The organism is Streptomyces sp. NPDC044719 (assembly GCF_056433405.1).
This window is the reverse complement of sequence record NZ_JBWKHE010000005.1, coordinates 1-54987: the sequence shown is the minus strand read 5'-3', so window position 1 is coordinate 54987 and position 54987 is coordinate 1. Positions and strand designations below refer to the sequence as shown.

The window sequence follows — 54987 nt, the reverse complement described above, 5'->3', positions numbered from 1 at the left end:
CCTACGGCTCGCTGGAGATCTTCACCGACGTCGACCTGGCCATCGACAAGGGCTCACGCGTCGTCATCCTCGGCCTCAACGGCGCGGGCAAGACGACCCTGCTCCGGCTGCTCGGCGGGGCCGAGAAGCCCGACACCGGCCAGGTCATCGAGGGCCACGGCCTCAAGCTGGGCTATTACGCACAGGAGCACGAGACCCTCGACCCGGAGCGCACGGTTCTGGAGAACATGCGGTCGGCCGCCCCCGACCTGGACCTGGTGGAGGTCCGCAAGACGCTCGGCTCGTTCCTGTTCTCAGGCGACGACGTCGACAAGCCGGCCGGGGTCCTCTCGGGCGGTGAGAAGACCCGCCTGGCGCTCGCCACCCTGGTCGTGTCCTCGGCGAACGTCCTGCTCCTCGACGAGCCGACCAACAACCTCGACCCGGCCAGCCGCGAGGAGATCCTCGGCGCGCTGCGTACGTACAAGGGCGCTGTCGTCCTCGTCACGCACGACGAGGGCGCGGTCGAGGCGCTCCAGCCGGAGCGGATCATCCTGCTGCCGGACGGCGTCGAGGACCTGTGGGGCGCCGACTACGCGGACCTCGTCGCCCTGGCCTGAGCGTCAGTGCCGCTTGATCGAATGCGTGATCAACGACGTATGGATCATTCGGCCTAGCGGTGATCCATCATCTGTGTGAGATCTCCTCGTACCGAGGTGTGTCCTACATCGATTTCGCGGCCGAGCCCCGGATTCTTCCGGGCTCGGCCGCGCCGCCTTTCTGACCTGGTATTTCCCGGGGCAATCCGTTCGGCCGTACGGACGCCGCTCATCGGAATTCCCTATTCCGGATGTGGGGATGTGCTCCCGTCGTCACAACCTTGTCTCACGGACCTTGCCGAATGGGTGGCCATCAAGGCCCGGAGGGGTGATCATGAGGAGACCAGAGCGCACTTCCCATGAGGAGGCACGGGTGGCCGAGACTCTGAAGAAGGGCAGCCGGGTGACCGGCGCCGCGCGCGACAAGCTCGCGGCAGACCTGAAGAAGAAGTACGACGCCGGTGCGAGCATCCGGGCGTTGGCCGAGGAGACCGGCCGCTCGTATGGCTTTGTGCACCGCATGCTCAGTGAGTCGGGCGTCACGCTGCGAGGGCGTGGCGGGGCGACCCGGGGCAAAAAGGCCACGGCCTGACCCCGGGTGGCCCCTCGGCTCCGATGGTGGCCACCCGGTCGGTCGGCTGATCGACCGGGTGGTTACTGTGCAGTCACTTAGCTGACCGCACACATCGGAGGCGTCCATGGCTTCGCCCGACAAGGACCTCGTTCCCGTACTCGACAAGGACGGCGTACGGCTCACCGTCGACGACGCGGTCGCCACGGTGACGCTGACCAATCCGGCCAAGCGCAACGCGCAGAGCCCCGCTCTGTGGCGGGCGCTGACCGAGGCCGGGCGGCAGCTGCCGGGCTCCGTCCGTGTCGTGGTGCTGCGGGCCGAGGGCAAGTCCTTCTCGGCCGGTCTCGACCGGCAGGCGTTCACGCCCGAGGGCTTCGACGGGGAACCGTCGTTCATCGACCTCGCGCGTGGTGACGACGCCGAGCTGGACGCGACCATCGCCGAGTACCAGGAGGCGTTCGCCTGGTGGCGGCGCAGCGACATCGTCTCCGTCGCCGCCGTCCAGGGGCACGCCGTCGGGGCGGGCTTCCAGCTCGCCCTCGCCTGCGACCTGCGCGTCGTTGCCGACGACGTGCAGTTCGCCATGCGCGAGACCAGCCTCGGACTCGTGCCCGATCTGACGGGCACGCATCCGCTGGTGGGCCTCGTCGGCTACGCCCGCGCGCTGGAGATCTGCGTGACCGGGCGCTTCGTCACGGCCGAGGAGGCCGTGAACACCGGCCTGGCCAACGTGGCCGTGCCCGCCGGCCAGCTCGACGACACGGTCCGCGACCTCGTCTCGGCCGTGCTCGCCGCGCCCCGCGACGCCGTCGTCGAGACCAAGGCGCTGCTGCGCGGCGCCCAGGACCGCACCTACGAGGCCCAGCGCGGCGCGGAACGCCAGGCCCAGGCCCGCCGCCTGCGGGACCTCGCGGGCATCGGGGACTGAGGCGGAACCTCCCGGCGCAGCAGGGATTCCTCAGCCGATCCCGCTCACCAGGACCGCCACCGTCGGGTGGTCCGGCAGTGTCCTGCGCACCGCCGCGCGGACCGCTCGGGCCACCTCACGGGCCTGGTGGTCCGCGCCCACCGCGAGTTCCAGCCGGACATGACGGTGCGGCAGCGCGGCCTCGCCAGGGAGTTCCTCGATGTGCACCGGGTGGCCCAGCGCGGCGGTGAGGTGGAGCACGCCCGGGACCTCGAGCGCGGCGGCCGCGACACGGCCCTCGTCGCCGCCCTCGGGCCGCGCGGCCCGAGGTGGTTCGGGGAGACGTACGGCGGGCCCGGGCTCCGGCTCCTCGTCCAGCAGCCCCGTCACGCGCAGGTCCACCTCCGACACCGTCAGACCCAGCCCCTGCGTCGCCGTGGCCGCCAGCGTCGCCCGCAACAGGGACGCCGTCGTCGGCAGCGGCTGCGAGGCCGTGGCCGCGAACTCCGCCGTCACCCGCAACGGTCCGGGCGGCTGCGCACTCGGCGGGGCCGGTACGGCCGGCTCCCCGGTGTCCGCCGGGTCGGCGAGCGCGACACGGAGCGCGTCGAGGCGTACGCCCGGAGCGTCCCGCGCCGCGCGCCGCAGCACCGCCTCGGCCGCCTGCTCGGCGATCCATGCGCCGTCCCGCGCATCACCCAGCGGCAGGAGTCTGCCGAGGCCCAGCTGATGTCTCACTGCCTGCGTCCACCGATCGGCCGTCATTCCTCCAGCCTGCCGCATCAGGGGCGCGCTACCACGCAACCGTGCTTACGGTGGTCGAAGGACGACAACCGAAAAGGACGTGCGGTGATGACTGACATGACCGAGAACCGGGGCGGGGAGTCCGAGACGGCGGCGGCGCGCAGAAGTCCGTTGGCCAAGCGCGGTGGGGGAGACCCGGGCTCCCGCGGGCGTACGACGATCGCGGACGGCGTGGTGGAGAAGATCGCCGGGCTCGCCGCACGCGACGTGGACGGCGTGCACGCCATGGGCAGCGGCATCTCACGCACCTTCGGAGCCGTGCGCGACCGCGTACCCGGCGGCGCCAAGTCCGTGACACGCGGGGTGAAGGCCGAGGTCGGCGAGGTGCAGGCGGCCCTCGATCTGGAGATCGTCGTCGACTACGGCGTGTCGATCGCCGATGTCGCCCGGGACGTGCGGGAGAACGTCATCACCGCCGTCGAGCGGATGACCGGCCTCGAGGTCGTCGAGGTCAACATCGCGGTGAGCGACGTGAAGCTGCCGGACGAGGAGGAAGAGGAACCGGAGCGGCGGATCCAGTGAGGCACGGGCCACCGGACAACACAGCGGCTGAGGAGCTGAGGAGCGCATGAGCATGGCCGTGGTCGGCATGATCGCCGGCATGGCGTTGGCATTCGCCGGATACTTCGGCGGTTTCGGCGCCTTCCTGCTGGTGGCGGCGCTGGGCGCCGTCGGCTTCGTCGTCGGCCGGTTCCTGGACGGGGACATGGACTTCGGCGACTTCTTCCGTCCACGTCACGAGCGGCGGCGGTGACGACCGTGAGCGCGGGGGCCGGTGAGCTCGACAGACCCATGACCGCCGTCCCGCCGGGCGAGCGCGGCGCGACCCGGATCGCCGACCGGGTGGTCGCGAAGATCGCCTCGCAGGCGGCCCGCGAGGCCGTCGGGACACTGCCGCCCGACGCCGGCCGGCCGTCCGCCGGCGTCGTCGTCCACCACGAGGCCGCCCATGTCCGGGTGCACATCGAACTCGACTACCCCTGCGACGTCGGCGACCGCTGCCGCGGGGTGCGTCGCCAAGTCGTCGAGCGGGTGGGCGCCCTGGCGGGCATGGACGTGCCGGAGGTCGTCGTCCAGGTGGAGCGGCTGCACCTGGTCGCCGGACCCGGCGCGGCACAGGGGAGGACGCGATGAGCGAACCCCGGGGCACCGATCCGGCCGAACCGCCCGAGGCCGAGGGCACCACCCAGCGCCTGCCGGTCGTCGACACCTCGAAGACCGGCGACGGACTCGACCCGTCCGCGCCGGCGGAAGCCGACGGACCGCCGCCCGCACTCGGCGGCGAGGGCGGCAGCGAAGGCCGCTTCTGGTCGGCGCGCCGCGTCCCCGCCGGCATCGTCGCACTGCTGCTCCTGGGCCTCGCCGGACTGTTCCTGTACGACATCGCGTCCGTGCGGGCCGGCCGGCCCGTCATGAGCTGGCGCCGGGAACTCGCCCGGCAGCTCGCCGAACGGCCCCTGGACGACGTCTGGGTGCTCGTCGGGGCCGGGGTGGCCGCCGCCCTCGGGCTCTGGCTCCTCGTCCTGGCCGCCACGCCCGGCCTGCGGGCCGTGCTCCCGATGCGGCGCGCGCACGCCGACGTACGCGCCGGACTGCACCGCGACGCCGCCGCGTCCGCGCTGCGGGACCGGGCCATGGAGGTGTCCGGCGTGCAGTCCGTGGACGTCCGGATGCGCCGGACCAAGGCCAAGGTCCGCGCCGCCTCGCATTTCCGTGAACTGGACGACGTACGAACCGAACTGGACGCCGTGCTCACCGACGCGGTCCGCGGACTGGGGCTGTCCCGGCCGCCCGCGGTGTCGGTGTACGTCCGACGGCCCGGCCGGAAGGGGTGACGGCGGTGCTCCGGATCGTCAACCGCGTGATCCTCGGGCTGGTGGGCCTCGTCCTGCTGGTGCTGGGCGGCTCGGTACTGGCCGTCGGCCTCGGCGCCCCGGCACCCTCGTGGTGGATCCACGACAGCCGGCACGACGTTCTGCTGAGCGACGCCGAACGCACGCGCTGGCGGGAGGACGGCTGGTGGTGGCCGTCCGTCATCGCCGTCCTGGCCGTTCTCCTGCTGCTCGCCCTGTGGTGGTTCGTCGCGGTGCTCCGCAGACGCCGCCTCGCCGAGGTCCTCGTCGACACCGGCGACGGTGACGGCGCGCTGCTGCGCGGCCGGGCCCTGGAGAGCGCGCTCGCCCAGGAGGCGGAACGGGCCGATGGCGTGGACCGCGCCGATGCCCGCCTGACGGGCCGCCGTACCGCCCCCGAGGCCCGCGTTCGGCTCGCGCTGGAACCGCACGTGGACCCGGGAACGGCCCTGCACGACCTGACGACCGGCGCCCTGAACCACGCCAGAACCTCGGCGGGGCTTGCCGCACTCCCGGCAGAGGTGAGGCTGCGGGGCGTCAAGCACCGTGCGGAACGAGTGAGTTGAGCACGACCGCCCTGTCAGGGGCGCGGGGCTGTATGAATGTGCGGCTCCGCCGCGTGGGCGCGACCAGCCCCCACGAACCCGCAGCCGGCCAACTTCAGAACCCGTGCCGAGCTCCACCGTCCACGGGGACCATGACCCCGGTCAGATAGGAGGCCGCCGGCGACATCAGGAACGCGGCCACCCGCCCGAACTCTTCGGGCGCCCCGTACCGCCGCAACGGAATACGTGACTCCGAAGCCGCCCTGGTCGCCTCGGGGTCCGCCGACAACCCGTCCAGCTGGCGCACGCGGTCCGTGTCGATACGCCCGGGCAGCACACCCACCACCCGGATCCCCCGTGGCCCCAGCTCCTCGGACAGCGACTTGGCGAACCCGGCCAGCCCCGGCCGCAGCCCGTTCGAGATGGTCAGCCCCGGAATCGGCTCGTACACCGACCCGGACAGCACGAACCCGATGACGCCCCCGGCCTCCAGCCCGGAAGCCGCGGCGCGAGCCAGCCGTACCGCACCGAGGAACACCGACTCGAACGCCGCCTGCCACTGCTCGTCCGTGTTGTCGGCGACGAACCCGGCCGGCGGACCGCCCACACTGATCAGGACACCGTTGAAGCGCCCGAAGTTCTCCCGCGCGGCCCCGATCAGCCGGGCCGCCGCCTCGGGGTCGGCGTTGTCCACGGCCACCCCGACCGCGTTCGGGCCGAGCGCGTCCGCCGTCTCGGCGACGCTCTTCTCGTCCCTGCCCGAGACGACCACCTTCGCCCCGTCCGCGACCAGCTCGCGCGCGGAAGCGTTGCCGAGGCCTCGCGTGGCCCCGGTGACGACGTACACCCGGTCCTTCAGTCCAAGATCCATGGTCCCTATCCTGCCCCCTCCGCACCGAACAGGGCGAGGGCGGTGTTCACGAGGCCGATGTGGCTGAACGCCTGCGGGAAGTTGCCGAGCTGCCGGCCGGTCACCGGGTCGAACTCCTCGGACAGCAGGCCGACGTCGTTGGCGAGACCCACCAGCCGTTCGAACAGCGCGCGGGCCTCCTTCGTACGGCCCGTCATGAACAGGGCGTCCGCGAGCCAGAACGAGCACACCACGAAGGTGCCCTCGGAACCGGGCAGTCCGTCCACGTCCGCGTCGTCGGTCGTGTAGCGGAGCAGGAGGCCGCGGTGGTCCAGCTCCGCGCGGATCGCGTCGATGGTGCCGATCACCCGAGGGTCGTCGGGCGGGAGGAAACCGACGCGTGGGATGAGCAGCAGCGCGGCGTCCAGTTCGCGTGAACCGTAGGACTGCGTGAAGGTGTTGCGCTCGGGGTCGTAGCCCCGCTCGCACACCTCGCGGTGCACCTCGTCGCGCAGCGCGCGCCAGCCCTCCAGGTCGCCGTCCAGCTCCGGATGGCGCTCCAGGGTCCGTACGGCACGGTCGGCGGCCACCCACACCATCACCTTCGAGTGCACGAACTGGCGCCGGCCGCCGCGCACCTCCCACAGCCCCTCGTCGGGCTGGCGCCAGTGGGTCCGCAGAAAGTCCATCAGGGCCGTCTGCAGCGCCCACACGTCCGGCTGGGCCGACAGGCCCGACTCGCGGGCCAGCGACAGGGAGTCCATGACCTCGCCGTAGACATCGAGCTGGAGCTGGTTCACGGCGTCGTTCCCGATGCGTACGGGGGCGGAGCCGGCGAAGCCGGACAGCCACGGCAGCTCGGACTCGGGCAGCCGTCGCTCGCCCGCCAGGCCGTACATGATCTGCAGGTCGGCCGGGTCGCCCGCGACCGCGCGCAGCAGCCAGTTCCGCCAGGCCTCGGCCTCCTCCTGGTAGCCCGCGGCGAGCAGCGCGTTCAGGGTGAGGGTGGAGTCGCGCAGCCAGCAGTAGCGGTAGTCCCAGTTGCGCACTCCGCCCGGCTCCTCGGGCAGTGAGGTGGTGAGGGCGGCGACGATGCCGCCGGTCGGGGCGTAGGTGAGTGCCTTGAGGGTGATCAGGGAGCGGACGACGGCGTCCCGGTACGGCCCCTGGTAGCGGCAGCGCGACACCCAGGCCCGCCAGTCCTCGACGCTGTGACGCAGCGCGTCGAACGGGTCGACGAGTGGCGGGCGCGACTCGTGGGAGGGGTGCCAGGTCATGACGAACGCGACCTTCTCGCCCTTGCGGACCGTGAACTCCGCGTGCGTTCCGAAGTCCTCGCCCCAGCTGCGCACCTCCGGCTCGCTGCGCAGCCAGGTGGAGTCCGGGCCGGCCACGGCGACCCGGTGGCCGTCGGCCCGGCGCACCCACGGAATGATCGAGCCGTAGTCGAAGCGCAGCTTGAGGACGCTGTGGAGCGTCACCTCGCCCTCCAGGCCCTCGACGATCCGTACGAGGTCGGGGGCCTGGTCGCGCTGGGGCATCAGGTCGGTGACACGGACCGCCCCCTGCTCGGTCTCCCACTCGGTGTCCAGGACGAGGGTGTCGTGGCGGTAGGCGCGCCGGGTGCACCGGTCCGCCCCCACGGGGGCGATGCGCCAGTAGCCGTTGTCCTCGTCGCCGAGCAGCTTGGTGAAGCAGGCGGCCGAGTCGAAGCGGGGCAGGCACAGCCAGTCGACGGAGCCGTCCATGCCGACCAGGGCAGCGGTCTGTTCGTCACCGACGAGCGCGTAGTCCTCGATACCGGTATGCACGGAGTGCGGGTTCCCGGCCGGTCGGGCCTGCAATCAGGGGTGGAGCCGGGTGAGTGACAGGCTCTCGGCGGCGGGGGAGCCCTTGCCGGAGAAGATGACGCCGGGATCCGACGGTGCCTGGTTGAGCACCCACAGGCCGATCAGCGTGGCCAGGGTGAAGACGACCGCGATCAGCACGGCGAGCACGAGCCGCCGCCGGCGTTCGCGCCGCAGCCATTCGCCACGTGCCGTGCGGTACGCGTCGGGGTCGGGGAGCACCCCGCCGGCCAGTGCCTCGAGTGCCTCGCGCAGCTCGCGTTCGGTGCGGCCGTCGCCGTGGCCGGTCCGGTCCGTGCTCGTGCCACGCGGCGGAGTCGCATCTCGATTCGTCATCGCCGGGCCTCCATCGCCTGGGTCAGGGCGGCGATGCCGCGTGCCATGTGTGTCTTGACGGAACCGCCGGAGATACCCATCGCGGCGGCTATCTCACTCTCCTTCAGACCGAGCCAGTGCCGCAGCACCAGCGCCTCGCGCTGGCGGGGCGGCAACTGCTGGAGCGCGTCGATGAGCACGCGCTGGTCGTCGCGCAGCAGCGCGGCGTGCTCGGCGGAGGCAACCGTCTCGTCCGGCGGGCTCGGCGGGTTCTCCTCGTGGCGGCGGGCGACCTGGAGGTGGCGTATCCGCATCCGCGTCAGATTGCAGACCGTGGACCGCAGATAGGCCTCCGCCGCTGCCGCGTCCCGCAGCCGCCGCCACTTGCGGTAGATCTGGTAGTACGCCTCGGCCACCACGTTCTCCGGGTCGTCGGCGCCCAGCAGGACGGCGAGCCGCAGCATCGAGGAGGAGTGCAGCTCGAAGAGGCGGGCCACGCCGGCCTCCCGCTCCAGGTCGGCCGGATCGGCGGCCGCCGGGGGTAGGGGTACGGCGGCGGGCGGTGGCACGGCCGGCGCCGCGACGGGGGAGTGCTGTCTGCGTCTCACGGGTTTTTCGCTCCGGTCTCCGGGCGTCGCCGGACGGTCAGGCGGGACGGCAGGTCGGTCGAGTCGGCGCCGCGCGGGACGCCCAGGCGGGTCAGGGCCACGGTGCCGGCCACCGCGACGGCCAGATTGAACAGCAGGGCCGCGAGCCCGGCGTAGATCTCCAGCGGCCCGGAGCCGGTGCCGAGCGGCACGATCGAGGAGAACCCCTCGCGCACCACCAGGTAGGTCCCCGACGCCATGCCCACGGCCCACCCGGCGAGCAGCGCCCGCGGATGCAGCCGCCCGGTGAACAGTCCGACGGCGACCGCCGGGAAGACCTGCAGGATCCACACGCCGCCGAGCAACTGGAGGTTGATGGCGTCCTGGTCGCGCAGCCCGAACACGAACGCCACGGCGCCGACCTTCGCGGTGATCGACACCGCCTTGGCGATGCGCACCTGGCGCTTGGGCGTGGCCGTCGGCTGGACGTACTCGACGTAGACGTTGCGGACGAAGCTGGTCGCGGCGGCGATCGACATCACCGCGGCGGGGACGAGCGCCCCGACGGCGATCGCGGCGAACACCAGCCCGGCCAGTGGCGCCGGCATCAGCCGGTCCACCAGCATCGGCACGGCCGCCTCGGCACCTCCGCGCGGCGCCCGTACCCCCGCCGCGAGGGCGGCGAAGCCCAGGAAGCCGAACAGCGCGAGCAGCCCGGTCCAGGCGGGCAGCGCCACCGAGACCTTGCGCAGGGTGCGCGGCCCGTCGGCGGCGAAACCGGCGGTGAGCACATGCGGGTACATCAGCAGGGCGAGGGCGGAGCTGAGGGCGAGGCCGGCGTAGGCGGGCTGCTGGGCGGGGGAGAGGAGCAGCGCCGGTTCGCCCAGTCGCGCCGCGGCCCCGTCGAAGACCGGGCCGGGGCCGCCGAACCGTTCGAGGACCAGCCAGGTCACGGCGGTCAGTGAGCCGAACACGGCCACCGCCTTCAGCGCCGAGATGACGGTGGGCGCGCGCAGCCCGTGCCGGTACGTGGCCACCGCGAGCCCCGCGAACAGCGCCACCAGCACCAGGTCCCCGGCCACGCCCCGCGGATGGACGCCCCCGGCCGTCAGCACCGCCCGGATGCCGATCAGTTGCAGCGCCAGGTACGGCATCGTCGCGAGGATCCCGGTCAGCGCGACCACCAGGGCCAGCGGCGGCGACCCGTACCGGCCCCGGACGAAATCGGCGGCGGTGACGTAGCCGTGCCGGCGGGCCACGCTCCACAGGCGGCTCAGCAGCACGAAGGCGAGCGGGCAGACGATCACCGTGTATGGCACGGCGAAGAAGGCGGGCGCGCCGTTGCTGTACGCCAGACCGGGCACGGCGGTGAAGGTGTACGCGGTGAAGATCGTGCCGCCGAGCAGCATCCAGGTCCAGCCGGGACCCAGGCTGCGGTCGGCCAGGGCCCAGCCCTCCAGGGAGGGCAGCCGGTCCACCGGACGCAGCCGCCGAGCGGTGACCGCGAGCAGCGACGCCCCGCCGATCACGGCGAGGAACGTCGCGGTCATGGCGCCGTCAGCCATGGGTCACCGTCCTTGTGTGCCTGTGCCCTTGCGCGAGAGTTGCGCGGACGGCCCGTCCGGAGGACAGGGAACCGACGGAAATTCTTCGGGGAACGCCGTGTCATCCACTTCCGGCGGGAGCGCAACTCTTGCACAGACCGACAGCGAGCGGGAGAGGTGCGCAGGTCGGGGAAGCGCCCCCACACCGGCCCCCGCGCAGGTCCTGTCGCACACCACCGCCACGGTGAGGAGCCGCCATGCCCGTATCAGTCCTGCCCGAATCCGGCCGACCAGCGCCCGTAAAGCCGCGAATGTCCCCTCGGTCCCTCCTGCTCTGGACGGCCGTCTCCCTGCTCGGCGCGATCGCCTGGGGCGTCCTCGCCCTCGCCCGGGGCGAGGAGATCTCGGCAGTCTGGCTGGTCGTCGCGGCACTCGGCTCGTACGCCATCGCCTACCGCTTCTACTCCCGCTTCGTCGCCCGGCGCGTGCTCCGGCCCGACGACCGCCGGGCCACCCCCGCCGAGCGACTCGAGGACGGCGTCGACTTCCACCCCACCGACCGCCGGGTGCTGCTCGGCCATCACTTCGCCGCGATCGCCGGCGCCGGACCGCTGGTGGGGCCGGTGCTCGCGGCGCAGATGGGCTATCTGCCCGGGACGCTGTGGATCGTGGCCGGCGTGATCTTCGCGGGCGCGGTGCAGGACATGGTCGTGCTGTTCCTGTCCATGCGACGGGACGGGAAGTCGCTCGGGCAGCTGGCCCGGGACGAGATCGGAAGGTGGGGCGGCGCCGCCGCCCTGATCGCCGTGTTCGCCATCATGATCATCCTGCTGGGCGTGCTGGCCCTGGTCGTCGTCAACGCCCTCGCCCACTCCCCGTGGGGCACCTTCTCCGTCGCGATGACCATCCCCATCGCCCTGTTCATGGGCTTCTGGCTGCACGTCATCCGCCCGGGCCGCGTCGTCGAGACCAGCCTGATCGGCGTCGCGCTGCTCCTGCTCGCGATCGTCGGCGGGAGCTGGATCCAGGAGTCCTCGCTGGCCTCCGCCTTCACCCTGAGCCCCACGACCCTCGTCTTCTGCCTGGTCGGCTACGGCTTCGTCGCCTCCGTGCTGCCGGTGTGGATGCTGCTCGCGCCGCGCGACTACCTCTCCACCTTCATGAAGATCGGCACGATCGCGCTGCTCGCGGTGGGCGTGGTGGTCGCCGCCCCGGTCATGCGCGCGGACGCGGTGAGCGACTTCGCCTCCTCGGGGGCGGGGCCCGTCTTCGCGGGCGCGCTCTTCCCCTTCCTCTTCATCACCATCGCCTGCGGCGCCCTGTCCGGCTTCCACGCCCTGGTCGCCTCCGGCACCACACCGAAGCTGATCCAGAAGGAGTCCCAGGTCCGGATGATCGGCTACGGCGCCATGCTGATGGAGTCGTTCGTCGCGATCATGGCGCTGATCGCGGCGGCGACCCTGGAGCCGGGCCTGTACTACGCCATGAACGCCCCGGCGGCCCTCCTCGGCACGACGGCCGAATCGGCGTCCCACGCGGTCGCCGGCCTCGGCTTCACGATCACCCCCGACCAGCTGGCCCAGGCCGCGAAGGCCGTGGAGGAACAGACGCTGATCGCCCGCTCCGGCGGGGCCCCGACGCTGGCCGTCGGTATGTCGGAGATCTTCTCCGCGGTCATCGGCGGCACCGCGATGAAGGCCTTCTGGTACCACTTCGCGATCATGTTCGAGGCGTTGTTCATCCTGACGACGGTGGACGCGGGCACCCGGGTCGGCCGCTTCATGCTCCAGGACATGCTGGGCAACGTCTGGAAGCCGGCCGGCCGGGTCAACTGGAAGCCGGGCATCTGGCTGTGCAGCGCCCTGGTCGTCGCGGCCTGGGGCTACTTCCTGTACACCGGCGCCACCGACCCGCTCGGCGGGATCAACCAGCTCTTCCCGCTCTTCGGCATCGCGAACCAGCTCCTCGCCGCGATCGCCCTGGCCGTCTGCACCACGGTCCTGGTCAAGTCCGGGAAACTGCGCTGGGCCTGGGTCACCGGCGTCCCGCTCGCCTGGGTCGTCGCCATCACCTTCACCGCCGGCTGGCAGAAGATCTTCTCGGACGACCCGAAGGTGGGCTTCTTCGCCCAGCGTGCCCGCTACGCCGACGCCCTCGACGCGGGCCAGGTCCTGCCGCCCGCCAAGAGCCCGGCCGACATGCAGACCGTCGTCACCAACTCCACGGTCGACGGCGTACTGATCGCGCTGTTCCTGCTGCTGGTCGCCGTGGTGCTCGTGAACGCGGCGGTGGTGTGCGTACGGGCGGCCCGGGCCCCGGGTCCGCTGCCGACCACCGAGGCGCCGTACGTCGAGTCCCGCATCGAGGTGCCGGGAAAGCCTGCCGAGTCCCTGACAGGGGCCCGCCCATGAGGGCCGTGCGCTGCGCGCGGGCCGTGGCCTGGTACGTCCGCGAACTGCTGCGCACGCTGGACCGGGGGTCGGGGCCGCGGGGGCGGTGCTGCTGACGGGCCGGGGGCCGGGCCCCTCGGGGCGTGGGCTGACGATCCGGGGGTCGGGCTCGCCCGGGGGGCTTGGGCTGACGGGCTTGGGGTCGGGCCCGCCGCTCAGGCGCTTGGGGCTGACGGGCCGGGGGCGGGTCCACCCGGGGCGTGGGCTGACGGGCTGGGGGTCGGGCCCGCCCAGGGCGTGGGCTGACGATCCGGGGGTCGCCCGCCCGGGGGGCTAAGGACTGACGGTCGAGGGTCGGGCCCGCGCGGCTTAGTGCTGACGGCCGGGGGCGAGTCGCCGGGGGAGGGGCTGATGCTGACGACCGGGGGCGAGTCGCCGGGGGAGGGGCTGATGCTGACGACCGGGGGCCGGGCCTGCCGGGGCGCTCCTGCTGACGCGGGCTGTCGGCGGCCGTTGGTCAGGTCACACGGCCGCCGGCTCCGCCTCCGTCGTGTCGGTGTCCGCGGCTGCCGCCTGCGCCCGGTCCCGGGCCTCGCGGCGGGCCAGGACCACCCAGCCGACCGGGACGGCCGCGGCGAACAGCCACCACTGGATGGCGTACGCGTAGTTCAGCGCGGCGTCCTCCTTGCCCGGATTGCCGAGGAGCTCGGGGGTGTCGCCCTTGGGCTCGGGTGCCGTCTGGGCGATGTAGCCGCCGAGCACCTGGACATCCAGGCGCCGTGCCTCCTGCTCGCTGTTGATCAGCATGATCTGCCGGTCGGGCAGCCCTTCGAGGTTCTTGATGCCGCTCGCCTCGGTCGTCTCGTCGGGCATCAGCCGCCCCGAGACGGTGACCTCGCCGGCCGGCGGTGCGGGAACCTTCGGGAACGCGGTCTGGCTCGGACCGTCGGAGGGGATCCAGCCCCGGTTCACCAGCAGGACCTTGCCGTCCTTGAGGACGAACGGGGTGAGGACGTGGTAGCCGACCTCGTCGTCGGAGTTGGTGCGGCGGCGGACGACGACCTCGTCCTCCGAGTCGAAATGGCCCTTCGCGGTCACCGTGCGGTATCGCTCGGCGCTGGTCACGGTGTGCCCGGGCCCGGTCAGCTTCTCCACGGGCACCGGGTCGGCCGCCAGCGCGTCCGTGACCAGCTGGTTCCGGGCGGTGCGCTCCTCGTAGCGATGCATCTGCCAGATGCCCAGCCTGATCATCGTGGGGATGAGAAGCAGGGCGATCAGCGTGAGGATCACCCACTGCCGGGACATCAGGAAGCGGTACACCCCACGACCGTACAACTCGGTCGTGGGGTGCCATCAGGCGGGTACGGTTTCACACCTTGTCGACAATTCCCGCCTTTCCCTCCGCGCGTGCGCAGTGCGCGCCGCAGTACCAGTGGCCCTCGACCTCCACGCCCTGGCCGATGATCTGTACACGGCAGTGCTCGCAGATGGGTGCCATGCGGTGGATCGCGCAGGAGAAGCAGTCGAAGACGTGCACCGCGCCCTGCGCGTGCACCTCGAAGGTCATTCCGTACTGATTGCCACATACCTCACAGGTCGCCATGCGCCACAGGGTGAGCCGTCTTCCCGGCCCGGGCGAGACGGTGCCGGGCGAGTCGCCCTCCAATCACCCGTCCGTACGGTCGTCCTCCGGCGCCGCTCCGCATGCGGTCACCCCTCCGACGCCGGCTCCACATCCGCGAGGAGCTGCCCGAACGCCGCCTCGTCCACGACCGGCGTGCCGAACTGCCGCGCCTTGACCACCTTGGACGTGCCCGAGCCCGGGTCGTTCGTGACGAGCAGGCTGGTGAGCCGGGACAGGCTGGTGGCCACGTGCAGCCCGGCCTCGGTCGCGCGGTCCTCCAGCAGATCGCGCTCCACCGAGGTGTCACCCGAGAAGGCGACCCGCATGCCCTGCTTGAGCCGCCCGCCCGCCTCGTAGCGCCCCGGGTTGGGGTAGGGGCAGGCGGGCCGCTTGCGGGCCGGGCGCCAACTGGTCGGCCGGTAGCCGCCGTAGCCCGCCTGCTGACCGATGCGGGGTGCCGGACGGTCCGACCACTCGGTCAGCGGCCGGCACTCCAGCAGCGGAAGCCGCACCCCGTTGGCCGCCGCGGCCCTCAGGCTGGGCCGGAACGCCTCGGCCAGCACGCGTGCGTCGTCCAGCGCGTGGTGCGCCCGCTGCTGGACGACGCCGAAGTGCGCGGCGAGGGACTCCAGCTTGTGGTTGGGCAGCGGGAGCCCGAGTTCCTTGGAGAGCGCGATGGTGCACAGCCGCTGCCGCACCGGTGCCTCGCGCTGCGCCCGCGCGTACTCCCGGGCGATCATCTGCCAGTCGAAGACGGCGTTGTGCGCGACGAGCACCCGCCCCTCGAGCCGGGTCGTGAACTCCTCGGCGATGTCCTGGAAGAGGGGCGCGCCCTCGAGTGCCTCGCTCGTCAGTCCGTGGATCCACACGGGGCCGGGGTCACGCTCCGGGTTGACCGTCGAGTACCAGTGGTCCTCGACCTCGCCGCGCGCGTCGAGCCGGTAGACGGCCGCGGAGATGATGCGATCGTCCCGGGCCAGACCTGTGGTCTCCACGTCAACGACCGCGTACCCCTTGGGATACGCGGCCGGCCATGACGTGGAAGAGGGCACTGCGGTCGTCAGGTCATCGAGCATGGTCCCTGAGGATACGGGCCCCGACTGACACCACCGCCCGCCAGGTGGGCTCGCTCGGCCCTTCCGATACTCCCTCAGGCGTGTTGTCCGGTCTGTCCGTTCGCGAGGCGTACGTCTGTCCGACACTCAGTCACCTTGATTGGTGGAGATCACCAAGAAGCAAGCGCGTACCGTCGGTAATACTTGTGGGTAACAACGTCTAGTCGGGGCAGGACGGCGGTCCTACGGTGCTTGCATGCCGAACCTGCCCGATGTCGTGCTGTGGTCGATCCCCGCCTTTGTGCTGCTCACCGTGGTCGAGATGGTGAGCTGCCGTCTCCATCCCGACGAGGACGCGGAGGGCTACGAAGCGAAGGACGCCGCCACGAGCGTCGGCATGGGCCTAGGCAGTCTCGTCTTCGACTTCCTGTGGAAGATCCCGATCGTCGCCATTTACACGGCCATCTACGAACTGACGCCCCTGCGCGTGCCCGTCCTGTGGTGGACCGTCCCGCTGATGCTGCTCGGGCAGGACTTCTTCTACTACTGGTCCCACCGCGGCCACCACGTCATCCGCGTCCTGTGGGCCTGCCACGTCGTCCACCACTCCAGCCGGAAGTTCAACCTCACCACCGCGCTGCGCCAGCCCTGGACGTCCCTGACGGTGTGGCCGTTCTACGTCCCGCTCATAGCCGCCGGCGTGCACCCCGCCGCGCTCGCGTTCTGCTCCTCCGCGAACCTCGTCTACCAGTTCTGGATCCACACCGAGCGGATCGACAGGATGCCCCGCTGGTTCGAGTTCGTCTTCAACACCCCCTCGCACCACCGCGTCCACCACGCCTCCCAGGGCGGTTACCTCGACCGCAACTTCGGCGGCATCCTCATCGTCTGGGACCGGCTGTTCGGGTCGTTCGCCCCCGAGACCGAGCGGCCCGTGTACGGACTGACCAAGAACATCGACACATACAACCTGCTGAAGGTGGCGACGCACGAATACGTGGCCATCGCGAGGGACTTGAAGGCGGCACACAGCTGGCGCGAACGTGCGGGACGCGTCTTCCGGGGACCGGGCTGGGGGCCCGCCCCCGCTCCCGCGACGACGACCCCGGCTACGGATACGGATACGGATACGGCTACGGCTACGGGAACGGGAACGGGAACGGATACGGATACGGATACGGATACGGCTCCGCCGACGGACCCCGCCGCGGCCCCGACCCACGCCGGTGAGAGCACGTCGGCGTGACCCCCGCCCGCCTCCTCCTCGCCGCCTTCGCACTCGCCGCCGCCGTCGACCTCGTCTCCCTCGCGGCCGGCTTCGACGCCGGGCACACCCTGGCCAAGCCCCTGCTGATGCCGCTCCTGGCCCTGTGGGCCGCCCTGCGCCAGGCGCCGCGGCTGCTCCTGGCCGCCCTGCTGTTCGGCTGGGGCGGGGACGTCCTGCTGCTGTCCGACGCAGAGCCGGCCTTCCTCGCCGGCATGGGCTCCTTCGCCGCGGGCCATGTCTGCTACCTCGTCCTCTTCAGGACGTACGGCAGCCGCGACGCGGTCCCACGCGCGCGTGCGGCCCTCCTCGCCCTCGGCTACGGCACCGCTCTCGTCACCACCGTCGCGCTGCTGTGGCCCGACCTGCCCGCGGACCTGCGCGTGCCCGTCGCCGGGTACAGCCTCCTGCTCACGGCCATGGCGTGCGGGTCCGCCACCCGGCTCGGCCTCTTCGCCGGACTCGGCGGCGCGCTGTTCCTGCTCTCCGACACGCTCATCGCGACCGGCGTCGCCGACTGGCCGCAGCTGCCCCGGCCGGACTTCTGGATCATGCTCACGTACATCGCCGCGCAGGCCCTGCTGGCCGGCGGCACACTGGGGGCGCTCAACGCGCGCAGGGCACCGGCCGCGACGTACGGCGAGATGCGCGCCGTCTGAGGCTCACCGACCGGGGCTCCGTCCAGGGCTCACCAGCGGATGGGCACCGGAAGGGCCGTCAGCAGTCCGGACACCGCGACCACCAGGCCCAGAGCGACGACCTCCGCCCGCGCCGGCGCACAGGCGGTCAGCGGATCGGCCGCCCGGCGCAGCCGGCTCCGGGCCCACAGGGCGAGGGCGGCGACGGCGGCCACGAGCAGCACCTTGGCGAGCAGCGCCCGCCCGTACGCCGTGGCCGTCAGCTGCTCCACGATGGTGCCCGGCGGCATCCGGCGCAGCGAACTCCACACACCCGTCGCGGTGATGGCGGCGAGCAGCACCGCCGCCACGCGCGCGTAGAGGCCCAGCAGGGCCGCGCCCGCCCCCGGGTCGTACCGGCCGTGCCACAACCGCAGGGTCCGCAGCGCGTGCAGCAGACCGCCCACCCACAGTGCCGCGCAGGTCAGGTGGACGAGCGTCAGCCCGGAGCCGGTCAGCGGGCTGTGCTCGGTCGTGGGGTGCGCGCGCAGCGCCTCGGCGACGATCACGGCGGCCAGCGGCCACACCTGCCTGGCAGGCCGGCCCGACGCGGCGCACAGCCCCGCCACGAGGAACGCGTTGACCTCGAGCAGGGCGAGCGTGCCGTCCCTGGACGCGTAGAGCCCGCCGATGTCCAGGTCCGACAGACCGCCCGGGACGCGGTTGCCCGCGGCCACGACCGAGGCGAGCGCGAGGGCGGCGGCGAAACCGGCGACGGCCGCGAAGGGTGACCAACTGCGGGGCGCGGCCGGGGCGTGGCCGGGGGCCCTCTCAGGGCCCGGCACGGAACGCGCCAGCCGGTTCACGAACAGCTCGCCGACCGGTACGCACAGCGCCGCGAAGAGCACCGTACGCAGCAGGGCGATGCCGCCGGCCCCGGGCGCGCCTGCCTCCCCGGTGCCGTGCAGCGCGGTCGACGGGCCGAGCAGCGGGATCAGCGCGGCCAGGGCCACCAGGACCAGGACGGCGACGGCCCGGCCCGCACCGGTGCGCCGTACGGGCCCGCCGCCGTCGGCCACTCCTGGCGTGGGTCTTGTCAAGGTCACCCCAAGATCTTCACCAACCTTCACATGGTCGGGCAAGTCCAGGGGAGCGAACTCAGTCGGCCCTGGACGCGGCGGCGGCGAGCGTGAGATTGCCGCGACCGCCTTGTCCACGCGCGCCTTGTAGAAGTCGGCGTCACCCTCATGGCGCAGCTCCGGCCAGGACACACACCGGGAGGCCAGACGCGCGACGGTCCCACGCCCCCCACGAACCGCAGACGCAGCGGGCCGGGCGGGTGCCCCCGCCCGGCCCGGGCCGCATTCACACGAGTTCTACTTGGTCACCGCGTCCAGCGCGTCCGCGATGCCCCAGCCGTAGAAGCCGTTGCGGTTCTTGGAGCCCTCGCACACCGCGTCGATCTTGCCGTCGGCGTCGATGTCGTACGGGTCCGTGCACGGCGTGGCGTCGGCCTCCGCGTACAGCAGGGCCTTCACCAGGGCCGGGGAGGCGTACGGGTGCGTCGACTTGATGAGGGCGGCGACGCCCGCGACGTGCGGGGACGCCATGGACGTACCGGCCATGTAGCCCCACTTGCCGCCCGGCAGCGTGCCCAGGATCAGCCCGCTCGTGGCCGGCGCCTCCGGCTTCTGGTAGGCGGTCGAGTCACCGCCCGGCGCGGCGATGTCTGCGACGCCGAGACCGTAGTTGGAGAAGGACGACTTGATGCCCTTCGCGCCCGTCGAGGCGACCGTGACGACACCCGGCAGCTGGGTCGGGATGTCGAGGCACTCCGAGGGGTCGACGGTCCGGTCGCCCGGCGTGGTGTCGTTCGGGGACGACGGGTCGGTGATCTCGTCGGCCGAGAGGTCGTAGTTCTCGTTGCCCGCCGCCGCGACGTTGACCGCGCCCTTCTTCTCCGCGTACCGGGAGGCCCGGGAGACCGCGTCCAGGAGCGCCTTCTGGTCCGGGTCGTCGCCGCAGTTGAAGTACCAGGGGTCGGTGTAATAGCTGTTGTTGGTGACGTCGACCCCGTGCTCGGCCGCCCACACGAAGCCGCACACCACGGCCTCCGTGTAGAAGAAGCCGTCCGGGTTGGACACCTTGATGCCGGAGACCTTCACGCCGGGCGCGACACCGGTCATGCCGACGCCGTTCTTGGCGGCCGCGATCTCACCCGCCACATGGGTGCCGTGCGGGCTCTCCGAGGCACCGGGCCGCCAGGCCCCCTCCGCGGTGTCCGGCTTGCCCGACACACAGTTGACCGACGCCTGGCGGTCGAAGTTGGGTGCGATGTCGGGATGGGTGTCGTCCACGCCGGTGTCGATCACGGCGACCGTGACCTTCTTGCTGCCCAGCGACTTCTCGTGCGCCTTGTCCGCCTTGATGGCCGGCAGGTCCCACTGCTGGGGCTGCAGCGGGTCCAGCCCGGCGGGGGCCTTGGCCTCGGCGACCTCGGCCGCACTCAGCGCCTTCGGCGTGCCGAGGTCGCCCGTCGTCGCCGTGGGCAGCGGCTTGGTCCGGGTGGCACCGGCCGACTGGACGCCGCGCACCTTGCGGACGGTCTTGGCGAAGTCGGGGTTCGAGGAGTGGACGACGATGACGCCTATCTGGTCGTACGACGTCACGATCGTGCCCCCGGCCTTGCCGACGGCCTTCTTCACATACGCCGAAGTGCCGTGCCCCGGCTTGACGTTGACCACATAGCTGAGCGGGGTCGCGTCGGCCGAGACCGCCGCGGGGGCGTCGTCGGCGGCCGTGGCCGTGGTGTTCGGCAGGAACGCGAGGGCCGTGGCCATGGCCATCCCGGCCGGGATCGCGACGGCGCGGCGGTAGCGCGCGTGCGGCGCTGTCATGGTGTCTCCAGTAGGTTCGCGGTACGAGCTGACGGAGCTGACGGTGCGTGAACTCTTAGGATGCACAGGTCACTTGACCGCGCGCAGCGCGTTGACGATGCCGTACCCGTAGAAGCCGTTGACGCGCTTGCCGCCCTCGCAGGTGGCGTCCTGGGTGCCGTTGCCGTCCTGGTCGTAGGACTCGGGGCAGGCGGTCCGGTCGGCCTGCGCCTTCAGCAGGGCCTGGAGCTGGGCCGGGGACGCCCACGGGTGCTTGGACTTCAGCAGCGCGGCGACACCGGAGGCGTGCGGGGAGGCCATCGAGGTGCCCTGGAGGAAGCCCCACGTGCCGCCCGGCATGGTGGACAGGATGCGGCCGTTCTTCGAAGGCGTGTCGGGAATCTGGTAGCGCCCGTCACCGCCCGGCGCCGCGACGTCGACGACACCCTTGCCGTACGTCGAGTAGTACGACTTGACGTTGTCGACGCCCGTCGCGCTCACCGTGACGACACCCGGCAGCTGGGTCGGCACGTCGAAGCACTCGTGCGGGTCGATGGTGCGCTCGACGGGGGTGGAGTCGTCCGGGCTGGAGTCGTCGACGATGGCGTCCGAGTCCAGGTCGTGATTGGAGTTGCCCGCCGAGGCGACGTTGAGCGTGCCCTTCTTCTGGGCGTAAAGCTGCGCCCTGTTGACCGCGTCGACGATGGCCCGCTGGTCCGGGTCGTCCATGCAGTTGTACAGCCAGGGGTCGACGTAATAGCTGTTGTTCGTGATCTCGACGCCGTGGTCGGCGGCGAACACGAAGGCGCACACGACGCTCTCCGGGTAGAAGAGGCCGTTGGCCCGGTCGGTGACGTTGATGCTGGAGACCTTCACACCGGGTGCGACGCCCGCCACGCCTATGCCGTTGCGGGCGGCGGCTATCTCACCGGCGACATGCGTGCCGTGGTAGTCCTCGGGGGTGTACGGACGCCAGGCGCCCTCGCTGGTGTCGGGCTTGCCGCCGGCGCAGTTGGCGGACTGCGACGCGGAGAAGTTCGGGGCGATGTCCGGGTGCGTGTCGTCGACGCCGGTGTCGATCACGGCGACGGTCACCTTCCGGCTGCCCGGGTTGATCTTCGCGGCCTTGTCGGCGCCGATCGCCCGCAGATCCCACTGGTCGGCTTCGAGCGGCTCGCTCTCGGGCGTCTTCGCCGAGGCGGCCTCGGCCCGCGCGGCCTGGGCGCCGGTCAGATACTGCGCCGCGCCCTCCTCCTTCGTCCCCGCCGCGGTCAGCGGCGTCGTCCGCGTCGCACCCGCCGACTGGACACCGCGCACCTTGCGCACGGTCTTGGCGAAGTCGGGGTTCGCGGAGTGGACGACGATCACGCCGATCCGCTCGTACGTGGTCACGACCGAGCCGCCGGCCGCGCCGATCGCCTTCTTCACCGACGCGATCGTGCGACGGTCCACCTTGGTGTTGACGACGTACGCCAGCTTCGGGGCGTCCGCCGAGGGCGCGGCCGACTCCGCGCGCGGGGCGGCCGACGCGGCAGCCGGCAGGAAGCCCAGCGAGGCGGTGAGAGACAGAACGACGGGCACGGCGAGGGCGAGCCGGCGTCTGGAACGCAGCTGAGACATGGGGTCTCCACATCATCCGGAAACGAAACCGGCCCGAGGCACAGGTGGTGCTCGGGCAGGTACATGACGGGGTGGTGCAGGGCGAAGCTATCCCGCGCTCTCGCTGGCCAGCAACGTTTTGTCGAAACGACTTCGGAAAGAACGCCCGGCGGTTGAACCGGTTCTCGCGTGCCGCCGTGACGTTGAGCAGGGAGCGCGAGGACACTCGCCTCCGTCCCCGTCGAAAACCGCTTCCGTCGTCACGAGGAGACTCTCCGTGTCCACCGATGCACCGCCCCCCTCGAAAGAGCAACACAAACTCCCCTCACCCGAGGAGTTCGCCGAGGTGCAGGAGAGCGCGGAGTTCGGTGAACTGCGCCGCTCCTACCGCTCCTTCGCCTTCCCGCTGACCGTCGCCTTCATCGCCTGGTACCTGCTGTACGTGCTGCTGTCGAACTACGCGGGCGGCTTCATGGGAACCAAGCTGTTCGGCAACATCAACGTCGCCTTCGTCCTCGGCGTCGCCCAGTTCATCACCACGTTCCTCATCGCCTGGTGGTACTCGCGGCACGCCGCCGCGAAGCTCGACCCCAAGGCCGAGGCCATCAAGTCCCGGATGGAGGGCGGCGCATGAGCCCCGTACAGCAGACCTTCCTCGCCGCGAACGAGGCCAGCGAGCACCGGCCGCTGATCATCACCCTGTTCGCGCTGTTCGTCCTGGCCACGCTCGGCATCACCATCTGGGCCGGCCGCCAGACCAAGGACGCCGCCGACTTCTACGCGGGCGGCCGCCAGTTCAGCGCCTTCCAGAACGGCCTCGCGGTGTCCGGCGACTACATGTCGGCCGCGTCGTTCCTCGGCATCGCGGGCGCGATCGCCCTCTTCGGCTACGACGGCTTCCTGTACTCCATCGGCTTCCTGGTCGCCTGGCTGGTCGCCCTGCTCCTGGTCGCCGAGCCGCTGCGCAACTCCGGCCGCTACACCATGGGCGACGTCCTCGCGTACCGCATGCGCCAGCGCCCGGTCCGCACCGCCGCCGGTACGTCCACGATCGTCGTGTCGATCTTCTACCTGCTGGCCCAGATGGCCGGCGCGGGCGTCCTCGTCTCGCTGCTGCTCGGCATCACCTCCGACGCCGGCAAGATCCTCATCGTCGCCCTCGTCGGCATCCTGATGATCGTGTACGTCTCCATCGGCGGCATGAAGGGCACCACCTGGGTCCAGATGGTCAAGGCCGTGCTGCTCATCGGCGGCACCATCCTGATCACCTTCCTGGTGCTGCTGAAGTTCAACTTCAACATCTCCGACCTGCTCGGCCAGGCCGCCGAGAACAGCGGCAAGGGCGCCGCCTTCCTGGAGCCCGGCCTCCAGTACGGCATGACCGGTACCTCCAAGCTGGACTTCGTCTCCCTCGGTATCGCCCTGGTCCTCGGCACGGCCGGCCTGCCGCACATCCTGATCCGCTTCTACACGGTGCCCGACGCCAAGGCCGCCCGTAAGTCCGTGAACTGGGCGATCGGCATCATCGGCGGTTTCTACCTGATGACCATCGCCCTCGGCTTCGGCGCCGCCGCGCTGATCTCCCAGGACGAGATCATCGCCTCCAACCCGTCCGGCAACACGGCGGCACCCCTGCTCGCCCTGCACCTCGGCGGTGTCGACTCGACCTGGGGCGCGATCCTGCTCGCCACGATCTCGGCGGTCGCCTTCGCGACGATCCTCGCCGTCGTCGCCGGCCTCACCCTCGCCTCGTCGTCGTCCTTCGCGCACGACATCTACGCCAACGTCATCCGCAAGGGGAAGGCGTCCGGCGCCGAGGAGGTCCGCGCGGCCCGCTGGGCGACCGTCTTCATCGGCGTCGTCTCCATCGGCCTCGGCGCCCTCGCCCGCGATCTGAACGTGGCCGGTCTGGTCGCGCTCGCCTTCGCGGTCGCGGCCTCCGCCAACCTGCCGACGATCCTCTACAGCCTGTTCTGGAAGCGCTTCACCACCCAGGGCGCCCTGTGGTCGATCTACGGCGGTCTGATCGTCGCCGTCGGCCTGGTGCTGTTCTCGCCGGTCGTCTCCGGCGACCCCAAGGCGATGTTCCCCGAGGTGGACTTCGCCTGGTTCCCGCTGAAGAACCCGGGCATCATCTCCATCCCCTTCGGCTTCCTCATGGGCTGGCTCGGCACCGTCCTGTCCAAGGAGGAGCCGGACGCCAAGAAGTACGCCGAGCTGGAGGTCAGGTCCCTGACCGGCACCGGCGCCCACTGAGCACCAACCCCCTCGCGCGGCCGCCTCGTAGGAACCTCCAGGTCCCTGCGGCGCGGCCGCGCTCCGCGTCGTGGGATCGGGCCTGTGGAGTTGTCAGTGCGGTCACGTAGGCTCGCAGGTGTCGGAGAGGAAGTGCTCCGGGCACGATCCGCATCGAGGGAGGGGGCCCACGTGCTCATCGACACCTACGGCCGAGTGGCCACCGACCTGAGGGTCTCGCTGACCGACCGGTGCAATCTGCGCTGCACCTACTGCATGCCCGAGGAGGGCCTGCAGTGGCTGGCCAAGCCGGACCTGCTTAACGACGACGAGATCGTCCGCCTGATCGACATCGCGGTCACCTCCCTCGGTATCGAGGAGGTCCGCTTCACCGGTGGCGAGCCCCTGCTGCGCCCCGGCCTGGTGGGCATCGTCGAGCGCGTCGCGGCCCTGGAGCCGCGCCCCCAGATGTCCCTCACGACCAACGGCATCGGCCTCAAGCGCACGGCGGCCGCCCTGAAGGCGGCGGGCCTGGACCGGGTCAACGTCTCCCTCGACACCCTCCGCCCGGACGTCTTCAAGACGCTCACCCGCCGCGACCGCCACAAGGACGTCATCGAAGGCCTGCACGCGGCCCGCGACGCCGGCCTGACCCCGGTCAAGGTCAACTCGGTCCTGATGCCGGGCCTCAACGACGACGAGGCCCCGGACCTCCTCGCCTGGGCCGTGGAGCACGACTACGAGCTGCGCTTCATCGAGCAGATGCCCCTGGACGCCCAGCACGGCTGGAAGCGCGACGGCATGATCACGGCAGGGGACATCCTGACCTCCCTGCGCACCCGCTTCGAGCTGACCGCCGAGGGTGAGGAGAAGCGCGGATCGGCCCCGGCGGAGCGCTGGCTGGTGGACGGCGGGCCGCATGTGGTCGGCGTCATCGCTTCCGTCACCCGCCCCTTCTGCGCGGCCTGCGACCGCACCCGCCTCACCGCCGACGGCCAGATACGCACCTGCCTCTTCGCCCAGGAGGAAACAGACCTCCGCGCCGCCCTCCGCTCCGACGCCCCGGACGAGGAGATCGCCCGCATCTGGCGCCTGGCGATGTGGGGCAAGAAGGCGGGAGCGGGCCTGGACGACCCGACATTCGTACAGCCGGACCGCCCCATGTCAGCGATCGGTGGATAGAGGGCACTCGAAAGACGTCAGACGTCCTTCGCTTCCCACTCCTTCAGAAGAACCACGTCTTTCAAAAAACCCCGCACCCCGAGGAACTGCGACAAATGCTCGCGATGCTCCTCACACGCGAGCCACGTCTTGCGCCGCTCCGGCGTATGGATCTTCGGGTTGTTCCACGCAAGCACCCACACCGCGTCGACGCGGCAACCCTTCGCGGAACAGATGGGCGTCTCGTCACTCACAGCTTCTTCTCACCAGAAAAGGCGACGCCGAGCAGCCACGGGGGGAGCTGCCCGGCGTCGGTCCGTCGCTCCGACGGGGGATGCGGAGCGCGTACGAAGTATGTCACGGGTAACCCCGCCCCCGGCACCTGAACAACATGATTGATCTGAGCTTTTCTTGAGCTTGGCGGGAAGCTGACTTCCGTTTGTGATCGCCCCCGGACGTCCTACCGCTCCCGCGAATCGGTCTTCGCTCCCGGCGCGTGCCCGGACACCGCATCTTCCGCGACGGATTCCGCGGAACCGTCCTGCGTCCCCGGCGGCGCGATCATCGGCCGCGTCGGCGCCGCCACGAACGTCGACGGCAGAGACGGCGCGTTCTCGCGCCCGGCGTTCGCGATCACCACCGCGATGTACGGCAGTACCAGCCCGAGCACCAACGCCACGATGGCGACGTGCCGTTCGACGTTCCACAACGTGGCCGCGAGAATCACGGAGATCGTGCGGACCGTCATCGAGATCACGTACCGGCGCTGCCGCCCGCGTACGTCCTCCTGAAGTCCCGTCCGGGCGCCGGTGATCCGGAAAACCTGGACGTTGCCGCCGTGCTGCTTCCGCATCGCATTCCACCATCCGCCCGTACCTGACCAGGACAGCTCCCACGTTACGCCGCGGCCGCGCCCGCTACGAGACCGGGGCCCGTCCGGCCGAGGCGAAGGGCGTGCGCCGTGGCGCGTATGGCCATCCCCGGCATGCGGCGTACCGCACCTGGGCCGACACTGGCCGTAGAGCTCACGTCAAGCCGTACGAGGAGGCAGCGATGGGCTGGTTGTGGGCGATCATCGTGGGACTGGTACTCGGCCTGCTCGCCAAGGCGATCATTCCGGGCAAGCAGCACATCCCCCTGTGGCTGACCGTCATCCTGGGCATCATCGGAGGCATCGCCGGCAACGCCATCGCCCGGGCGGCCGGTGTCGACGCCACAGCGGGCATCGACTGGTGGCGGCATGTCTTCCAGCTGGTCATGGCGATCATCCTCGTCGGCCTCGGGGACAAGGCCTGGACGGGCGCACGAGGAGACAGACGGCGGGCGTGACGGCGGGGCGCACGGCGAAGGAGGCCGCCTCAGCACCAGAGACGACCTCCTTCCCACGCATGCTCAGCCGCCCGTGACCTCGACCGCCGCCAGGTTCTTCTTGCCCCGGCGCAGCACCAGCCAGCGGCCCTGCAGCAGGTCCTCCTTGGCGGGGACCGCGTCCTCGCCGGCGACCTTGACGTTGTTCACGTAGGCGCCGCCCTCCTTGACCGTGCGGCGCGCGGCCGACTTGCTGGCCACCAGGCCGACCTCGGCGAACAGGTCGACGACCGGGCCGAGCTCACAGACCTGGATGTGCGGCACCTCCGACAGGGCCGCGGCCAGCGTCCTCTCGTCGAGCTCCGCCAGCTCGCCCTGCCCGAAGAGGGCCTTGGACGCGGCGATCACGGCGGCCGTCTGGTCCGCGCCGTGCACCAGCGTCGTCAGCTCCTCGGCCAGGGCGCGCTGCGCGGCACGGGCCTGGGGGCGCTCCTCGGTCTGCTTCTCCAGCTCCTCCAGCTCCTCGCGGGACCGGAAGGACAGGATGCGCATGTACTTCGAGATGTCCCGGTCGTCCACGTTCAGCCAGAACTGGTAGAACGCGTACGGCGTCGTCATCTCCGGGTCGAGCCAGACGGCGCCGCCCTCGGTCTTGCCGAACTTGGTGCCGTCCGCCTTGGTCATCAGCGGCGTCGCCAGGGCGTGCGCCGTGGCGTCCGGCTCCAGGCGGTGGATCAGGTCCAGGCCCGCCGTGAGGTTGCCCCACTGGTCGCTGCCGCCCTGCTGGAGCGTGCAGCCGTACCTGCGGTAGAGCTGCAGGAAGTCCATGCCCTGCAGGAGCTGGTAGCTGAACTCCGTGTAGCTGATGCCTTCGGAGGACTCCAGGCGCCGGGCCACGGAGTCCTTCGTCAGCATCTTGTTGACGCGGAAGTGCTTGCCGATGTCCCGCAGGAACTCGATCGCGGAGAGGTTCTCCGTCCAGTCGAGGTTGTTGACCATGACGGCCGCGTTCTCGCCCTCGAAGGTCAGGAACGGCTCGATCTGGGAACGCAGCTTGCCGACCCAGCCGGTCACCGTCTCCGGGTCGTTCAGCGTGCGCTCCGCCGTCGGACGCGGGTCGCCGATCAGACCCGTGGCACCGCCGACCAGCGCCAGCGGCCGGTGACCGGCCTGCTGGAGCCGGCGCACGGTGAGCACCTGCACCAGGTGCCCCACATGCAGCGACGGCGCCGTCGGATCGAAGCCGCAATAGAACGTGACGGGACCGTCCGCGAGCGCCTTGCGCAAAGCGTCCTCGTCAGTGGACAGGGCGAACAGCCCGCGCCACTTCAGCTCGTCGACGATGTCCGTCACGGTTCTCGCATCTCCTTGAATGGGCTCGTAATCAGGTACGAGGTTATACGCCCTGGCTGACAGAGCTCATATTGAAATCCGGCACCCGCAGGGCCGGCATCGCGGCCCTGGTGAACCAGTCGCTCCATTCCCTCGGCAGCGTCTTCTCCGTCCGCCCGGCCTCCGTCACCCGGCCCAGCAGACCGACCGGCGTCTCGTTGAACCGGAAGTTGTTCACCGCGCCGGTCACCTCGCCGTTCTCGACCAGGTAGACGCCGTCCCGGGTCAGGCCCGTCAGCAGCAGCGAGGCCGGGTCGACCTCGCGGATGTACCACAGGCAGGTCAGCAGCAGTCCGCGCTCGGTGTCGGCGACCATCTCGTCCAGGGAGCGGTCCTCGCCCCCGTCCAGGATCACGTTGTCGATGCCCGGCGCCACCGGCAGGCCGGTCAGGCCCGCGCTGTGGCGGCTGGTCGTCAGATGCCGCAGCTCTCCCTCGCGCATCCACTCGGTGGCCGCCAGCGGCAGCCCGTTGTCGAACACCGACTCGTCGCCCCCGGAGGAGTGCGCGATCACGAAGGGCGCCGACTCCAGGCCGGGCTCGTTCGGGTCGCTGCGCAGGGTCAGCGGCAGATCGGTCAGCTTCTCGCCGACCCGGGTGCCCCCGCCCGGCTTGGAGAACACCGTGCGGCCCTCCACCGCGTCCCGGCCCGACGCCGACCACAGCTGGTAGATCAGCAGGTCCGCCACGGCCGACGGCGGCAACAGCGTCTCGTACCGGCCCGCGGGCAGCGCCACGCGCCGCTCGGCCCACCCGAGGCGCACCGCGAGCTCCGCGTCCAGGGCCGCCGGGTCGACGTCCTTGAAGTCCCGCGTGGAGCGCCCGGCCCACGCGGACCGGGTCCGGTCCGGTGACTTGGCGTTCAGCTCCAGCGTCCCGTTCGGCTGGTCGTGCCGCAGGCGCAGTCCCGTGGAGGTGCCCACGTACGTCGACACCAGTTCGTGGTTGGCGAACCCGTACAGCTCCCGGCCTCCGGCACGCGCGCGTGCGAAGGCCTCACCGAGCGCCGGGGCGAAGTCGGCGAACACCGCGGAGGAGGTCTCGGCGGGCGCCTCCGTGAACTCCGGGCTCGCGGCCACGCCCGTGACAAGCGGCTGCGCGTCCTCGGCGGGCCCGGCACCGCGCGCGGCCGCCTCGGCGGCCCGCACCAGGGGCTCCAGCTCGTCGGCGGTCACGGCGGACCGTGACACCACCCCCGAGGCCGTGCCCTCCTTGCCGTCGACGGTGGCGACGACGGTGAGCGTGCGCCCGCGCGTGACGCCGTTCGTCGTCAGGGCGTTGCCCGCCCAGCGCAGGTTGGCGGTGGACTGCTCGTCGGCGATGACGACACAGCCGTCCGCCCGGGACAGTTCGAGGGCGCGCTCGACGGCCTCGTGCGGCTTGCTGGTACGCGCGCTCATCGACCGGCCTCCTGGGTCGTGTTCAGAATGCTGACGCCCTTGAAGAGGGCAGACGGACAGCCGTGCGACACGGAAGCGACCTGCCCCGGCTGGGCCTTGCCGCAGTTGAAGGCGCCGCCCAGGACGTAGGTCTGTGGACCGCCGACGGCGGACATGGAGCCCCAGAAGTCGGTGGTCGTCGCCTGGTAGGCCACGTCCCGCAGCTGTCCGGCGAGCCGCCCGTTCTCGATCCGGTAGAAGCGCTGGCCCGTGAACTGGAAGTTGTAGCGCTGCATGTCGATCGACCAGGACCGGTCGCCGACGACGTAGATCCCCCGCTCCACGCCCCCGATCAGGTCCTCGGTCGACATCCCGGCCGGGTCCGGCCGCAGCGACACGTTGGCCATGCGCTGCACCGGCACATGCCCGGGGGAGTCGGCGTAGGCGCAGCCGTTGGACCGCTCGAACCCGGTCAGCCGCGCGATCCGCCGGTCGAGCTGGTAGCCGACGAGCGTGCCGTCCTTCACCAGGTCCCACGACTGCGCCTCGACGCCCTCGTCGTCGTACCCGATCGTGGCGAGCCCGTGCTCGGCGGTGCGGTCGCCGGTGACGTTCATCAGCTCCGAGCCGTACCGCAGCTTGCCGAGCTGGTCGAAGGTGGCGAAGGACGTGCCGGCGTAGGCGGCCTCGTAGCCGAGCGCTCGGTCCAGTTCCGTCGCGTGCCCGATGGACTCGTGGATCGTCAGCCACAGGTTGGACGGGTCGACGACCAGGTCGTACAGGCCCGGATCGACACTCGGTGCGCGCATCTTCTCGGCCAGTAGCTCCGGGATCCGCTCCAGCTCGTCCTCCCAGTCCCAGCCGGTACCCCGCAGGTACTCCCAGCCGCGTCCCGCGGGCGGCGCGAGGGTACGCATCGAGTCGAACTCGCCGGTCGACTCGTCCACCGACACGGCGTTGAACACCGGGTGCAGCCGCACCCGCTGCTGCGTGGTCACGGTGCCCGCGGTGTCGGCGTAGAACTTGTTCTCGTGGACGGTGAGTAGCGAGGCGTCGACGTGATCGACCCCGTCGGCCGCCAGCAGTCGGGCGCTCCAGTCCGCGATCAGCCCGGCCTTCTCCTCGTCGGGCACCGTGAACGGATCGATCTCGTACGACGAGATCCACGTCTTCTCGGAGTGCACCGGCTCGCCGGCCAGCTCCACCCTCTCGTCCGACCCCGCCGCCTTGATCACCTGCGCCGACAGCTTCGCCATGGCCACCGCCTGCCCGGCGACCCTGGCGGCGGCGTCCAGGCTGAGGTCCACACCGGACGCGAAACCCCACGTACCGCCGTGCACCACCCGCACCGCGTACCCGAGGTCGGTGGTGTCCGACGACCCGGCGGGCTTGGCGTCCCGGAACCGCCAGGAGGCCCCCCGCACCCGCTCGAACCGGAAGTCCGCGTGCTCGGCACCGAGCGCACGCGCGCGTGCGAGGGCCGCGTCGGCGAGGGCGCGTAGGGGGAGGGCCGTGAAGGCCTCGTCGATGGTATGAGGCACCGCCGTCTCTTTCTGTCGAGGTGAGCGTGGTTGCCGTACTGCGTGACTGCTCCGATCATGTCGCCCATCCCGCGCGCGGGCCACGAGTTTGCGTACCCCGGGTGCGTGGCTTTCTGTAGGGACCCGACAGTGAGTCCCGTACGCCACTGTCGGTGCCCGATTGTCCGCGGGCGTCTCCGGACCGATAGGTTTTCGAGGAAGCCGCCTGTCATCGCCGCCTGTCGTCCAGGTGCCCGGGCGGGCGTACCAGACCGCTATCGAAAGGGTGATCCGTTGAGCCGCTCGGTTCTCGTCACCGGAGGCAACCGGGGCATCGGCCTCGCCATCGCCCGCGCTTTCGCCGATGCCGGCGACAAGGTCGCCATCACGTACCGCTCGGGTGAGCCGCCCGCCGGCTTCCTTGCCGTCAAGTGCGACATCACCGACCCCGAGCAGGTGGAGCAGGCCTACAAGGAGATCGAGGAGAACCACGGCCCCGTCGAGGTCCTCGTCGCCAACGCCGGCATCACCAAGGACCAGCTCCTGATGCGCATGTCCGAGGAGGACTTCACCTCGGTCATCGACACCAACCTCACCGGCACCTTCCGTGTGGTCAAGCGCGCCAACCGCGGCATGCTGCGGGCCAAGAAGGGCCGCGTCGTCCTGATCTCCTCGGTCGTCGGCCTGTACGGCGGTCCGGGCCAGGCCAACTACGCCGCCTCCAAGGCCGCCCTGGTCGGCTTCGCGCGCTCCCTCGCCCGTGAGCTGGGCTCGCGGAACCTCACCTTCAACGTCGTCGCGCCCGGCTTCGTCGACACCGACATGACCAAGGTGCTCACCGACGAGCAGCGCACGGGCATCGTGGCGCAGATCCCGCTCGGCCGGTACGCCCAGCCGGAGGAGGTCGCCGCGACGGTGCGGTTCCTCGCCTCGGACGACGCCTCGTACATCACTGGAGCCGTCATCCCCGTTGACGGCGGACTGGGAATGGGTCACTGATCACCATGAGCGGAATTCTCGAGGGCAAGCGCGTCCTGATCACCGGTGTGCTGATGGAGTCCTCCATCGCCTTCCACGCCGCCAAGCTGGCCCAGGAGCAGGGCGCCGAGATCATCCTCACGGCGTTCCCGCGGCCCACGCTGACCGAGCGCATCGCCAGGAAGCTGCCCAAGCCCACCAAGGTCATCGAGCTCGACGTCACGAACGACGAGCACCTCGGGCGCCTGGCCGACATCGTCGGCGAGGAGCTCGGCGGCCTCGACGGTGTCGTCCACTCCATCGGCTTCGCCCCGCAGGACGCCCTCGGCGGCAACTTCCTCAACACGCCGTTCGAGTCGGTCGCCACGGCCATGCACGTCTCGGCGTACTCCCTGAAGTCGCTGACCATGGCCTGCCTGCCGCTGATGCAGAACGGCGGCTCCGTCGTCGGTCTGACCTTCGACGCCCAGTACGCCTGGCCGCAGTACGACTGGATGGGCCCGGCCAAAGCCGCCCTGGAGGCCACCAGCCGCTACATGGCCCGTGACCTGGGCAAGCAGAACATCCGCTGCAACCTGGTCTCGGCCGGTCCGATCGGCTCCATGGCCGCCAAGTCGATCCCGGGCTTCGGCGAGCTGGCCTCCGTATGGGACTCCCGCTCCCCGCTGGAGTGGGACCTGAAGGACCCCGAGCCGGCCGGCCGCGGCATCGTGGCGCTGCTGAGCGACTGGTTCCCGAAGACCACGGGCGAGATCATCCACGTGGACGGCGGTCTGCACGCCATCGGAGCCTGATCTCCCGTACGCCGTCGACGCCCCGTTCCCCGCAGCGCGCGGGGGAGCGGGGCGTCACCCGTTCGGCCCAGCAGGCCGGGCGGGGGAGGCCCGTGACCGGGCACTCTGGAGTACGCGTTCACCACGCGGTCCCCTCCCCAGCACGGCCGAGGAGGTCCCCTTGTGCGCTTGTCCCGCCGAACGGCCTCACTGTCCGTCGCCGTCGCTCTCGTGCTGACCCTGGCCTACGAGGCGGTGCCACACGCGCGTGTGCCCGCCGGTGACGAGCAGGAGCGGGAGGATCCCTTCGGCGCCGCGTGCCGGATCCGCGTCGAGGACTCCAGGGTGACCGCGTTCTGTCACAACCCCTACCCGGAGACCGACCGCGTGAGCCTGCACGTCGAGTGCGCCCGCTGGTGGGACATCGACACCGACAGCTCCCCCGTGGAGGCCGGGCCTGCGCAGACCGTGCGCCTCAAGGGGCGCTGCTGGAAGGAAGTCGGCGCCGCCTGGGTCAGTCACCGGAGGGCGAGCTGATCCCGCCCAGGCGGCACAGGAACGGATAACGGGCCGCTTCCGTCCCCGCCCGGTCCGCGTCTCCCACGCGGATCGCGTCGAGCAGCCGCCCGTGGTCCATGTACGTCTCCGGCGTCAGCTCCTCGCCGACGTCCTCGCGCAGCCAGTCCCGCAGCACCTCGCCCAGGTCCGCGTACATGGCGGTCATCACGTCGTTGTGGGAGGCGGAGACCACGGCCAGGTGGAAGGTCGCGTCCGCGGTCACGAACGCCTCCGCGTCACCCGACTCCCAGGCCTCCTCACGCCGCAGCAGCAGCGCGTCTAGCTGCTTGAGGTCCTTCTCGGTGCGCCGCTCCGCGGCCAGCCGGGCGGCGGACGACTCCAGCGTGGAGCGCAGCTCGGCGATGTGCCGCGGGTCGGCGCCGGCGAACCGCCGCTGCATCACACCGGCCAGCTCACTGGTCGCCACGACGTAGGTGCCGGAGCCCTGGCGGATGTCCAGCAGGCCGTTGTGCGAGAGCGCGCGGACGGCCTCACGGACCGTGTTGCGGGCGACGCCGAGCTGCTCGACCAGCTCCGGCTCGGTCGGGATGCGGGAGCCGACCGGCCACTCGCCCGACGTGATCTGGGCCCGCAGCGCGGCGATGACCTGTTCGGAGAGCGCCGAACGACGGGGATGGCTCAGAGGCATGGCTCACCTTCGCACGACCGGGGCGCCGGACGGCAGCCGAGGAGTGGACGGGTTGGACAGTCAATCATCCCATGATTCTATGATGGGCCACATGGCTAGTGAGGAAACCCGGACGATGACGCCCCCGACCGTTCGCAGCTCGGCCGCGCACGACGCCCGGAAACCGGGCGGCCCGTCCACGCGCGCGTGGACGACACGGCTGCTCGTCCTCGGCATCGTGCTGGCCGCCCTGAACCTGCGGCCCGCCATCACCAGCCTCGGCGCCCTCCTGAAGGAGGTCCGCGACGGGCTCGGCATGAGCGGCAGCGTGGCCGGACTGCTCACCTCCGTGCCGCCGCTGTGCTTCGCCGTCTTCGGCGTGATGGCCCCGCGGCTCGCCCGCCGCTTCGGAGCGGGCGCCGTGGTCTGCGCCGGCATGATCGCCATCGCCACCGGCCTGGCGATCCGTCCGTACACCGGCGGCACGGCCGGCTTCCTGGCCGCCAGTGCCCTCGCCCTCATGGGCATCGCGGTCAGCAACGTCCTGATGCCGGCCATCGTCAAGCAGTGGTTCCCCGACCGCGTGGGTTCCATGACCGGCGTCTACTCCATGGGACTCGCCCTGGGCACGTCCCTCGCGGCCGCGGTCACGGTGCCCGTGTCCGACGCGCTGGGCGGCAGCTGGCAGTCGGCCCTGGCCCTGTGGTCGGGGCTCGCCGTCGCGGCGATCCTGCCGTGGCTGCCGTTCGTACGGCGGCGCCCGGGGGCCTCCGCTGGAACGGAACCCGCGCACGAGGAGACTCAGGCGTCCACCTCTACCGACCCCGCGCGTGTGGAGGCGCCGCGGCTGCGGATCACCCGGAGCCGTACCGCCTGGGCGCTGGCCGTCTTCTTCGGGCTCCAGGCCACCGCCGCCTACATCACGATGGGCTGGATGGCGCAGATCTTCCGGGACGCCGGTGTGCCCGCCGGCACCGCCGGGCTGCTGCTGGCGCTCACCATGGCGATGGGCGTGCCCCTGGCCTTCGTCATACCCCGCCTGGCCACACGGCTGCCGCACCAGGGCCCGATCGTGCTGGCCCTGGGCATCTGCGGCCTGATCGGCTACGCCGGGCTGTATCTCGCGCCGGCCGGCGGCGCCTGGGTCTGGGCCCTGCTGCTCGGCGTCGCGAACTGCGCCTTCCCGCTCGCCCTCACCATGGTCGGCATGCGGGCCAGGACCGGCCCGGGGGTGGCCCAGCTGTCGGCGTTCGCGCAGAGCACCGGCTATCTCATCTCGATCCCGGGACCGCTCCTGGTGGGCGTCCTCTACCAGCACAGCGGCGGCTGGGGCCTGCCGATCACGCTGATGAGCGCCCTGATGATCCCGCAGATGGTCGTCGGCTGGCTGGCGGGCCGCGACCGCACCGTGGAGGACGAGGCGGACCGCTGAAGCGGCCTCCTCGCGTCGGCCTCACCCCGGGGCGTACCGGACCCGGGGTGAGTGCGACACTTGCCCCATGCCAGTGCTCGATCCGAATCCCCAGCATGGTCAGAAGAAGATGCTGCTCGTGTTCGGCGCCTTCTTCGCGATCTTCATCGTCATCGCCGTCATCGCGACGCTCGCCTCGCCGTGACCGGCCCCGGCCCCGGCCCCGCCGATGGTGGGGCTAGCCCCCCTGTCCCCTAGGGGGTGAGGGTCAGGGTCAAGTGGGTGGGTCACCGGATGGGTTGGCTGCCGCGGATTCCGTAGCTTCGAGGTGTGGCCGCGAGACGGGGGGCCACCGGCCACTCGAAGAGCGGAGGCACCCATGTCGGCCCCTACGCAGACCCCGCCCCACCCGGCGACCCGGTCCGGCGCCGACAGCCGGCTTCCCTGGTGGGCCCTGGCCCTGCCGACGCTTCTCTTCACCGCGCTGCTCGTCCTGATCCTGAACCCGTCCGGCGCCCACGCGGCCACCGGTGACCCCGTGGTCACCCACCTCTTCGAGCGACTGCAGCAGCTGACAGCCCGCTGAGCACGGCCGAAGCCGGTGGTCAACTCCCTGCGCTCGATGGCGTGTTTCATGCGAAGCTGGATCTCATGAGCGTCGCAGAACCCCGCACGATTGTCCTCTTCCGCCATGCGAAAGCCGACTGGCCACAAGTGACCGATCACGAGCGTCCGCTCGCTGACCGGGGCCGAAAAGACGCGGCGGAGGCCGGGCGCAGGCTGGCCGACACCGGCATCCCCGTCGACCTGGCCCTGTGCTCCACCGCGGTCCGGACCCGGGAGACCTGGAAGCTCGCCGTCCATGAGTTCCCACATCGGCCGAAAACCGTCTACGAAGAGCGGATCTACGAGGCCTCGCCGGGCGAACTGATCGCCTTGCTCAACGAGACCCCCGACGATGTGCGGAACGTCCTCATGATCGGCCACAACCCGGGCGTCCAGGGCCTCGCCGACATCCTGGCGGGCTCGGCCGAGGACGACGCCCGCGAGCGGATGGACCGCCGCGGGTTCCCGGCCGCCGCCTTCGCCGTCCTGTCGTTCACCGGCTCGTGGAAGAGCGTGGAGCCGGGCGTGGCCGCGCTGCGGGACTACTGGGCGCCGACCGAGTGACCGTCTCCGCGTGACAGCGGGGCCGTGACAGGGGGCCCGGCACCGGTGCGGTGCGTGCGGTGCCGGGCCCCTCCCGTCCGCCTCAGAGCGTGTCGAGGGTGTCCGCCGCTTCGACCTCTTCGCGCGTGACGCCCAGCAGATACAGGACCGTGTCCAGGAACGGGAAGTTCACCGCGGTGTGCGCGGCCTCGCGCACCACCGGCTTGGCATTGAAGGCGACGCCGAGACCGGCCGCGTTCAGCATGTCCAGGTCGTTCGCACCGTCACCGATCGCCACGGTCTGCGACAGCGGCACGCCCGCCTCCGCCGCGAACCGGCGCAGCAGCCGGGCCTTGCCCGCGCGGTCGACGATCTCGCCGGTGACCTTGCCCGTCAGCCTGCCGTCGACGATCTCCAGTGTGTTGGCGTGGGCGAAGTCCAGCCCCAGCCGCTCCTTCAGATCGTCGGTGACCTGGGTGAACCCGCCCGAGACGACACCGACTTGGTAGCCGAGCCGCTTCAGCGTACGGATCAGGGTGCGGGCGCCCGGCGTCAGCCGCACCTCGCTGCGCACCTTGTCCACCACCGAGGCGTCCAGCCCCTCAAGCAGCGCCACGCGCGCGTGCAGGGACTGCTCGAAGTCCAGCTCCCCGCGCATCGCGGCCGCCGTCACCTCGGCCACCTTGTCCTCGCAGCCGGCGTGCGCGGCGAACAGTTCGATGACCTCGTCCTGGATCAGCGTCGAGTCGACGTCCATGACGACCAGGCGCTGCGCACGCCGGTACAGGCCGGCGGCGACGACGGCCACGTCGATGCCGAGCTTCGCGGCGTCCGGCGCCAGGGCGGTGCGCAGCGGCTCGGTCTCCACCCCGGACACGGCGAACTCGACGGCCGTCACGGGGTACTTGGCGAGCCGGAAGATACGGTCGATGTTGCCGCCGGTCCTGGTGATCCGCGCGGTGACCGCGGCGGTCGCCTCCGAGGTGAGCGGATGCCCGAGCACGGTGACCAGCGAGCGGCCCAGACCGCGCGGCCGGTTGTCGCCGAGGCCGGAGATGATCTCCGCCTGCATCTTCATCGACTCGGCCCAGCTGTGGACGGTCGCCCGCAGATCTCCCTCGAGGCCGGGGGGCGGCTCGGTCACGAGCGCGCACAGCACCATCCGGCCACGGGTGACGACCTGCTCGATGTCGACGACGTCGACGGAGTAGGCGGCGAGGGTGTCGAAGAGGCCGGCCGTGATGCCCGGCCTGTCCTTGCCGAAGATCTTGACAAGGAGGGTGGGGACGTCAGAGGACGAGGTCTGCGATGCGCTCATGGTGCTTCCACCGTATCCGGCGGGCAGGTCACACCGCCCCTGAGGTCCGGCTGGCGGACAGCGAACACTGGGTGTCGCGTCGATGGCGTGAGTCTTACGCACCGGTAGGCGCGCCCCTCCGCCCTCGGGATCACCTTCCGCCCCGCGGGTTCCGCGGCGGTGGTGGGGGAGGAGGCGGGGGCGGCGGCCCGTCGTCCGGCCGGGTCGGGGGCCCGTTCCCGCCGCGCGGCCCGGGCGGCCGGCGGGGGCCGCGCGGCGGCGGCCCGACCGGCCGCGCCACGGTGGGCGCGCCGTACACGTCGCCGTTCCCGGGCTCGGTGGCCCCCGCGTCCGGCAGCTCTTCGTCAGGCCGGCCCCGGCGCGCGTCGCCGGGCCGCCCCCAGGCCTCTCCGGGCCGCCGTTCCTCACCGGCAGGCGGCGCGTCCTCCGGTTCTCGCAGCTCGTCCGGAACCCGGAGGTACGGATTGGTGTCCCGGTTCGGCGGCCGGTACGGCGTCCCCGGCGTATAGGGCCCGGCTTCCCTCCCGTACGACGCCCGCTCGCCTCGCGGAACGCCCCGGTCCCAGGACCGCCCGGCCCTCTCGTCCTGCCAACCGGTGTCGTTGTCGTGCCGGCCGGCGCCATCATGCCGGCCCATGCCCTCGTCGTCGTACCGGCTCGCCCCCGAGCCGCCCCCCGGCCCTGTCGACCCGTCCCCCCGGGCCAACGCCGCCACCGACCGCCCGGCGGCCCCGCTCACCCACGCCAGCAACGCCCCCACGGCCCCGGCCCCCGCGCCCCACACCGCGCCCAGCAGCAGGGCCATGCCGAGATGCCCGTGCAGTTCGATGCCCGCGCCGAACGCGTCGAAGCCGAGCACGGACAGGGAGGCCGTCACGGACACATCCGTCAGCCAGGCCAGCAACGGCAGGGCCAGCGCGGTCACGACCCCCAGCCGCAGCGCGCACCGGCCCGCGAAACCGAGGGCACCGGAACCCCGTACCGTCGCCCCCGCCCGCACCTCCGCGACGCTCACCACCGGCGACCGCACCGCCGTCAACACCCCCGCCAGCAGCATCATCAGCGCGGCCGCCACCCCGAGCAGCCACACCCGCCCGTCCAGCTCGGCCAGCCTCGCCAGCGTCACCTGCCGGCCGGGTCGGCCCGCGAGCAGGTCGTCCAGCGGGTCCGGCAGGAAACGGGTCAGTTCCCCCGTGGCCCTGCCGTCCCACGGCACGAACAGGCCGATCGGCACGCCCAGCCACACCCCGTTCGGCGCGCCGAGCAGCGCCGCGCCGGCGATGCGCTCGGGACGGTCGTCACCAGTCGCCGCGTACGCCGCCGCGGCGAACCCCGCCGCAACGGCCACCAGCAGTACGGTCACCACCGCGGAAACGGCCGGCCGTACGACCCGGTGCACGGCCTCCCACCCCCGGGGCAGCGGGGTGCGGCGCGAGGCCAGCAGGGCGACGAGGAGGATCCCGGCCGACCATCCGAGCCCGCCGAACAGCGTGGGCACGGTGTCGACCGTGAAACCGACCGCCGCCCGCGCGTCGACCAGGTCCCCGATCCGGTCCGGCAACAGCCCGCCGATGTCTCCGACGTCCCCCAGCCCGGGGATGTCCAGGCCGCCGCTTCCGCTCCCGCCCCCGCCGGTCAGGTCGTCCAGCCGCAGCGAGCCGCCGTCGATCGTGATGACGTCGTGCCCCGCCCAGGCCAGCCCGCCCAGCATCGCCACGAACAACGCGACCACCGCACCGGCACGCGCGAGGAGTTCGGCCGGTGAGATCACAACTCCCGCCGCCCGCAAGGACCGCAGGAAGAAGTACGACAGCAGCAGCGCCCCGACCAGGCTCACCCCCAGTGGCGTGATCTCGATGGCCGTGTCCGCCTCCGCACCGGTAAGACCGAACACCGACACATCGCCGGACGGCGTGACCGAACCACCCGCCCCAAGGGCCACCACCGCCGCGGTCATCGGCCCCAACGAGCCCGCCGCGTCCGCCTCCAGCAGCCGCAGCCCCAGCGCCGCCGTGCCCGCCATCCCGATCAACGCCCAGCTCACGGCGGCGACGGCGGACATCAGCACGTCCCCCCACGGCACGCGCGTGCCGCCACTCGCCTTCTCGACACCTGCACCGGCACCCATGGCAGACCCCCCGATCCGCTGCGCGGCGGGAACACCGCCCATGTCCCCCTCGCGACGAAATACCACTCTCCGGCCCGGTTTCAACCCCGTCAACGGAATCGGCCGAAGCGTCCGTGCGCGGTTTTCACAAGGCCCGACTTTCGGTCAGGGGGCCGCTCCTGAAATAGTTCCCCCCGATGTTCGACATCCCTAGACTCCCCATGTCGGGGGTAACTCGGGGGACAACTCAGTGGGGCATGGAGTGCCGGAACTCGTACTGGAATCAAACGGACGTACCTGGACGCTCGATCCGTCCAGGGCATATACCCTCGGACGTGATCCGCAGGGGGACGTCGTCTTCGACGACGCCAGGGTCTCCTGGCGTCACGCCACGGTCAGTTTCAACGGCCGCAGTTGGGTCATCGAGGACCATGGCAGCACCAACGGCACGTTCGTGCAGGGTCAGCGGATCCACCACATGGAGCTCGGGCCGGGCTCGGCGGTGAACCTGGGCAACGCCACCGACGGACCGCGACTGAGTCTCTCCGGCACCGCGGCCTCCGTGGCCACGCCGCAGGCCCAGCCCCAGCAGCAGCCGTATGCCGCGCAGGGCGCGAACCCAGGCTGGGCCCAGCAGGCGCCCTCCCAGCAGCAGGCTCCGCAGGCCGGCTGGCAGCAGCCGCAGCAGCCGCAGTCGCAGCAGCCCGGCGGGCACATCCCGCAGCAGCAGACTCCCGGCGGCGCCGCGGGGGCGCCGCCGGCCCACGGCGACCGCAGCCCCACCACGTTCCACCAGTTCTCCCTCGGCCGCGTGATGCGCATCGGCCGTGCCCTGGAGAACGAGCTGGTCGTCTCCGACCTGCAGGTCTCCCGGAACCACGCCGAGTTCCACGCCACGCCCGACGGCCGGATGGAGATCCGCGACCTCGGCTCGCACAACGGCACGTACGTCAACGGCCTGCCGATCCCCAAGGGCGGCGGGCAGTTGCTCGGCCCGGCCGATGTCGTCGGTGTCGGCCACTCGACGTTCCGCATCGTCGGCGACCGGCTCGAGGAGTTCGTCGACACCGGTGAGGTGTCCTTCTCCGCCCGCCATCTGACCGTCACGGTCGACGGCGGCAAGCAGATCCTCAAGGACGTCTCCTTCGGCGTCCCCGAGAAGTCGCTCATCGCGGTCATCGGACCGTCCGGCTCCGGCAAGTCGACGCTGCTCAAGGCACTCACGGGCTACCGCCCGGCCGACCAGGGCGAGGTCCTCTACGACAACCGGAACCTCTACAAGCAGTTCGCCGAGCTGCGCCAGCGCATCGGTCTGGTCCCGCAGGACGACATCCTGCACAAGGAACTGACCGTCAAGAAGGCGCTGAAGTACGCGGCCAAGCTCCGCTTCCCGGCCGACACCACGGCCCGCGAGCGCGAGGCCCGCATCGACGAGGTGCTGCGCGAGCTGAAGCTCGACATCCACAAGGAGAAGAAGGTCACCTCCCTCTCCGGTGGCCAGCGCAAGCGCGTCTCGGTGGCCCTTGAGCTGCTCACCAAGCCCTCGCTGATCTTCCTGGACGAGCCCACCTCCGGCCTCGACCCGGGCATGGACCGCGACGTCATGCAGCTGCTGCGCGGCCTCGCCGACGACGGCCGAACGGTCCTCGTCGTCACCCACTCCGTGGCCGAGCTGGCGATCTGCGACAAGCTCCTGGTGATGGCCCCGGGCGGCGCCGTCGCCTACTTCGGCCCGCCCGAGGAGGCGCTGAACTTCTTCGGCTACGACACCTGGGCCGATGTCTTCTCCGCCTTCGAGAACTACCGCGACTACGACTGGGCGGGCCGCTGGAAGGGCTCGCAGCACTACCAGATGTACGCAGCGGACATCGACGCCGTGGCGCCGCAGTCCGTACAGGTTCCGCCCATGCAGGCGATGAAGCCGCCGAAGCCACAGGGCTGGATGTCGCAGTTCGTCACGCTGGTGCGGCGCTACGTCTCGGTGATCGCGTCCGACAAGGGCTTCCTCGCCCTGATGGTGATCCTGCCGGCCGTGCTCGGCGCGGTCAGTCTCCTCATCGACGCGGACCAGGGCCTGCTGCCGAACCCGGCCAACCCGCAGACCGGCCGGATCATCCCGAACGGCACCGCGACGACGGTCCTGCTGATCCTCGCGGTCGGCGCCTGCTTCGCGGGCGCGGCGAACTCCGTCCGTGAGCTGATCAAGGAACGGGTCATCTACGAGCGGGAGCGCGCCACCGGCCTGTCCCGCTCGGCGTATCTGATGTCCAAGGTGTTCGTGCTCGGCATGATCACCGTGCTGCAGGGCCTGCTGGTCGGCGTCATCGGCTTCTCCAGCCGGGAGATCCCCGAGGAGGGCCTGGTCCTCGGCAGCGCGACCCTCGTCGAGCTCTCCATCCCGATCATGGCGCTGGGCTTCACGTCGATGATGTTCGGCCTGATCATCTCGTCGCTGGTCAAGACCGCCGAGAAGACCATGCCGCTGCTGGTGATGTTCGCCATCATCCAGGTCGTCTTCACCGGCTGCCTGTTCACGCTGCACGGCTCGATCGGCGTCAACCAGTTCTCGTTCCTGATGCCGTCGCGCTGGGCGGTCGCCGCCGCCGGTGCCACGCTGGACTTCAACAAGATCGCCCCGCCGGAGACCGCCGGCGACAACGACCCGCTGTGGGAGCACACGGTCGGGGCCTGGGCCATGGACATGGGCGCACTGCTCGCGCTCGGCGTGCTCTGCGGCTTCTTCGTGGCCCGCTTCCTGCGCCGCCACGAGCCCGAGGTCATGCGCAAGTAGTCTCCGCCGCACGACGCCCGAAGGGCGGCACCTCGTCAGGAGGGTGCCGCCCTTCGGCGTTCTCGTTCAGCGAGCAGAGGTCCGCGCTACCTCAGTACGCGCTGTCGACGTTGTCCATCGAGCCGTACTTGTCGGCCGCGTAGTTACAGGCGGCGGTGATGTTGGCTACCGGGTCGTAGATGTCCCAGGAGGTGCCGGGGACGTGCCAGGTCTTGAAGGTCGGCGGGATGACCTGCAGCAGACCCTTCGACGGGATGCCGTTGATGGCGTTGATGTCCCAGTTGTTGATCGCCTTCGGGTCACCGGACGACTCACGGATGATGTTCCGGTGGATGCCGTCGTAGGACGCCGGGATGTCGTGCTTCTTCAGGATCTCGAGCGACTCGCGGATCCAGCCGTCGAGGTTGTTCGGGTAGGTCTTCTTGGCGGCCTTCTTGGCCTCGGCGCGCTTGGCGTCGCGGCTCGCGGCCTCCTTGGCCTCGCGCGCGGCCTCGGCCTTCTTCTTCGCGGCCTCGGCGGCGGCCTTCTTCTTGGCGGCAGCCGCGGCGTCGGCCTTCTTCTTCGCCTCGATCTGCTCGGCCTTCAGGCTGGCACCGGCCATCTGGTCGGTGACACTCGCCTTCACGTCCTTGATCTGCTGGTTGCTGAACGCCACCGGAGCCGACTGAGCGGCTTCCGTCGTGGTCTTCGTCGAAGCACCGCTCGGCACCGCGGAGAACCCGATGGCGGCGGCGCCGAGGGTGGCGACACCCGCCATGGCGATCTTGTGGTGACGGGTCAGGTTACGACTGGGGCCACGGCTGAAGATGTTCTTGGGCATGGTGGTTGGACCTCTTCGAATAGCGCGGGAGTCGCTCGGCGTCCGGCGTTGGACTCGGTGTGTTTCCGACACAAACGCCGCGGAGGTGAACCCACGGCGCTGAGCGACGGCAGCCATTCTTAGCGGCCGCAAAATGGCGTGGCAAAGGTGTGACGTACGAAGGGAGATAGTGGATCAGGGAGGGGCAAATCGGGGCAGACTGGACCGTCTGCCCCGCTCAATAGGTCGAGTTTGTCTCCTACGTCCTTTCGTACGTGACGTGGGTCCTATGCGAGGGCTCACATCAGGCGAAGATCCGTCTCACTGCCAGTTGCTTGAGCAATGCGCTATGTGAGGGGCTTCGCCGGGTAGGACGAGGTGCACGTCCCCGAACTCGTGCCACAGGTAGCGGCCTTGCAGCGCAGCCTCGTATCCCCGCTCGACCGCCGCCCGCCCCGCGACCGCCTCCAGCATCAGCAGATGCGAGGCCTCCGGTTCGTGCAGCCCGGTCAGCAGCCCGTCCACCACCCGCACCCCGCGCTCCGGGGTCACCACGAGCGAGGTCCACCCCGCCCGCGCCCGTACGACCCCGTCGGCACCCGCCGTCGACTCCACGGCCCGCACCGCAGTCGTCCCGACCGCCAGCACCCGGCCCCCACCGGCCTTCACGGCGTTGATCAGCCGCGCCGACGCCGCGGGCACCGCGAAGCGCTCCGGATACGGCGGCTCGTGCGCCTCCGCCGACGACACCCCCGTGTGCAGCGTGACCGGCGCGAACCCCACCCCCCGGCTCACCAGCTCCGCCACCAGCCGCGTCGTGAAGGGCCGCGCCGCACTCGGCATCTCCGCACTGCCCGCCCCGTCCGCCGAGGGCAGCGCGAACACCGTCTGGTAGACGGACAGCGGCTGGTCCCGCTCCGTGTAGGAGTAGCGGATGGGCCGCCCGTACTCCCGCAGCAGCCCCGGAATCCCGGGCCCGGACACCCGCGCCCACCACAACCGGCCGCTCCGCCCGCTCAGCGGCTCCTCCAGCACCAGCCGGGTCCCTCCCGGAAGGCACACCTCCGAACCCGCGGGCCCTCCCGCCCGTCTCCCGCCACCACTTCTCCGAAGAGCGCTTCGCGCACTGTCTGCGTCCCGCGCGCGCGTGGTGCCCCGCCCGTCGGGCTCCCGCAGCTCCACCGCCCAGCGACCGTCATCCCCATGGGTGGAGAAGTGCACCACCACGCGCGCGTGCCCGAGCCGCCCGTCGACGGCAGCCGCCAGCGTGGCCGAGGTGTTGACCACGAGCAGATCCCCCGCCCGCAACAGCCGCGGCAGCTCCGTGAACGTGTGATGCGCCACCCCCGCACCCCGCGACACCAGCATCCGTACGGCGTCCCGGTCCAGCCCGGGCCCCCGCTGCTCGACCGGCACCCGGGCCGACAGTTCCTCCGGCACGCGCACGGCCGGTGTCATCGGGTCCCCTCCAGCAGAGCCGGAGCTCCGTACCGCCCGCTCGCCGGACGCTCGTCCAGCAGCCGCAGGAACCCCGGCACCACAGCCGCCGGATCCGGCCGCGGATCATGATCGTCCGGTACTGCCGCCGCATACAGTTCGGTCGCCATGTCCCCGGGATCCACCGCCCAGACCCGCAGCCCCGGCTCCTCCACGGCGAGCACCGCCACCAGCTGGTCCAGAGCCGCCTTGGACGCCCCGTAGCCGCCCCAGGTCTCGTACGCCTCGGCGGCCGCGTCCGAGCTGACGGCGACGACCGTGCCCGACCCCGAAGCCCGCAGCAGCGGCAGCGCCTCCTGGACCAGGCCGAGACCCGCCACCAGGTTCACCTCCAGGGCCCGGCGCAGCCCCTCCAGGGACAGCTCCTCCAGTCGCACCAGCGGCTCGGCGCCCAGCGCGCTCGCGTTGTGCATCAGCAGGTCGAGACCGCCCCGCCGCTCCGCCGCCGACACCAGCTCCGCCCGGTGCCCGGCGTCGGTGACGTCCCCGGGCAGGGCGGTCACGCGCGTGCCGTACGCGGAGACGGCCCCGGCCGCCTCCGTCAGCGCCTCGGAGCCCCTGGCGTCGAGCACCAAATCCCAGCCCCGGCCCGCCAGGGCCTCGGCGAGCGCACGGCCAAGGCCCTTCGAGGCCCCGGTGATGATCGCAACCGGCATGATCGGCTCCCTCCTCGTGATCGCGTGCCCTCAACGTAGGAACGGAGCCGCCCGGACCACCTCGGACGCGGGCCGCAATCCACCGGGTCCCTTCGCCCTAAGCCACAGGCCCGGCGCCCCCGGTCCTAGGGCCTGTCTGACAAATCCACGCCTGCTCCGCGACGCCTGGCACGCACGCTCGCCGCGTTGCCGAACCGCCCACGTGGCTCCGCCACGAGGACGCTCCGGCGCCTTGCGATCGCACGCACCAGACGCCGCGGAGCCCGCCCTTCGGGCGGACGACGGGGATTTGTCAGACAGGCCCTAGGCCGCGCGCGCCCTTCCGGCTCGGCCCCGAGACCTAGGCCCACCGGACCGGGCACCCGCCGCCACTGGTCCGATCCGCGCTGTCACAGCCCGCCGGTACCGTGAGGACATGAGTCACGGTCCCCGGTCCGGCCTCGCAGCGGTGAGTTCGGCGTTGCTGGCCATGAGCAGGCATCTCGAGGTGCGCGACGTCCTCAAGACGATCACCGCCTCGGCCCGCGAGCTGCTCGACGCGCAGTACGCCGCGCTCGGCGTGCCGGACGATCACGGAGGCTTCGCCCAGTTCGTGGTCGACGGCGTCAGCGAGGAACAGTGGAAGGCCATCGGCCCCCTCCCGCGCCAGCACGGCATCCTCGCCGCGATGCTGCACGAGGCCAGGTCCGAGCGCCTCGCCGACGTCCGCAAGGACCCCCGCTTCGAGGGCTGGCCGAAGGCCCACCCCGACCTGGTCGACTTCCTGGGCCTGCCGATCCGCGACGGCGACGAGGTCATCGGCGCGCTCTTCCTCGCCAACAAGAACTGCGAGAAGCCCGAAGGCGGCTGCGGCTTCACGGCCGACGACGAGGAACTCCTCGGCATCCTCGCCCAGCACGCGGCCATCGCCCTCACCAACGCCCGCCTCTACGAACGCAGCCGTGAACTGACCATCGCCGAGGAGCGCTCCCGCCTCGCGCACGAACTGCACGACGCGGTCAGCCAGAAGCTCTTCTCCCTGCGCCTCACGGCCCAGGCCGCGGCCCGCCTGGTGGACCGGGACCCCTCCCGCGCCAAGGGCGAACTCCATCAGGTGGCGGTGCTGGCCGCCGAGGCCGCCGACGAACTGCGCGCCGCGGTCGTCGAGTTGCGCCCCGCCGCCCTCGACGAGGACGGCCTCGTGGCCACCCTGCGCACGCAGGTGCAGGTCCTCGACCGCGCCCACACCGCCCGTGTGACCTTCACCTGCCGTGGCGTGAAGGCCCTGCCGGCTTCCCAGGAGGAAGCCGTCCTGCGCGTCGCCCAGGAGGCCCTGCACAACGCCCTGCGCCACTCCGGCGCCGACCACGTCGACGTGACCCTGGACCGCCGCGACGGCGGAGCCGTCCTGCGGGTCGCGGACGACGGCTGCGGCTTCGACCCGCAGGCGGTGCGGCGCGCGGGGCGCCATCTGGGCCTGGTCTCCATGCGGGACCGGGCGAGTGGGGCCGGCGGCACGCTGACCGTGGAATCGGTGCCTGGCAAGGGCACCACGATCGAGATGGAGGTCCCCGGTGGCTGACGCGATCAAGGTACTGCTCGTCGACGACCACCAGGTCGTCCGCCGGGGCCTGCGCACCTTCCTCGAGGTGCAGGACGACATAGAGGTCGTCGGCGAGGCCGCGGACGGCGCCGAAGGAGTGGACCGCGCGGAGGAGCTGAGGCCCGACGTCATCCTCATGGACGTCAAGATGCCGGGCATGGACGGCGTCGACGCCCTGCGCAGACTCCGCGAACTCGACAACCCGGCGCGCGTGCTGGTCGTCACCAGCTTCACCGAACAGCGCACGGTGGTCCCGGCCCTGCGCGCGGGCGCCGCCGGCTACGTGTACAAGGACGTAGACCCCGACGCCCTCGCCGGAGCCATCCGCTCCGTCCACGCCGGGCACATCCTCCTCCAGCCGGAGGTCGCCGGCGCCCTGCTGTCCCAGGAGGAGGCCAACTCGGGGCCGGGAAGGGCCGGCTCGCTCACCGACCGGGAGCGCGAGGTGCTCGGCCTGATAGCGGACGGCCGCTCCAACCGGGAGATCGCCCGCGCGCTCGTCCTCTCCGAGAAGACCGTCAAGACCCACGTCTCGAACATCCTGATGAAGCTCGACCTGTCCGACCGAACCCAGGCCGCCCTGTGGGCCGTTCGCCATGGTGTGACCGGCTGACCTGCTCACCCCATGGCAACGGAAGGTTCCACTCCGGACCGAGATTCATACTGTCGTGGGAATGTCCCTCGCATGGCGCATCCTCGGTGGGTCTCCGCCGTTCTCCAGTGCGTGCCGCGGCGCCTGCCGCGGCGATCGCAAGGAGGGCTCAGAAGTGAAGAACCTGAAGAAGGCCGCTGCCGTGACGATGGTGACCGGTGGACTGCTCGCCGCCGGTGCGGGCATGGCCTCCGCCACGAGCGGCTCGCACGCCGACGGCAGCGCCGTGGGCTCGCCGGGCGTCGCCTCGGGCAACGTGGTCCAGGCCCCGGTGCACGTCCCGGTCAACGTCTCCGGCAACAGCGTGAACGTCATCGGCGTCCTGAACCCGGCGTTCGGCAACCTCGCCGTCAACCACTGACTTCACCTCCGTTTCCGAGCCGAAGGTGACCCCGGCCTCCCGGCCCCACCCGGGAGGCCGTTCGGCATAGCTGCGGGCATGCGTGCCGCCAGGGGCGGCACGGGTGGGGGGTGGGGGTCCCCCCGCTCGAGCGAAGCCGAGAGTGGGGGAGGCACCCCGCTACGCCGGGCTGCGCACCCACCCGGCCCCAGCACAAACGCCGAGCACCCGGCACCCGACCGTCACCGCACCCCCCGCTCCCGCTCCTCCACAACGGAGTTGTACGCCGCGACCTGCGCCCGCCGAGCCGTCCGCTCCACCGGCCGCAACGCCTCCCGCCGCGCCCCCATCTCGGACGCACTCACCGCACCCCCGTGCCCACTCTCCGTCGCCACCACGATCAACGTCCCCACCCGCTGCGCCAGCTCCAGCACCCGCACCGCCCGCGACGGATACCCCGGCGCCAGCACCTCCCGCCCCCGCTCGGCCCGCGCCCGATACGCATCGATCGCCGCCTCGGCCACCGGCCCCGACCCGGCCACATCCAGCCGCGTCAGCACCTCCGTCGCCTCGCGAAGGGCCTCCGCCAGCTCCCGCTCGGCCTCACCCAGCGACGGCACATCTGCGGGCGGCGCCTCCCGCACGGGCAGCACATGCCATACGACCTCGACATGCACATCACCCTCGGGCCCGGCCTCGTACACCTCCGGCACCAGCCCGAACGCGGCGCCGTAACAGACCACGGCCTCCTCGGCGTCCAGCGCACGCGCGTTGAACTCCGGCGGCCCGCTCAGCCCCAGCGGATGCCCGGGCGCCGGCAGCGCGAGCCGCAGCCCGGTCACCCCGAGCGTCCGCAGCCGCCCCAGCGCGAGCGTCAGCCCGACGGGCGTCGGCTCCCCGGGCAGCCCCTCCACCCGGTGCACCGCGTCCTCCCCGACGATGGCGAGCACGGCGTCATCAGGTGAGACAAGTCCGGCCAAAAGGGCATTTCCCCAAGCTGCAAGACGTCCAGCACGTGGTTCCGAGAGCATGCCCCCACCCTAAGAGAGCCCAAGACCCGGACCGAGGGAATGCCCGGACCGACCGGTGGCGTAGATTTCATGGAGGGCTGCGCCCACCGGCGCGGCGGACCGAGCCACAGGCTTACGCGACAGCCGAGACCGGCCACACTGCAAGGGGAGACAACGCGCTCATGAGCGATGTTCTGGAGCTTCAGGACGTATCCGTGGTCCGCGAGGGCCGGGCTCTGGTGGACCAGGTCTCCTGGTCGGTCAAGGAGGGCGAGCGCTGGGTCATCCTGGGCCCGAACGGCGCCGGCAAGACCACCCTCCTCAACCTCGCTTCCACCTACCTCTTCCCCAGCTCGGGCACCGCCGCCATCCTCGGCGAGACCCTCGGCAGGCCCGGCACCGACGTCTTCGAGCTGCGCCCGCGCATCGGCATGGCCGGCATCGCCATGACCGAGAAGCTGCCCAAGCGCCAGACGGTCCTGGAGACCGTGCTGACCGCCGCGTACGGCATGACCGCCACCTGGCACGAGGACTACGAGGAGATCGACGAGCGGCGCGCCCGCGCCTTCCTCGACCGCCTCGGCATGAGCGACTACCTGGAGCGCAGGTTCGGCTCGCTCTCCGAGGGCGAGCGCAAGCGCACGCTCATCGCCCGCGCCCTGATGACCGACCCCGAGCTGCTCCTCCTCGACGAGCCCGCCGCCGGACTCGACCTCGGCGGCCGCGAGGACCTCGTCCGCCGCCTCGGCCGGCTCGCCCGCGACCCCATCGCCCCCTCGATGCTCATGGTCACCCACCACGTCGAGGAGATCCCCCCGGGCTTCACCCACGTCCTCATGATCCGCCAGGGCAAGGTCCTCGCCGCCGGCCCGCTCGAGCTCGAACTCACCTCCCGCAACCTCTCCCTCTGCTTCGGCCTTCCGCTCGTCGTCGAACAGGCGGGCGAGCGCTGGACCGCACAGGGCCTCCCGCTGTCCTGACCCGCCCCCAGACCACACAAATCCCAGAGTAAGAACGGCATTTCACACGCTGGGCGCCCTGTCGGCGACAGGGGCGTCGGTCCTACCATGACCATGTGGAAATCGACGCATGGCTGTGGTGGCTGATCGGCGCGGCAGCGCTCGGCATCGCGCTCGTGGTCACCGCGATGCCCGAACTCGGCATGCTCGCGGTGGGCGCCGTCGCCGCGGCGGCGGTCACCGGCGTCTTCGGTGGCGGAGCCGTCGCACAGGTGGTGGTCTTCGCCGTCATCTCGACCGCAGGCATCGCCGTCGTACGGCCCATCGCGAACCGGCATCGCGCCCAGCGGCCCCAACTCGCCACGGGCGTGGACGCGTTGAAGGGCCGACAAGCCGTCGTCCTGGAACGCGTCGACGCCTCAGGCGGCCGGATCAAGCTGGCCGGAGAGGTCTGGTCGGCCCGCGCCCTCGACACCGACCGTGCTTACGAAGTAGGCCAGGAAGTGGACGTCGTGGACATCGAGGGAGCCACTGCGATCGTCATGTGACCTCGCAGGACGTAACTGGAGTGAACTCCTCGCCAGCTACGCGACGGTCTGTCAGACTCGACCAGCAAGATCTTCGACAACCATAAGATCTGCCGAAGTCGCCGAGGCGGAGAAGGGTACGGGGAACGACGATGGAACCGGTCATCATCGTCCTGATCATTCTGGTGGTGTTGGTCTTCATCGCCCTGATCAAGACGATCCAAGTCATCCCACAGGCCAGCGCGGCCATCGTCGAGCGCTTCGGCCGCTACACGCGGACACTGAACGCGGGCCTGAACATCGTCGTCCCGTTCATCGACACCATCCGCAACCGCATCGACCTGCGCGAACAGGTCGTCCCCTTCCCGCCGCAGCCGGTGATCACCCAGGACAACCTGGTCGTGAACATCGACACCGTCATCTACTACCAGGTCACCGACGCACGGGCCGCGACCTACGAAGTCGCCAGCTACATCCAGGCGATCGAGCAGCTCACCGTCACCACGCTGCGCAACATCATCGGCGGCATGGACCTGGAGCGGACCCTGACCTCCCGCGAGGAGATCAACGCGGCCCTGCGCGGCGTCCTCGACGAGGCCACCGGCAAGTGGGGCATTCGCGTCAACCGCGTCGAGCTCAAGGCGATCGAACCGCCCACCTCCATCCAGGACTCGATGGAGAAGCAGATGCGCGCCGACCGCGACAAGCGCGCCGCCATCCTCCAGGCCGAAGGTGTCCGGCAGTCCGAGATCCTGCGCGCCGAGGGCGAGAAGCAGTCCCAGATCCTGCGCGCCGAAGGTGAGGCCAAGGCGGCCGCCCTGCGCGCCGAAGGTGAGGCCCAGGCCGTCCGTACGGTCTTCGAGGCCATCCACGCCGGAGACCCGGACCAGAAGCTCCTCTCCTACCAGTACCTCCAGATGCTCCCGAAGATCGCCGAGGGCGACGCCAACAAGCTCTGGATCGTCCCCAGCGAGATCGGCGACGCCCTCAAGGGCCTGTCCGGCGCCATGGGCAACTTCGGCGGCATCGGCGGCGGTTCCGGCGGCAACGGAGGCGCGTCCGGAGCCGGCGTCCCCGCCCAGGAACGCCGCGAGAAGCCGTCCATCGACTGACCGGGCACGCACGACCGGCACATCGAAGGGGCCCGCTTCTCTGGAAGCGGGCCCCTTCGTATGTCAGCTAGGCAGCGGGCTGCGCCAGCCACTCCGGCAGCGCGTCGAAGTCGTCCTGCCCCAGCGCCAGCAGCATCGCGTCCGCCGGCGTCGGCTCGAACGGCTCCCGAAGCAACGGCATACCCGCCTCCACCGGAGTCCGATTCGCCTTGCGGTGATTGTCCTCCGCACACGAGGCCACCGTGTTCAGCCACGTGTCCTGCCCGCCCCGCGACCGCGGCACCACGTGGTCGACAGTCGTCGCCCGCCTCCCGCAGTACGCGCACCGGTTCCGGTCCCGGACCAGCACACCCCGCCTCGACCACGGCGCTCGTCTTCGGAAGGGCACCCGTACGTACTGGCAGAGCCTGATCACACGGGGCGCCGGTATGTCGACCGCGGCTCCCCGCATCCGCAGTTCGGGGTGGGCCTGCTCGACGACGGCCTTGTCCTGAAGCACCAGAACGACGGCTCGGTTCAGCGTTACCGTCGACAGCGGCTCGAAGCTCGCGTTGAGTACCAGCGTGTCCCGCATACCAGCCCACCTCCCGTGTGCACCGGCCCACCCCCTGGCGGGCTGGGATCAACTCTGGCCGGGCACGCCGAGATGGACAACGCAATATCTGCTGCTCTCACGGGGGGTGACCCCCGTGCCCCCGGCAACAAAAATGCCCGCTCCTGATCAATTCCAAGACCAGGAGCGGGCAAACGTTCCGTGAACGCTGGGATCGTGAGGCGGCTTGCTCAGCCTTCGGCAGGCACCTCGTACTCACCGATCAGCTGGGCCCGCCCGATCGTGTGAAACCGCAGGTTGAAGCCCACGACGGCGGGCGAAGCCTCGGCATCCGGACCGAGCTTCTCCGTATCCACGGCGTACACCGTGAACACGTAACGGTGCGGACCGTCCCCGGGTGGCGGGGCGGCACCACCGAACTCCTTGCTGCCGTAGTCGTTACGCGCCTGGATCGCGCCCTCGGGCAGACCCTCGAACGCGCCGCTGCCCGCACCCACCGGCAGCTCGGTCACCGAGCCCGGAATGTCGAACAGCACCCAGTGCCAGAACCCGCTGCCCGTAGGGGCGTCGGGGTCGTAGCAGGTCACGGCGAAGCTCTTGGTCTCGGGCGGGAAGCCCTCCCACCGCAACTGCGGCGAGGTGTTGCCGGCCGCGTAGACCTGAGCGTCCTGGAGCGTCGCACCCTCCTCGACATCCTTGCTCGTGACCGTGAACGACGGTACGGGCGGATGGAAGTCGTGGGGGAGCGGCCGCCGCTTGAGCTCGGTCACCTCGGTACCTCCTGATCGATTCGTTCAGTCAGCCCCGAGCCTAGAACCAGTTGCGCTTGCTGCCGACCTCGGACAGCCACTGGTTGAGGTACGCGGTCCAGTCGGTGCCCTGGTAGTCCTGGAGCCCCACCTTGAACGAGCGGAACGTGTCACTGCCCTCGCTGAACAGCCCCGGCTTCTTGTCCATCTCGAGCACCACGTCCATGGCCTGCTCGTCGGCCACGAAGCTCAGCTCGACCTGGTTCAGCCCCCGGTACTGCTGCGGCGGGTAGAACTCGATCTCCTGGTAGAACGGCAGCTTCTGCCGCGTACCCCGGATGACACCGCGCTCCATGTCCGCGTTCTTGAACCGGAAGCCCAGCTGGATGAACGCGTCCAGGATCGCCTTCTGCGCCGGCAGCGGGTGCACGTTGATCGGGTCCAGGTCACCCGAGTCCACGGCCCGCGCGATCTCCAGCTCCGTGGAGACACCGATGTGCATCGAGCGCAGCGTCTGCCCGTCGATCATCGTGATCGGGGTCTCCCACGGGATCTCCAGCCCGAACGGCACCGCGTGCACCGCGTTCGCCTGGAGCTCGAACGCCCCGCCCAGCCGCGACTTCGTGAACTCGATGTCCTGCTTGTACTCCTGGTCGCCGCTCTCCACCTCGACCTTGGCCTGCAGCCCGACCGAGAGCCCCTCGATCTGCTGGTTCACGGACCCGCCCTGGATCCGCACCTCACCCTGGACGACACCGCCCGGCACGACGTTGACCTCGTGCAGCACCGTCTCGACCGAAGCCCCGCCGGCCCCCAGGCTCGCGAGCAGCTTCTTGAACGCCATGTCTCTCCCTCTCGCCCACTACGGGTGGATCCTTGATCCATACAAACGCGATCCGGCCGTGGCCGGTTCCATGCCCTCACCCTGGCAATACCGGTGCCCGCTGGCCACCCCGCCGCACCACACGTCTTTAGTACCCTCGGACGGCATGATCGCGACCCCCGACCGTACGCCCCTGTCCAGGGAGTTCTTCGACCGGCCCGTCCTCGATGTCGCCCCTGATCTCCTCGGCCGCATCCTGGTACGCACCACCCCGGACGGTCCGATCGCCCTCCGCCTCACAGAGGTCGAGGCCTATGACGGCTCCGACGACCCCGGCTCCCACGCCTATCGCGGTCGCACGGCCCGCAACGACGTGATGTTCGGTCCGCCCGGACACGTCTACGTCTACTTCACCTATGGCATGTGGTTCTGCATGAACCTGGTGTGCGGTCCGGAGGACAAAGCGAGCGCGGTCCTGCTCCGCGCCGGCGAGATCATCGAGGGCGCCGAACTGGCCCGCACCCGTCGACTCTCGGCCCGCAACGACAAGGAACTGGCCAAAGGCCCGGCCCGACTGGCCACGGCCCTGGGCGTGGACCGCTCCCTGGACGGCACGGACGCGTGCACTCCCGAGGACACCCCCCTCCGCATGCTGACCGGCACTCCCGTGCCCTCCGACCAGGTACTCAACGGCCCTCGCACCGGGGTGTCAGGCGACGGGGCCGTGCACCCCTGGCGCTTCTGGGTCGCCGACGACCCGACGGTGAGCCCCTATCGCGCCCATGTCCCGAGGCGCCGCCGAAGTTGACGCGTCCCCGCAAGGTGCGTAATGTGGCCCGAGCCGCTGAACCGGGTACGGCAATCGCCAGCAGTCGGAAGCGGCCAACCCACTACCTAGTCACTCCCCTCAGCAGGGGCGAATTCGGTGTGCCCGCATGCCTGAATTCGATGCCGACAGACTCGATTATGAGTTGGACGGCGAATCGGCTAACGTAGTGAATGTCGAAAGGCCGACGAGCGAAAGCCAAGGCCTCACGGCAAATCCCGCCGACAGGGAATCGGATCGAAAAAGGATCTGATAGAGTCGGAAACGCAAGACCGAAGGGAAGCCCGGAGGAAAGCCCGAGAGGGTGAGTACAAAGGAAGCGACCGTTCCTTGAGAACTCAACAGCGTGCCAAAAGTCAACGCCAG

The 54987-nt window shown here is 71.0% G+C and carries 58 protein-coding genes (1 of these 58 only partly in view); 30 read left to right on the top strand and 28 right to left on the bottom strand.

The window, feature by feature from the left end:
* The 3 genes from abc-f to AC07DF_RS20415 form a co-directional block, all read left to right on the top strand.
* Positions 1-599, top strand: partial view of a ribosomal protection-like ABC-F family protein gene (gene abc-f, locus AC07DF_RS20425; protein ID WP_478972944.1) — the final stretch only. It extends 1000 nt beyond the left edge of the window; the window shows 599 of its 1599 coding nt (coding positions 1001-1599); its start codon lies beyond the left edge, outside the window; its stop codon occupies positions 597-599.
* A gap of 352 nt (positions 600-951) precedes the next feature.
* The gene (locus AC07DF_RS20420; RefSeq protein WP_010037790.1) at positions 952-1170 is read left to right on the top strand and encodes a helix-turn-helix domain-containing protein; all 219 of its coding nucleotides are present in this window, start codon (positions 952-954) and stop codon (positions 1168-1170) included.
* A gap of 106 nt (positions 1171-1276) precedes the next feature.
* On the top strand, positions 1277-2080 hold the full coding sequence (locus AC07DF_RS20415; RefSeq protein WP_478972940.1) for an enoyl-CoA hydratase/isomerase family protein: 804 nt from the start codon (positions 1277-1279) through the stop codon (positions 2078-2080).
* Between the two features lie 30 nt (positions 2081-2110).
* On the opposite strand, the gene AC07DF_RS20410 is transcribed toward AC07DF_RS20415, so the two are convergent.
* Positions 2111-2824, bottom strand: a complete 714-nt coding sequence (locus AC07DF_RS20410; protein ID WP_478972937.1) for a nucleopolyhedrovirus P10 family protein — start codon at positions 2822-2824, stop codon at positions 2111-2113.
* Positions 2825-2911: 87 nt separating this feature from the next.
* Between AC07DF_RS20410 and AC07DF_RS20405 the strand changes: the two genes are divergently transcribed.
* Genes AC07DF_RS20405 through amaP form a run of 5 tightly spaced genes read left to right on the top strand, consistent with a single transcriptional unit; the run spans position 2912 to position 5282 of the window.
* Positions 2912-3385, top strand: a complete 474-nt coding sequence (locus AC07DF_RS20405) for an Asp23/Gls24 family envelope stress response protein (RefSeq protein ID WP_478972934.1) — start codon at positions 2912-2914, stop codon at positions 3383-3385.
* A gap of 46 nt (positions 3386-3431) precedes the next feature.
* Positions 3432-3617 (top strand): hypothetical protein, encoded by a 186-nt coding sequence (locus AC07DF_RS20400; protein ID WP_382499823.1) that lies wholly within the window; start codon positions 3432-3434, stop codon positions 3615-3617.
* Complete coding sequence (locus AC07DF_RS20395) at positions 3614-3997, top strand: Asp23/Gls24 family envelope stress response protein (RefSeq protein ID WP_478972930.1); 384 nt, start codon at positions 3614-3616, stop codon at positions 3995-3997. Before AC07DF_RS20400 ends, AC07DF_RS20395 begins: the two co-directional genes overlap by 4 nt.
* Positions 3994-4698 carry a DUF6286 domain-containing protein gene (locus tag AC07DF_RS20390; RefSeq protein ID WP_478972927.1) on the top strand — a complete coding sequence of 235 codons (705 nt, stop codon included), beginning with the start codon at positions 3994-3996 and terminating at the stop codon, positions 4696-4698. Before AC07DF_RS20395 ends, AC07DF_RS20390 begins: the two co-directional genes overlap by 4 nt.
* On the top strand, positions 4695-5282 hold the full coding sequence (gene amaP / locus AC07DF_RS20385; RefSeq protein WP_478972924.1) for an alkaline shock response membrane anchor protein AmaP: 588 nt from the start codon (positions 4695-4697) through the stop codon (positions 5280-5282). The genes AC07DF_RS20390 and amaP overlap by 4 nt, the downstream gene beginning before the upstream one ends.
* Positions 5283-5376: 94 nt before the next feature.
* Here the strand turns inward: amaP and AC07DF_RS20380 are convergent, their stop codons facing one another.
* Genes AC07DF_RS20380 through AC07DF_RS20360 form a run of 5 tightly spaced genes read right to left on the bottom strand, consistent with a single transcriptional unit; the run spans position 5377 to position 10425 of the window.
* Positions 5377-6132, bottom strand: a complete 756-nt coding sequence (locus AC07DF_RS20380) for an SDR family oxidoreductase (protein WP_311124944.1) — start codon at positions 6130-6132, stop codon at positions 5377-5379.
* 5 nt (positions 6133-6137) lie between these two features.
* The gene (locus AC07DF_RS20375; protein ID WP_478972920.1) at positions 6138-7922 is read right to left on the bottom strand and encodes a glycoside hydrolase family 15 protein; all 1785 of its coding nucleotides are present in this window, start codon (positions 7920-7922) and stop codon (positions 6138-6140) included.
* Positions 7923-7955: 33 nt separating this feature from the next.
* The gene (locus AC07DF_RS20370) at positions 7956-8294 is read right to left on the bottom strand and encodes a hypothetical protein (protein ID WP_478972917.1); all 339 of its coding nucleotides are present in this window, start codon (positions 8292-8294) and stop codon (positions 7956-7958) included.
* The gene (locus AC07DF_RS20365) at positions 8291-8881 is read right to left on the bottom strand and encodes an RNA polymerase sigma factor (protein WP_478972914.1); all 591 of its coding nucleotides are present in this window, start codon (positions 8879-8881) and stop codon (positions 8291-8293) included. Before AC07DF_RS20365 ends, AC07DF_RS20370 begins: the two co-directional genes overlap by 4 nt.
* The gene (locus tag AC07DF_RS20360; protein WP_478972911.1) at positions 8878-10425 is read right to left on the bottom strand and encodes a sodium:solute symporter family protein; all 1548 of its coding nucleotides are present in this window, start codon (positions 10423-10425) and stop codon (positions 8878-8880) included. Before AC07DF_RS20360 ends, AC07DF_RS20365 begins: the two co-directional genes overlap by 4 nt.
* Positions 10426-10661: 236 nt before the next feature.
* Between AC07DF_RS20360 and AC07DF_RS20355 the strand changes: the two genes are divergently transcribed.
* Positions 10662-12815, top strand: a complete 2154-nt coding sequence (locus tag AC07DF_RS20355) for a carbon starvation CstA family protein (RefSeq protein WP_478972908.1) — start codon at positions 10662-10664, stop codon at positions 12813-12815.
* Positions 12816-13316: 501 nt separating this feature from the next.
* On the opposite strand, the gene AC07DF_RS20350 is transcribed toward AC07DF_RS20355, so the two are convergent.
* The 3 genes from AC07DF_RS20350 to AC07DF_RS20340 form a co-directional block, all read right to left on the bottom strand.
* Positions 13317-14114, bottom strand: coding sequence for an SURF1 family cytochrome oxidase biogenesis protein (locus AC07DF_RS20350; protein WP_478972905.1), 798 nt, complete (start codon positions 14112-14114; stop codon positions 13317-13319).
* A 49-nt stretch (positions 14115-14163) separates the two neighbouring features.
* Positions 14164-14397 (bottom strand): hypothetical protein, encoded by a 234-nt coding sequence (locus AC07DF_RS20345; RefSeq protein WP_078615365.1) that lies wholly within the window; start codon positions 14395-14397, stop codon positions 14164-14166.
* Positions 14398-14504: 107 nt separating this feature from the next.
* Positions 14505-15494, bottom strand: coding sequence for a DEDDh family exonuclease (locus tag AC07DF_RS20340; protein WP_478972901.1), 990 nt, complete (start codon positions 15492-15494; stop codon positions 14505-14507).
* 235 nt (positions 15495-15729) lie between these two features.
* On the opposite strand from AC07DF_RS20340, the gene AC07DF_RS20335 reads away from it, so the two are divergent.
* Positions 15730-16719 (top strand): sterol desaturase family protein, encoded by a 990-nt coding sequence (locus AC07DF_RS20335; protein ID WP_478972898.1) that lies wholly within the window; start codon positions 15730-15732, stop codon positions 16717-16719.
* Positions 16716-17396: a lysoplasmalogenase gene (locus tag AC07DF_RS20330; protein ID WP_478972895.1), complete on the top strand. Its 681-nt coding sequence runs from the start codon at positions 16716-16718 to the stop codon at positions 17394-17396. The genes AC07DF_RS20335 and AC07DF_RS20330 overlap by 4 nt, the downstream gene beginning before the upstream one ends.
* A 29-nt stretch (positions 17397-17425) precedes the next feature.
* Here the strand turns inward: AC07DF_RS20330 and AC07DF_RS20325 are convergent, their stop codons facing one another.
* The 3 genes from AC07DF_RS20325 to AC07DF_RS20315 all read right to left on the bottom strand — a co-directional run bounded on the left by AC07DF_RS20325 (position 17426) and on the right by AC07DF_RS20315 (position 21850).
* A complete protein-coding gene (locus AC07DF_RS20325; protein ID WP_478972892.1) occupies positions 17426-18460 on the bottom strand; it encodes a CopD family protein in 1035 nt (344 codons plus the stop codon).
* A gap of 270 nt (positions 18461-18730) precedes the next feature.
* On the bottom strand, positions 18731-20251 hold the full coding sequence (locus AC07DF_RS20320) for a S8 family serine peptidase (RefSeq protein ID WP_478972889.1): 1521 nt from the start codon (positions 20249-20251) through the stop codon (positions 18731-18733).
* Between the two features lie 69 nt (positions 20252-20320).
* Entirely contained in the window at positions 20321-21850 is a 1530-nt protein-coding gene (locus AC07DF_RS20315; protein ID WP_478972886.1) for a S8 family peptidase, read from the bottom strand.
* A 256-nt stretch (positions 21851-22106) separates the two neighbouring features.
* On the opposite strand from AC07DF_RS20315, the gene AC07DF_RS20310 reads away from it, so the two are divergent.
* From AC07DF_RS20310 to moaA, 3 genes are all read left to right on the top strand, one after another.
* Positions 22107-22463 carry a DUF485 domain-containing protein gene (locus tag AC07DF_RS20310; protein ID WP_478972883.1) on the top strand — a complete coding sequence of 119 codons (357 nt, stop codon included), beginning with the start codon at positions 22107-22109 and terminating at the stop codon, positions 22461-22463.
* Positions 22460-24085 (top strand): solute symporter family protein, encoded by a 1626-nt coding sequence (locus AC07DF_RS20305; RefSeq protein WP_478972880.1) that lies wholly within the window; start codon positions 22460-22462, stop codon positions 24083-24085. Before AC07DF_RS20310 ends, AC07DF_RS20305 begins: the two co-directional genes overlap by 4 nt.
* A 171-nt stretch (positions 24086-24256) precedes the next feature.
* The gene (gene moaA, locus AC07DF_RS20300; protein WP_478972877.1) at positions 24257-25246 is read left to right on the top strand and encodes a GTP 3',8-cyclase MoaA; all 990 of its coding nucleotides are present in this window, start codon (positions 24257-24259) and stop codon (positions 25244-25246) included.
* A 17-nt stretch (positions 25247-25263) separates the two neighbouring features.
* Here moaA and AC07DF_RS20295 read toward each other — a convergent pair whose 3' ends face one another.
* Together AC07DF_RS20295 and AC07DF_RS20290 are read right to left on the bottom strand one after the other, a co-directional pair.
* The gene (locus AC07DF_RS20295; RefSeq protein ID WP_454365231.1) at positions 25264-25479 is read right to left on the bottom strand and encodes a hypothetical protein; all 216 of its coding nucleotides are present in this window, start codon (positions 25477-25479) and stop codon (positions 25264-25266) included.
* A 206-nt stretch (positions 25480-25685) separates the two neighbouring features.
* The gene (locus tag AC07DF_RS20290; RefSeq protein WP_478972873.1) at positions 25686-26078 is read right to left on the bottom strand and encodes a DUF3099 domain-containing protein; all 393 of its coding nucleotides are present in this window, start codon (positions 26076-26078) and stop codon (positions 25686-25688) included.
* Between the two features lie 200 nt (positions 26079-26278).
* Here AC07DF_RS20290 and AC07DF_RS20285 point away from each other — a divergent pair, with 200 nt between their 5' ends.
* On the top strand, positions 26279-26554 hold the full coding sequence (locus AC07DF_RS20285; protein ID WP_478972870.1) for a GlsB/YeaQ/YmgE family stress response membrane protein: 276 nt from the start codon (positions 26279-26281) through the stop codon (positions 26552-26554).
* A 63-nt stretch (positions 26555-26617) separates the two neighbouring features.
* Here the strand turns inward: AC07DF_RS20285 and tyrS are convergent, their stop codons facing one another.
* Genes tyrS through AC07DF_RS20270 form a run of 3 tightly spaced genes read right to left on the bottom strand, consistent with a single transcriptional unit; the run spans position 26618 to position 30844 of the window.
* Positions 26618-27886 carry a tyrosine--tRNA ligase gene (tyrS, locus tag AC07DF_RS20280; protein WP_478972867.1) on the bottom strand — a complete coding sequence of 423 codons (1269 nt, stop codon included), beginning with the start codon at positions 27884-27886 and terminating at the stop codon, positions 26618-26620.
* Between the two features lie 43 nt (positions 27887-27929).
* Positions 27930-29324 (bottom strand): metallopeptidase TldD-related protein, encoded by a 1395-nt coding sequence (locus tag AC07DF_RS20275; protein ID WP_478972864.1) that lies wholly within the window; start codon positions 29322-29324, stop codon positions 27930-27932.
* A complete protein-coding gene (locus AC07DF_RS20270; RefSeq protein ID WP_478972861.1) occupies positions 29321-30844 on the bottom strand; it encodes a TldD/PmbA family protein in 1524 nt (507 codons plus the stop codon). Before AC07DF_RS20270 ends, AC07DF_RS20275 begins: the two co-directional genes overlap by 4 nt.
* 273 nt (positions 30845-31117) lie before the next feature.
* Between AC07DF_RS20270 and fabG the strand changes: the two genes are divergently transcribed.
* The 3 genes from fabG to AC07DF_RS20255 all read left to right on the top strand — a co-directional run bounded on the left by fabG (position 31118) and on the right by AC07DF_RS20255 (position 33111).
* Entirely contained in the window at positions 31118-31822 is a 705-nt protein-coding gene (gene fabG / locus AC07DF_RS20265; RefSeq protein ID WP_478972858.1) for a 3-oxoacyl-[acyl-carrier-protein] reductase, read from the top strand.
* A 5-nt stretch (positions 31823-31827) separates the two neighbouring features.
* A complete protein-coding gene (gene fabI / locus AC07DF_RS20260) occupies positions 31828-32595 on the top strand; it encodes an enoyl-ACP reductase FabI (protein ID WP_478972855.1) in 768 nt (255 codons plus the stop codon).
* Between the two features lie 162 nt (positions 32596-32757).
* Positions 32758-33111 carry a hypothetical protein gene (locus tag AC07DF_RS20255; RefSeq protein ID WP_478972852.1) on the top strand — a complete coding sequence of 118 codons (354 nt, stop codon included), beginning with the start codon at positions 32758-32760 and terminating at the stop codon, positions 33109-33111.
* On the opposite strand, the gene AC07DF_RS20250 is transcribed toward AC07DF_RS20255, so the two are convergent.
* Positions 33089-33781: a FadR/GntR family transcriptional regulator gene (locus AC07DF_RS20250; protein ID WP_478972849.1), complete on the bottom strand. Its 693-nt coding sequence runs from the start codon at positions 33779-33781 to the stop codon at positions 33089-33091. The two genes, AC07DF_RS20255 and AC07DF_RS20250, sit on opposite strands and share 23 nt — an antisense overlap.
* A 79-nt stretch (positions 33782-33860) precedes the next feature.
* On the opposite strand from AC07DF_RS20250, the gene AC07DF_RS20245 reads away from it, so the two are divergent.
* From AC07DF_RS20245 to AC07DF_RS20230, 4 genes are all read left to right on the top strand, one after another.
* The gene (locus tag AC07DF_RS20245; RefSeq protein ID WP_478972846.1) at positions 33861-35192 is read left to right on the top strand and encodes a CynX/NimT family MFS transporter; all 1332 of its coding nucleotides are present in this window, start codon (positions 33861-33863) and stop codon (positions 35190-35192) included.
* 67 nt (positions 35193-35259) lie between these two features.
* Entirely contained in the window at positions 35260-35376 is a 117-nt protein-coding gene (locus AC07DF_RS20240) for an SGM_5486 family transporter-associated protein (protein WP_104779641.1), read from the top strand.
* Positions 35377-35550: 174 nt separating this feature from the next.
* Entirely contained in the window at positions 35551-35757 is a 207-nt protein-coding gene (locus AC07DF_RS20235) for a hypothetical protein (RefSeq protein WP_478972842.1), read from the top strand.
* A gap of 65 nt (positions 35758-35822) precedes the next feature.
* Complete coding sequence (locus AC07DF_RS20230) at positions 35823-36341, top strand: SixA phosphatase family protein (RefSeq protein WP_478972839.1); 519 nt, start codon at positions 35823-35825, stop codon at positions 36339-36341.
* Between the two features lie 82 nt (positions 36342-36423).
* Here AC07DF_RS20230 and serB read toward each other — a convergent pair whose 3' ends face one another.
* On the bottom strand, positions 36424-37638 hold the full coding sequence (serB, locus tag AC07DF_RS20225; RefSeq protein ID WP_478972836.1) for a phosphoserine phosphatase SerB: 1215 nt from the start codon (positions 37636-37638) through the stop codon (positions 36424-36426).
* 130 nt (positions 37639-37768) lie between these two features.
* Positions 37769-39766, bottom strand: a complete 1998-nt coding sequence (locus tag AC07DF_RS20220; protein ID WP_478972833.1) for a streptophobe family protein — start codon at positions 39764-39766, stop codon at positions 37769-37771.
* A 241-nt stretch (positions 39767-40007) separates the two neighbouring features.
* Here AC07DF_RS20220 and AC07DF_RS20215 point away from each other — a divergent pair, with 241 nt between their 5' ends.
* Positions 40008-42536: an ABC transporter ATP-binding protein/permease gene (locus AC07DF_RS20215; protein ID WP_478972830.1), complete on the top strand. Its 2529-nt coding sequence runs from the start codon at positions 40008-40010 to the stop codon at positions 42534-42536.
* A gap of 91 nt (positions 42537-42627) precedes the next feature.
* Here the strand turns inward: AC07DF_RS20215 and AC07DF_RS20210 are convergent, their stop codons facing one another.
* The 3 genes from AC07DF_RS20210 to AC07DF_RS20200 all read right to left on the bottom strand — a co-directional run bounded on the left by AC07DF_RS20210 (position 42628) and on the right by AC07DF_RS20200 (position 45488).
* Positions 42628-43356 carry a transglycosylase SLT domain-containing protein gene (locus tag AC07DF_RS20210; RefSeq protein WP_478972828.1) on the bottom strand — a complete coding sequence of 243 codons (729 nt, stop codon included), beginning with the start codon at positions 43354-43356 and terminating at the stop codon, positions 42628-42630.
* A 300-nt stretch (positions 43357-43656) separates the two neighbouring features.
* Complete coding sequence (locus AC07DF_RS20205; RefSeq protein WP_478972826.1) at positions 43657-44793, bottom strand: S-adenosylmethionine:tRNA ribosyltransferase-isomerase; 1137 nt, start codon at positions 44791-44793, stop codon at positions 43657-43659.
* Entirely contained in the window at positions 44790-45488 is a 699-nt protein-coding gene (locus AC07DF_RS20200; protein WP_478972822.1) for an SDR family NAD(P)-dependent oxidoreductase, read from the bottom strand. The genes AC07DF_RS20205 and AC07DF_RS20200 overlap by 4 nt, the downstream gene beginning before the upstream one ends.
* Before the next feature lie 415 nt (positions 45489-45903).
* Between AC07DF_RS20200 and AC07DF_RS20195 the strand changes: the two genes are divergently transcribed.
* From AC07DF_RS20195 to AC07DF_RS20185, 3 genes are all read left to right on the top strand, one after another.
* A complete protein-coding gene (locus AC07DF_RS20195) occupies positions 45904-47049 on the top strand; it encodes a GAF domain-containing sensor histidine kinase (RefSeq protein WP_478972819.1) in 1146 nt (381 codons plus the stop codon).
* Complete coding sequence (locus AC07DF_RS20190) at positions 47042-47683, top strand: response regulator (RefSeq protein WP_478972816.1); 642 nt, start codon at positions 47042-47044, stop codon at positions 47681-47683. Before AC07DF_RS20195 ends, AC07DF_RS20190 begins: the two co-directional genes overlap by 8 nt.
* A 154-nt stretch (positions 47684-47837) precedes the next feature.
* A complete protein-coding gene (locus AC07DF_RS20185) occupies positions 47838-48083 on the top strand; it encodes a chaplin (protein WP_382499906.1) in 246 nt (81 codons plus the stop codon).
* A 221-nt stretch (positions 48084-48304) separates the two neighbouring features.
* On the opposite strand, the gene AC07DF_RS20180 is transcribed toward AC07DF_RS20185, so the two are convergent.
* Positions 48305-49093, bottom strand: coding sequence for a hypothetical protein (locus tag AC07DF_RS20180; protein ID WP_478972812.1), 789 nt, complete (start codon positions 49091-49093; stop codon positions 48305-48307).
* 161 nt (positions 49094-49254) lie between these two features.
* On the opposite strand from AC07DF_RS20180, the gene AC07DF_RS20175 reads away from it, so the two are divergent.
* The 3 genes from AC07DF_RS20175 (at position 49255) to AC07DF_RS20165 (ending at position 51670) form a co-directional block, all read left to right on the top strand.
* A complete protein-coding gene (locus AC07DF_RS20175; RefSeq protein WP_189730195.1) occupies positions 49255-50052 on the top strand; it encodes an ABC transporter ATP-binding protein in 798 nt (265 codons plus the stop codon).
* A 95-nt stretch (positions 50053-50147) separates the two neighbouring features.
* Entirely contained in the window at positions 50148-50579 is a 432-nt protein-coding gene (locus tag AC07DF_RS20170; protein WP_382591813.1) for an NfeD family protein, read from the top strand.
* 131 nt (positions 50580-50710) lie between these two features.
* Positions 50711-51670 (top strand): SPFH domain-containing protein, encoded by a 960-nt coding sequence (locus tag AC07DF_RS20165; protein ID WP_478972807.1) that lies wholly within the window; start codon positions 50711-50713, stop codon positions 51668-51670.
* Between the two features lie 67 nt (positions 51671-51737).
* On the opposite strand, the gene AC07DF_RS20160 is transcribed toward AC07DF_RS20165, so the two are convergent.
* From AC07DF_RS20160 to AC07DF_RS20150, 3 genes are all read right to left on the bottom strand, one after another.
* A complete protein-coding gene (locus tag AC07DF_RS20160; RefSeq protein ID WP_391108331.1) occupies positions 51738-52244 on the bottom strand; it encodes an HNH endonuclease in 507 nt (168 codons plus the stop codon).
* A gap of 209 nt (positions 52245-52453) precedes the next feature.
* A complete protein-coding gene (locus AC07DF_RS20155; RefSeq protein ID WP_478972803.1) occupies positions 52454-52993 on the bottom strand; it encodes a YbhB/YbcL family Raf kinase inhibitor-like protein in 540 nt (179 codons plus the stop codon).
* Positions 52994-53033: 40 nt separating this feature from the next.
* Complete coding sequence (locus AC07DF_RS20150) at positions 53034-53816, bottom strand: sporulation protein (protein WP_478972800.1); 783 nt, start codon at positions 53814-53816, stop codon at positions 53034-53036.
* A gap of 145 nt (positions 53817-53961) precedes the next feature.
* On the opposite strand from AC07DF_RS20150, the gene AC07DF_RS20145 reads away from it, so the two are divergent.
* Positions 53962-54603: a DNA-3-methyladenine glycosylase gene (locus AC07DF_RS20145; protein WP_478972797.1), complete on the top strand. Its 642-nt coding sequence runs from the start codon at positions 53962-53964 to the stop codon at positions 54601-54603.
* A 156-nt stretch (positions 54604-54759) separates the two neighbouring features.
* On the opposite strand, the gene AC07DF_RS20140 is transcribed toward AC07DF_RS20145, so the two are convergent.
* On the bottom strand, positions 54760-54987 hold a 228-nt coding region (locus AC07DF_RS20140), incomplete at its 5' end, for a hypothetical protein (protein ID WP_478972794.1).

Excerpts from the sequence above, each read along its gene's own strand:
- AC07DF_RS20370 (WP_478972917.1), bottom strand. The coding sequence starts at position 8,294 with ATGACGAATCGAGATGCGACTCCGCCGCGTGGCACGAGCACGGACCGG.
- AC07DF_RS20340 (WP_478972901.1), bottom strand. The coding sequence starts at position 15,494 with ATGCTCGATGACCTGACGACCGCAGTGCCCTCTTCCACGTCATGGCCG.
- fabI (WP_478972855.1), top strand. The coding sequence starts at position 31,828 with ATGAGCGGAATTCTCGAGGGCAAGCGCGTCCTGATCACCGGTGTGCTG.
- AC07DF_RS20360 (WP_478972911.1), bottom strand. The coding sequence starts at position 10,425 with ATGGCTGACGGCGCCATGACCGCGACGTTCCTCGCCGTGATCGGCGGG.
- AC07DF_RS20175 (WP_189730195.1), top strand. The coding sequence starts at position 49,255 with ATGAGCGATGTTCTGGAGCTTCAGGACGTATCCGTGGTCCGCGAGGGC.
- AC07DF_RS20390 (WP_478972927.1), top strand. The coding sequence starts at position 3,994 with ATGAGCGAACCCCGGGGCACCGATCCGGCCGAACCGCCCGAGGCCGAG.
- AC07DF_RS20415 (WP_478972940.1), top strand. The coding sequence starts at position 1,277 with ATGGCTTCGCCCGACAAGGACCTCGTTCCCGTACTCGACAAGGACGGC.
- AC07DF_RS20230 (WP_478972839.1), top strand. The coding sequence starts at position 35,823 with ATGAGCGTCGCAGAACCCCGCACGATTGTCCTCTTCCGCCATGCGAAA.
- AC07DF_RS20335 (WP_478972898.1), top strand. The coding sequence starts at position 15,730 with ATGCCGAACCTGCCCGATGTCGTGCTGTGGTCGATCCCCGCCTTTGTG.
- AC07DF_RS20240 (WP_104779641.1), top strand. The coding sequence starts at position 35,260 with ATGCCAGTGCTCGATCCGAATCCCCAGCATGGTCAGAAGAAGATGCTG.
- AC07DF_RS20195 (WP_478972819.1), top strand. The coding sequence starts at position 45,904 with ATGAGTCACGGTCCCCGGTCCGGCCTCGCAGCGGTGAGTTCGGCGTTG.
- AC07DF_RS20285 (WP_478972870.1), top strand. The coding sequence starts at position 26,279 with ATGGGCTGGTTGTGGGCGATCATCGTGGGACTGGTACTCGGCCTGCTC.
- AC07DF_RS20410 (WP_478972937.1), bottom strand. The coding sequence starts at position 2,824 with ATGACGGCCGATCGGTGGACGCAGGCAGTGAGACATCAGCTGGGCCTC.
- AC07DF_RS20320 (WP_478972889.1), bottom strand. The coding sequence starts at position 20,251 with ATGACAGCGCCGCACGCGCGCTACCGCCGCGCCGTCGCGATCCCGGCC.
- AC07DF_RS20150 (WP_478972800.1), bottom strand. The coding sequence starts at position 53,816 with ATGGCGTTCAAGAAGCTGCTCGCGAGCCTGGGGGCCGGCGGGGCTTCG.
- AC07DF_RS20245 (WP_478972846.1), top strand. The coding sequence starts at position 33,861 with ATGATGGGCCACATGGCTAGTGAGGAAACCCGGACGATGACGCCCCCG.
- AC07DF_RS20345 (WP_078615365.1), bottom strand. The coding sequence starts at position 14,397 with ATGGCGACCTGTGAGGTATGTGGCAATCAGTACGGAATGACCTTCGAG.
- AC07DF_RS20305 (WP_478972880.1), top strand. The coding sequence starts at position 22,460 with ATGAGCCCCGTACAGCAGACCTTCCTCGCCGCGAACGAGGCCAGCGAG.
- AC07DF_RS20180 (WP_478972812.1), bottom strand. The coding sequence starts at position 49,093 with ATGCTCTCGGAACCACGTGCTGGACGTCTTGCAGCTTGGGGAAATGCC.
- AC07DF_RS20380 (WP_311124944.1), bottom strand. The coding sequence starts at position 6,132 with ATGGATCTTGGACTGAAGGACCGGGTGTACGTCGTCACCGGGGCCACG.
- AC07DF_RS20145 (WP_478972797.1), top strand. The coding sequence starts at position 53,962 with ATGATCGCGACCCCCGACCGTACGCCCCTGTCCAGGGAGTTCTTCGAC.
- AC07DF_RS20400 (WP_382499823.1), top strand. The coding sequence starts at position 3,432 with ATGAGCATGGCCGTGGTCGGCATGATCGCCGGCATGGCGTTGGCATTC.
- AC07DF_RS20355 (WP_478972908.1), top strand. The coding sequence starts at position 10,662 with ATGCCCGTATCAGTCCTGCCCGAATCCGGCCGACCAGCGCCCGTAAAG.
- AC07DF_RS20250 (WP_478972849.1), bottom strand. The coding sequence starts at position 33,781 with ATGCCTCTGAGCCATCCCCGTCGTTCGGCGCTCTCCGAACAGGTCATC.
- AC07DF_RS20200 (WP_478972822.1), bottom strand. The coding sequence starts at position 45,488 with ATGCCGGTTGCGATCATCACCGGGGCCTCGAAGGGCCTTGGCCGTGCG.
- serB (WP_478972836.1), bottom strand. The coding sequence starts at position 37,638 with ATGAGCGCATCGCAGACCTCGTCCTCTGACGTCCCCACCCTCCTTGTC.
- AC07DF_RS20275 (WP_478972864.1), bottom strand. The coding sequence starts at position 29,324 with ATGAGCGCGCGTACCAGCAAGCCGCACGAGGCCGTCGAGCGCGCCCTC.
- AC07DF_RS20205 (WP_478972826.1), bottom strand. The coding sequence starts at position 44,793 with ATGACACCGGCCGTGCGCGTGCCGGAGGAACTGTCGGCCCGGGTGCCG.
- AC07DF_RS20405 (WP_478972934.1), top strand. The coding sequence starts at position 2,912 with ATGACTGACATGACCGAGAACCGGGGCGGGGAGTCCGAGACGGCGGCG.
- AC07DF_RS20290 (WP_478972873.1), bottom strand. The coding sequence starts at position 26,078 with ATGCGGAAGCAGCACGGCGGCAACGTCCAGGTTTTCCGGATCACCGGC.
- AC07DF_RS20220 (WP_478972833.1), bottom strand. The coding sequence starts at position 39,766 with ATGGGTGCCGGTGCAGGTGTCGAGAAGGCGAGTGGCGGCACGCGCGTG.
- AC07DF_RS20165 (WP_478972807.1), top strand. The coding sequence starts at position 50,711 with ATGGAACCGGTCATCATCGTCCTGATCATTCTGGTGGTGTTGGTCTTC.
- AC07DF_RS20160 (WP_391108331.1), bottom strand. The coding sequence starts at position 52,244 with ATGCGGGACACGCTGGTACTCAACGCGAGCTTCGAGCCGCTGTCGACG.
- AC07DF_RS20210 (WP_478972828.1), bottom strand. The coding sequence starts at position 43,356 with ATGCCCAAGAACATCTTCAGCCGTGGCCCCAGTCGTAACCTGACCCGT.
- AC07DF_RS20315 (WP_478972886.1), bottom strand. The coding sequence starts at position 21,850 with ATGTCTCAGCTGCGTTCCAGACGCCGGCTCGCCCTCGCCGTGCCCGTC.
- AC07DF_RS20235 (WP_478972842.1), top strand. The coding sequence starts at position 35,551 with ATGTCGGCCCCTACGCAGACCCCGCCCCACCCGGCGACCCGGTCCGGC.